General features: G+C 30.2%; 54 protein-coding genes (2 of these 54 only partly in view). 20 read left to right on the top strand and 34 right to left on the bottom strand.

The genetic code is table 11. The features are described 5' to 3' along the window. From HY951_11795 to HY951_11775, 5 genes are all read left to right on the top strand, one after another. On the top strand, positions 1-977 hold the 3' portion of the coding sequence (locus HY951_11795) for a peptidoglycan DD-metalloendopeptidase family protein (GenBank protein ID MBI5540736.1). It extends 421 nt beyond the left edge of the window; only the last 977 of its 1398 coding nucleotides appear in the window; its start codon lies off the left edge, out of view; it ends in the stop codon at positions 975-977. An 11-nt stretch (positions 978-988) separates the two neighbouring features. Then, positions 989-4294 (top strand): hypothetical protein, encoded by a 3306-nt coding sequence (locus HY951_11790; GenBank protein ID MBI5540735.1) that lies wholly within the window; start codon positions 989-991, stop codon positions 4292-4294. Positions 4295-4309: 15 nt separating this feature from the next. Then, positions 4310-4693: an ATP-binding protein gene (locus HY951_11785; protein ID MBI5540734.1), complete on the top strand. Its 384-nt coding sequence runs from the start codon at positions 4310-4312 to the stop codon at positions 4691-4693. A gap of 2 nt (positions 4694-4695) precedes the next feature. Then, positions 4696-5121: an rRNA maturation RNase YbeY gene (gene ybeY, locus HY951_11780; protein MBI5540733.1), complete on the top strand. Its 426-nt coding sequence runs from the start codon at positions 4696-4698 to the stop codon at positions 5119-5121. Between the two features lie 74 nt (positions 5122-5195). Next, positions 5196-6191 carry an SRPBCC family protein gene (locus HY951_11775; protein MBI5540732.1) on the top strand — a complete coding sequence of 332 codons (996 nt, stop codon included), beginning with the start codon at positions 5196-5198 and terminating at the stop codon, positions 6189-6191. 81 nt (positions 6192-6272) lie between these two features. Here HY951_11775 and HY951_11770 read toward each other — a convergent pair whose 3' ends face one another. From HY951_11770 to atpB, 14 genes are all read right to left on the bottom strand, one after another. Further along, positions 6273-8168 carry a T9SS type A sorting domain-containing protein gene (locus HY951_11770; GenBank protein MBI5540731.1) on the bottom strand — a complete coding sequence of 632 codons (1896 nt, stop codon included), beginning with the start codon at positions 8166-8168 and terminating at the stop codon, positions 6273-6275. Beyond that, complete coding sequence (locus HY951_11765) at positions 8168-9583, bottom strand: T9SS type A sorting domain-containing protein (GenBank protein MBI5540730.1); 1416 nt, start codon at positions 9581-9583, stop codon at positions 8168-8170. Before HY951_11765 ends, HY951_11770 begins: the two co-directional genes overlap by 1 nt. A gap of 52 nt (positions 9584-9635) precedes the next feature. Further along, complete coding sequence (gene pseI, locus HY951_11760; GenBank protein ID MBI5540729.1) at positions 9636-10676, bottom strand: pseudaminic acid synthase; 1041 nt, start codon at positions 10674-10676, stop codon at positions 9636-9638. Then, the gene (locus HY951_11755; protein MBI5540728.1) at positions 10673-11338 is read right to left on the bottom strand and encodes an HAD family hydrolase; all 666 of its coding nucleotides are present in this window, start codon (positions 11336-11338) and stop codon (positions 10673-10675) included. Before HY951_11755 ends, pseI begins: the two co-directional genes overlap by 4 nt. After that, positions 11322-13241 carry an ATP-grasp domain-containing protein gene (locus HY951_11750; GenBank protein MBI5540727.1) on the bottom strand — a complete coding sequence of 640 codons (1920 nt, stop codon included), beginning with the start codon at positions 13239-13241 and terminating at the stop codon, positions 11322-11324. The genes HY951_11755 and HY951_11750 overlap by 17 nt, the downstream gene beginning before the upstream one ends. Next, the gene (locus HY951_11745; GenBank protein ID MBI5540726.1) at positions 13234-13809 is read right to left on the bottom strand and encodes a GNAT family N-acetyltransferase; all 576 of its coding nucleotides are present in this window, start codon (positions 13807-13809) and stop codon (positions 13234-13236) included. The genes HY951_11750 and HY951_11745 overlap by 8 nt, the downstream gene beginning before the upstream one ends. Position 13810: 1 nt before the next feature. Then, entirely contained in the window at positions 13811-14557 is a 747-nt protein-coding gene (locus HY951_11740; GenBank protein ID MBI5540725.1) for a crotonobetainyl-CoA--carnitine CoA-transferase, read from the bottom strand. A 9-nt stretch (positions 14558-14566) separates the two neighbouring features. Next, on the bottom strand, positions 14567-15451 hold the full coding sequence (locus tag HY951_11735; GenBank protein ID MBI5540724.1) for a class I SAM-dependent methyltransferase: 885 nt from the start codon (positions 15449-15451) through the stop codon (positions 14567-14569). Positions 15452-15486: 35 nt separating this feature from the next. Then, on the bottom strand, positions 15487-16368 hold the full coding sequence (gene atpG, locus HY951_11730; GenBank protein MBI5540723.1) for an ATP synthase F1 subunit gamma: 882 nt from the start codon (positions 16366-16368) through the stop codon (positions 15487-15489). A gap of 8 nt (positions 16369-16376) precedes the next feature. Continuing rightward, complete coding sequence (locus tag HY951_11725) at positions 16377-17960, bottom strand: F0F1 ATP synthase subunit alpha (GenBank protein MBI5540722.1); 1584 nt, start codon at positions 17958-17960, stop codon at positions 16377-16379. Positions 17961-17972: 12 nt separating this feature from the next. Continuing rightward, complete coding sequence (gene atpH / locus HY951_11720; protein MBI5540721.1) at positions 17973-18527, bottom strand: ATP synthase F1 subunit delta; 555 nt, start codon at positions 18525-18527, stop codon at positions 17973-17975. A 2-nt stretch (positions 18528-18529) separates the two neighbouring features. Then, complete coding sequence (locus tag HY951_11715) at positions 18530-19024, bottom strand: F0F1 ATP synthase subunit B (protein MBI5540720.1); 495 nt, start codon at positions 19022-19024, stop codon at positions 18530-18532. 104 nt (positions 19025-19128) lie between these two features. After that, positions 19129-19383, bottom strand: coding sequence for an ATP synthase F0 subunit C (gene atpE / locus HY951_11710; GenBank protein ID MBI5540719.1), 255 nt, complete (start codon positions 19381-19383; stop codon positions 19129-19131). A gap of 27 nt (positions 19384-19410) precedes the next feature. Then, entirely contained in the window at positions 19411-20532 is a 1122-nt protein-coding gene (gene atpB / locus HY951_11705; protein ID MBI5540718.1) for a F0F1 ATP synthase subunit A, read from the bottom strand. A gap of 260 nt (positions 20533-20792) precedes the next feature. On the opposite strand from atpB, the gene HY951_11700 reads away from it, so the two are divergent. From HY951_11700 to HY951_11660, 9 genes are all read left to right on the top strand, one after another. Then, positions 20793-22019, top strand: a complete 1227-nt coding sequence (locus tag HY951_11700) for a sigma-54-dependent Fis family transcriptional regulator (GenBank protein ID MBI5540717.1) — start codon at positions 20793-20795, stop codon at positions 22017-22019. Between the two features lies 1 nt (position 22020). Beyond that, a complete protein-coding gene (locus HY951_11695; GenBank protein MBI5540716.1) occupies positions 22021-22530 on the top strand; it encodes an LptE family protein in 510 nt (169 codons plus the stop codon). 2 nt (positions 22531-22532) lie between these two features. Beyond that, a complete protein-coding gene (locus tag HY951_11690) occupies positions 22533-24308 on the top strand; it encodes a hypothetical protein (GenBank protein ID MBI5540715.1) in 1776 nt (591 codons plus the stop codon). A gap of 14 nt (positions 24309-24322) precedes the next feature. Next, positions 24323-24670, top strand: coding sequence for a preprotein translocase subunit SecG (secG, locus tag HY951_11685; protein ID MBI5540714.1), 348 nt, complete (start codon positions 24323-24325; stop codon positions 24668-24670). Positions 24671-24844: 174 nt separating this feature from the next. Next, positions 24845-25126: a co-chaperone GroES gene (locus HY951_11680; protein MBI5540713.1), complete on the top strand. Its 282-nt coding sequence runs from the start codon at positions 24845-24847 to the stop codon at positions 25124-25126. A 22-nt stretch (positions 25127-25148) separates the two neighbouring features. Further along, positions 25149-26786, top strand: coding sequence for a chaperonin GroEL (gene groL, locus HY951_11675; protein MBI5540712.1), 1638 nt, complete (start codon positions 25149-25151; stop codon positions 26784-26786). Positions 26787-27110: 324 nt separating this feature from the next. Beyond that, positions 27111-27941: a GNAT family N-acetyltransferase gene (locus HY951_11670; protein MBI5540711.1), complete on the top strand. Its 831-nt coding sequence runs from the start codon at positions 27111-27113 to the stop codon at positions 27939-27941. Between the two features lie 74 nt (positions 27942-28015). Continuing rightward, on the top strand, positions 28016-28162 hold the full coding sequence (locus HY951_11665; GenBank protein MBI5540710.1) for a T9SS type A sorting domain-containing protein: 147 nt from the start codon (positions 28016-28018) through the stop codon (positions 28160-28162). Positions 28163-28358: 196 nt separating this feature from the next. Beyond that, the gene (locus HY951_11660) at positions 28359-28883 is read left to right on the top strand and encodes a hypothetical protein (protein ID MBI5540709.1); all 525 of its coding nucleotides are present in this window, start codon (positions 28359-28361) and stop codon (positions 28881-28883) included. Positions 28884-28979: 96 nt separating this feature from the next. Here HY951_11660 and HY951_11655 read toward each other — a convergent pair whose 3' ends face one another. The 7 genes from HY951_11655 to HY951_11625 form a co-directional block, all read right to left on the bottom strand. Next, positions 28980-30272, bottom strand: a complete 1293-nt coding sequence (locus HY951_11655) for an HlyD family efflux transporter periplasmic adaptor subunit (GenBank protein MBI5540708.1) — start codon at positions 30270-30272, stop codon at positions 28980-28982. 103 nt (positions 30273-30375) lie between these two features. Further along, positions 30376-32577 (bottom strand): peptidase domain-containing ABC transporter, encoded by a 2202-nt coding sequence (locus HY951_11650; GenBank protein ID MBI5540707.1) that lies wholly within the window; start codon positions 32575-32577, stop codon positions 30376-30378. A gap of 4 nt (positions 32578-32581) precedes the next feature. Continuing rightward, complete coding sequence (locus tag HY951_11645; GenBank protein ID MBI5540706.1) at positions 32582-34984, bottom strand: TonB-dependent receptor; 2403 nt, start codon at positions 34982-34984, stop codon at positions 32582-32584. A gap of 220 nt (positions 34985-35204) precedes the next feature. Then, complete coding sequence (locus HY951_11640; protein ID MBI5540705.1) at positions 35205-36635, bottom strand: redoxin domain-containing protein; 1431 nt, start codon at positions 36633-36635, stop codon at positions 35205-35207. 104 nt (positions 36636-36739) lie between these two features. Beyond that, positions 36740-38074 carry an SPASM domain-containing protein gene (locus HY951_11635; GenBank protein MBI5540704.1) on the bottom strand — a complete coding sequence of 445 codons (1335 nt, stop codon included), beginning with the start codon at positions 38072-38074 and terminating at the stop codon, positions 36740-36742. A 57-nt stretch (positions 38075-38131) separates the two neighbouring features. Continuing rightward, complete coding sequence (locus HY951_11630) at positions 38132-38314, bottom strand: hypothetical protein (protein ID MBI5540703.1); 183 nt, start codon at positions 38312-38314, stop codon at positions 38132-38134. A gap of 344 nt (positions 38315-38658) precedes the next feature. Next, a complete protein-coding gene (locus HY951_11625) occupies positions 38659-38907 on the bottom strand; it encodes an HTH domain-containing protein (GenBank protein ID MBI5540702.1) in 249 nt (82 codons plus the stop codon). Positions 38908-39387: 480 nt separating this feature from the next. Between HY951_11625 and HY951_11620 the strand changes: the two genes are divergently transcribed. Further along, positions 39388-39954 carry a DUF4468 domain-containing protein gene (locus HY951_11620; GenBank protein MBI5540701.1) on the top strand — a complete coding sequence of 189 codons (567 nt, stop codon included), beginning with the start codon at positions 39388-39390 and terminating at the stop codon, positions 39952-39954. 7 nt (positions 39955-39961) lie between these two features. On the opposite strand, the gene HY951_11615 is transcribed toward HY951_11620, so the two are convergent. Next, positions 39962-41356 (bottom strand): hypothetical protein, encoded by a 1395-nt coding sequence (locus HY951_11615; GenBank protein ID MBI5540700.1) that lies wholly within the window; start codon positions 41354-41356, stop codon positions 39962-39964. A gap of 153 nt (positions 41357-41509) precedes the next feature. Between HY951_11615 and HY951_11610 the strand changes: the two genes are divergently transcribed. Beyond that, on the top strand, positions 41510-42412 hold the full coding sequence (locus HY951_11610) for a sulfotransferase domain-containing protein (protein MBI5540699.1): 903 nt from the start codon (positions 41510-41512) through the stop codon (positions 42410-42412). A 16-nt stretch (positions 42413-42428) separates the two neighbouring features. On the opposite strand, the gene HY951_11605 is transcribed toward HY951_11610, so the two are convergent. Genes HY951_11605 through HY951_11550 form a run of 12 tightly spaced genes read right to left on the bottom strand, consistent with a single transcriptional unit; the run spans position 42429 to position 53631 of the window. Further along, entirely contained in the window at positions 42429-43307 is an 879-nt protein-coding gene (locus tag HY951_11605; protein MBI5540698.1) for a class I SAM-dependent methyltransferase, read from the bottom strand. Next, positions 43297-44508 (bottom strand): glycosyltransferase, encoded by a 1212-nt coding sequence (locus HY951_11600; protein MBI5540697.1) that lies wholly within the window; start codon positions 44506-44508, stop codon positions 43297-43299. Before HY951_11600 ends, HY951_11605 begins: the two co-directional genes overlap by 11 nt. Next, positions 44505-45377 carry a glycosyltransferase gene (locus HY951_11595; GenBank protein MBI5540696.1) on the bottom strand — a complete coding sequence of 291 codons (873 nt, stop codon included), beginning with the start codon at positions 45375-45377 and terminating at the stop codon, positions 44505-44507. The genes HY951_11600 and HY951_11595 overlap by 4 nt, the downstream gene beginning before the upstream one ends. Further along, positions 45377-46297, bottom strand: coding sequence for an FkbM family methyltransferase (locus tag HY951_11590; GenBank protein ID MBI5540695.1), 921 nt, complete (start codon positions 46295-46297; stop codon positions 45377-45379). The genes HY951_11595 and HY951_11590 overlap by 1 nt, the downstream gene beginning before the upstream one ends. Beyond that, positions 46272-47411: a glycosyltransferase family 4 protein gene (locus HY951_11585; protein MBI5540694.1), complete on the bottom strand. Its 1140-nt coding sequence runs from the start codon at positions 47409-47411 to the stop codon at positions 46272-46274. The genes HY951_11590 and HY951_11585 overlap by 26 nt, the downstream gene beginning before the upstream one ends. After that, entirely contained in the window at positions 47411-48310 is a 900-nt protein-coding gene (locus tag HY951_11580) for a glycosyltransferase family 2 protein (GenBank protein ID MBI5540693.1), read from the bottom strand. Before HY951_11580 ends, HY951_11585 begins: the two co-directional genes overlap by 1 nt. 16 nt (positions 48311-48326) lie before the next feature. Continuing rightward, the gene (locus HY951_11575) at positions 48327-49127 is read right to left on the bottom strand and encodes a hypothetical protein (protein ID MBI5540692.1); all 801 of its coding nucleotides are present in this window, start codon (positions 49125-49127) and stop codon (positions 48327-48329) included. Continuing rightward, positions 49124-50074: a glycosyltransferase gene (locus HY951_11570; GenBank protein MBI5540691.1), complete on the bottom strand. Its 951-nt coding sequence runs from the start codon at positions 50072-50074 to the stop codon at positions 49124-49126. Before HY951_11570 ends, HY951_11575 begins: the two co-directional genes overlap by 4 nt. Then, complete coding sequence (locus HY951_11565; protein ID MBI5540690.1) at positions 50074-50916, bottom strand: FkbM family methyltransferase; 843 nt, start codon at positions 50914-50916, stop codon at positions 50074-50076. Before HY951_11565 ends, HY951_11570 begins: the two co-directional genes overlap by 1 nt. Then, positions 50913-51623: an FkbM family methyltransferase gene (locus HY951_11560; GenBank protein ID MBI5540689.1), complete on the bottom strand. Its 711-nt coding sequence runs from the start codon at positions 51621-51623 to the stop codon at positions 50913-50915. Before HY951_11560 ends, HY951_11565 begins: the two co-directional genes overlap by 4 nt. Beyond that, entirely contained in the window at positions 51610-52800 is a 1191-nt protein-coding gene (locus HY951_11555; GenBank protein ID MBI5540688.1) for an ABC transporter ATP-binding protein, read from the bottom strand. The genes HY951_11560 and HY951_11555 overlap by 14 nt, the downstream gene beginning before the upstream one ends. Before the next feature lie 9 nt (positions 52801-52809). Beyond that, positions 52810-53631 (bottom strand): ABC transporter permease, encoded by an 822-nt coding sequence (locus HY951_11550; GenBank protein ID MBI5540687.1) that lies wholly within the window; start codon positions 53629-53631, stop codon positions 52810-52812. A 223-nt stretch (positions 53632-53854) separates the two neighbouring features. Here HY951_11550 and HY951_11545 point away from each other — a divergent pair, with 223 nt between their 5' ends. From HY951_11545 to HY951_11530, 4 genes are all read left to right on the top strand, one after another. After that, complete coding sequence (locus tag HY951_11545) at positions 53855-54916, top strand: NAD-dependent epimerase/dehydratase family protein (GenBank protein MBI5540686.1); 1062 nt, start codon at positions 53855-53857, stop codon at positions 54914-54916. Further along, a complete protein-coding gene (locus HY951_11540; GenBank protein MBI5540685.1) occupies positions 54913-56316 on the top strand; it encodes a hypothetical protein in 1404 nt (467 codons plus the stop codon). The genes HY951_11545 and HY951_11540 overlap by 4 nt, the downstream gene beginning before the upstream one ends. Continuing rightward, positions 56309-57370, top strand: a complete 1062-nt coding sequence (locus HY951_11535) for an NAD-dependent epimerase/dehydratase family protein (GenBank protein MBI5540684.1) — start codon at positions 56309-56311, stop codon at positions 57368-57370. The genes HY951_11540 and HY951_11535 overlap by 8 nt, the downstream gene beginning before the upstream one ends. A 65-nt stretch (positions 57371-57435) precedes the next feature. Further along, positions 57436-57671, top strand: partial view of a class I SAM-dependent methyltransferase gene (locus HY951_11530; GenBank protein ID MBI5540683.1) — the start only. Its footprint extends 490 nt past the window's final position; the window shows 236 of its 726 coding nt (coding positions 1-236); its start codon is at positions 57436-57438; its stop codon lies beyond the right edge, outside the window.

Here is a 57671-nt window from a genome sequence, read left to right as displayed (position 1 = left end):
TTGTATTTGCGTATAAGACAAGATCTTCATATGATAAATTAATGTTTGTTCTTTCAGCAAAGGATTTTAACAATGCATACCGAAGATTAAAATATTTACAACAATATGCCGATTTTAGAAAAAAGCAAATGGAAGCTATTGTTGAAACACGTCAGGACTTATCTCATAAAGTTGAAGAACTGCAAACAAAAAAACAGGACAAAGAAAATCTGTTGACCGAAGAAAAACAAGAAACTACTCAGTTAACAAATGAAAAAAGTGAACAGTCTAAAATGCTTACTGTTTTAAAATCAAAAGAAAAAGAACTTGCTAAAAAACTTGCACAACAAAAGCTTGCCGACCAGAAATTAAAAAAGGTAATTAATGATATTATTGCTGAGGAAATCAGAAAAGCCGAAATTACACGTAAAGAAAAAATAAAGAAAGAAAAAGAACTTAAAGAACAACAGGCAAAAAATAATTCAAAAAATCCAAATAAAATTGAAACTCCTGTTAAAGTAGAAAAAGCAAGCACACCATCTGTTTTTGATCTTACACCTGCCGAACAAATAGTTTCTGATAAATTTGAGGCTAACAAAGGAAAACTACCATGGCCAATAGAACGCGGCGTTATTACCGGCACATTTGGTGAACACGAACATCCTGTACTAAAAGGAATAAAAACAAAGAATGACGGAGTTTATATCTCAACAACTCAAGGTTCAGCTGCACGTACAATTTTTGACGGAGTTATAAGTAAAATAATATCTATCCCAGGAAAAAACAAAGCAATAATTATTAGACACGGCGATTTCTTAACTGTTTATTCTAATCTAAAAGAAGTTTCTGTTAATGTTGGCGATAAAGTAAAAGCAAAACAAAAAATCGGAGTAGTTTATACAGACTCAGACGAAGACAATAAAACTATACTTGAATTACAAATCTGGCAAGGCACTATAAAACAAAATCCGGAATACTGGATTTCAGGATCAAACTAAACCCAACACTAATGTCAAATGAATATAACATATTAGTTAAACAACTGGATAGCTTTATAAGAAAGTACTATAGAAACGAGTTATTACGCGGACTATTGTTAACTTTTTTAATTTTCACTTTATCCTCTCTGATTGCTTTTATTTCGGAATATCTTGGGCATTTTGATATCACTACCAGAACGGTAATTTTTTATACTATTACAGCAGCATATGTTTTTGTAATCTCAAAATTTATAATCTGGCCATTGTTACGAATATTGCAAATTGGTAAACTTATTTCTCACAAACAAGCAGCAGGAATAATTTCATCGCACTTTACACAAATAAGTGATCGATTACTAAATGTTCTGGAACTTGCAGAAATGCCTTCAGGTAATGGATACTCACAACAACTACTTTTAGCAAGTATAGAAAATAAAATTTCTTCTATCCGCCTTCTCCCTTTTGAAGCTGCAATTAATGTTAAAGTAAATTTTAAATATTTAACTTACCTTGGTTTTACAGCAGCTGTTTTTCTAACTGTATACGTTGTTTGGCCGCAGGTAATTAAAGAAGGTTCGAACAGACTTATAAATCACTCTGTTTACTACGCTCCTGCTCCACCGTTTAATTTTATTTTAGAAAACGACACATTAAATGTAGAACAGGGTAAAGATTTTAACATTAAACTTCGTATTGAAGGAAAATATGTTCCGAAAAACGCATATGTAACAATTGGCAGCAATAAGATACTTTTAGAACGTCTTACTCCATCTACTTTCAGTTATAATTTAAAAAATGTAAACAATTCCATCGATTTTAAATTTAGTGCCGAAGATTATTCTTCCGAAGAATATAAACTTAATGTATTGCCTCCTCCGGTAATTACATCATTTAAAGTAGAAGTTGATGTTCCTCAATATACTGGTGAAAGTGATTTTGTATTAAACAATACCGGCGACTTTACTATTCCCTGCGGAAGTAATATAAAATGGACATTTACTACAGCAAATGTAAACGTTGTTAATTTTCTAATAAACGACACGTTAAGCCAAAAAGTAAAACAGGAGGAACAACAGTTTTTTGCTTCTTACCGTTTTTTAAATTCCTCAACATATTCATTAAAACTGGCTAATAACTATATTAATTCTACACAACCAATAAAATATAATGTAAACGTCATCCCAGATTTGTACCCAGGTATTACCTGCGAATTTATTTCTGACACTTCTCAAATGGGAACATATTATTTTAAAGGAGTAATTAACGATGATTATGGTTTTAATAAATTAACCTTTAATTATAAAGCCGGTAATTCAAGCGATTCATTAAAAATTATTTCTGTTCCAGTTAACAAAGGATCCAAGTATCAGGAGTTTTATTTTGCTTTTGACTTTAGTACTTTAAAAGATATTGGGAGTGAAGTTGAATACTTTTTTGAAATTTGGGATAACGATGGAGTTCATGGAAGTAAATCAAGTCGTTCGGCAATAAAATCTTATAAAATACCTTCATCATCAGAATTAGAAAAATATCGCGAAAACGCTAATAAAAATATTGAAGAAAAATTAAAAACTTCATCTAAGCTAAGCGAAGATATTAAACGCGATATTAAAAAACTTCAGGAAAGTATGCTTAACAATAAAACAAATTCCTGGGAACAAACGAAAAAACTTGAAGATATTGTTCAAAAACAAAATCAACTTGAACAACTTGTAAAAGAATTATCATTAGAAAATAAGAAAAAAGACAGTTTTTTAAATACCTTCTCCGAACAAGATCAAAAACTGATTGAAAAGCAAAAACAAATTGAAGAATTGCTTGAAAATGTTATGGATGACGAAATGAAGAAGTTAATGGATGAATTAAAAAAACTGATGGATAACTTTGATAAAAACAAACTTAACAATATAGCAGAACAAATGAAGTCGAGTTACGAGGATCTTAACAAACAACTCGACAGAAATATGGAAATGCTAAAAAGAATGGATATTGAAGAAAAAACAGATAATTTATCTAAAGAACTTGAAAAACTTTCTGAAAAGCAAGAAAAGCTTTCTGAAGAAACAACAGACAAAAAGAATTCTACCGACTCACTTTTAAAAGAACAAAAAGATCAACAAAAAAAATTCGAAGACCTGATGAAGCAATATGACGAACTTCAAAAGAAAAACGAAGAACTAAAAGAACCAATGGATTTAAAAGAATTTGAGCAGGAGAAAAGTGATATTAATAATGAACTTAATAATTCTGAAGAAAGTTTAAAGCAAAACAGTCGCAAAGGTGCATCAAAGAGTCAGAAAAACAATTCAGGACAAATGAAAGAGCTGTCAAAAAAAATGCAGCAAATGATGGAACAAAGCGAGATGGAACAACAGGAAGAAAACGCTGAAAACATGAAACAGATTATTGATAATCTGGAAAAATTTTCCTTCGACGTTGAAGCTCTTATGGGACAAACCGGAAAAGTTAGCACTACCGACCCTACTTACATGAAAAACATGGAAAAACAAAAAAGTTTAAATAACGATTTTTTGCTTATAAAAGACTCCCTTGCTTCACTTGCAAATCGCAGCCCTATGATTGGCGCAGAAATCAATAAACAAATAAAGAAAATAGAAAAACTAAATAAACAAACTCTTTCTAATCTCGACGAAAGAAATGCAGGAATGGCAAAAGCAAATCAACAATATATAATGACAGGAGCAAATGATCTTGCACTTTTACTTGGTGAAATGTTACAACAAATGCAAAGTCAGTCTCAATCGCAGTGTTCCGGCGGTAAATGCAAAAAACCGGGTAAAGGCAAACCAAGTATGTCGCAAATGCAATCAATGCAAAAATCAATTAAATCGCAGATGCAATCAATGATTGACGAGTTAAAAAAAGGCAATGGACAAAAAGATGGTAAAGGAATGAACGAAAAAATCGGAAAAATGATTTCGATGCAGGATAAGTTCAATCAGATGTTAAACAACATGATGCAGAACGGTGGGTTAAGTCCGGAAACTGCAAAACAACTGCAAGAGATTAAGTCAATGGTAAATAGCGTAGAAAAAGACATCATAAATAAGAGCATCACACCTCAAACAATGATCCGTCAAGAACAAATTTTAACAAGATTGTTGGAAGCCGAGAAGTCAGACTACGAAAGGGAAACAGAAAATAAACGAGAATCTAATGAAGGCAAAAATAATAAATTTAGTAACCCAGAGCAGATATTTAAGTATAAAGGAGTAAATTCACGGTATAATGAAATCCTTGAAGGAAGTAAAATTAAACTCTCTAAGTATTACAGTGACAAGTATAAAGAATACATGATTCACCTTAACGAATAGGTCATGAAAGAAGAAATAAAGTTTCAATCAAAAATCGAAAACATTAATATAGTCGAAAAATTAGTCGACGAAATTTCTGCATCGCAAAACTTGAGTTCCGAGATTTACGGAAATCTTTTGGTTGCAATGGTAGAGGCTGTTAACAATGCAATAATTCACGGCAATAAGCTTGATGAGTCTAAAGAAGTAGTTGTTAACTATGGCTTAGAGGATGGCTATTTCTGGTTTAATGTAAAAGATCAGGGTCCAGGTTTTGATTTTAATAGTTTACCAGATCCAACTTTGCCTGAAAATATTGAAAAACCACATGGCAGAGGAATTTTTTTAATGTCGCACTTAGTTGATGAAATTAAATTTGAAGACAACGGTACCAAAGTTTGTTTGAAAATTAAAATTTAGTAATGCCCGTAAGTTTTCATCAGCAAGGAATAAATTCTACATTAATTCATGGCGAAAAAAGAAAAATATCCGCATGGATAAGCCAGATTATTAGTTCAGAGAAAAAAACTTTAGGAAACATTTCCATTATTTTTACCGGTAAAAATGAGTTGTTGAAAATGAATAACTCATTCCTTTCACATAATTTTCATACAGATATTATTACATTTAACTATAACGAAGGCTCCACTATTTCAGGTGATTTATTTATTGGTGTTGAACAGGTAATTGAAAATGCAAATGAGTTAAAAACAACCCCAAGGCTAGAACTTCTTAGAGTTATTGTACACGGCGTTTTTCATTTATTGGGATATAATGACAGTACCGATAAAGAAAAATCTCAAATGCGAAAAAGAGAAGATAAAGCAATCGCTTTATTTAATTCTTAAAAATAAAAACCAATCTTTATTCATTGGTTATTTGATTCTCTTTTTTGTAATTTTACACAACTAAATTTATATATATGAAAACATTTAGAAAAATTTTATTGGCTTTTTTGGTAATTAGTTTTGCCATTTTAATTTTTGCGGCATTTTTACCTTCAGAATACAAGGTAGTTAGAACCATAGTGATTAACAACACTCCTGAAGAAATAAGTAAAAAGATTGTAGATTTTCACGAATGGGATAACTGGTCACCATGGATTGGTATTGACTCTACAGAAGACTATAAATATAACGACACCATTGGTATAGGTGGAAAAATGAGTTGGACCGGAGAAATGATAGGTTCGGGTAATATGGCTATTACAGGCGTTTCTGCTGATTCTATAAAATACGACTTGGTTTTTATGTCGCCATGGGAATCTTTTTCATCCGGATCTTTAAGCTTTGTAAAAACAGGCGAAGGAACAACTGTTACATGGACAAATGAAGGCAAGCTTGGATGGCCGGTGATGCGTTTAATGGACTTTTTTAAAGGTTTTGACAGTATGATGGGACCTGATTTTGAAAAAGGACTTACAAAACTTAAAGCTGTTGTTGAAAGTTCTTCAAAATATACTTATAACATTCAAGAAAAAGAAGTTTCTGCTACAACAATTGCTGTTATAAGAAATAAAGTAAATATGGGCGAAATTGGTGATATTCTTGGAAAATCATATGGAGCCATTCAGGAATATATTTCAAAACAAGGTGCAAATATAGCAGGCTATCCAATGGCAATAACTTTGGCTTGGGATAGTTTATCGTGGGATTTTGAAGCAGCAATACCTATTGATAAGGCAATTAAAGGAAATGATAAAATTCAAGTAAAACCATCTTATGCCGGAAAAGTTATTTATCTAAGCTATTTGGGACCATATGAAAAAACCTATGTTGCATATACAGAATTGGAATCTTATAAAAAGGAAAAAGGATATACTGATAATGGCGGTCCTTGGGAAGTATATGTTACCGATCCCACTACCGAGCCAGATACCAGCAAATGGGTTACTGAAATTTATTTTCCAGTGAAATAATATTTTATTAATCTATCTGTTAATAAAAAATGCTAAATGTTATAACATTTAGCATTTTTTAAATTAATTCAATTAACCACTTTATTTTTCAATAACAAATTTTGAATGGAATTCACTCTGTTTATCAATTATTTTTATAAAATATATTCCACTGCTATATGAAGAAACATCAATACACCCTGAATTATTCAAGTTAATAATTTCCTTACCCATAACATCTAATATTTGTAATTTGCACCCATTAAAATTATCAATAAATAATTTATCTTTTGTTGGATTTGGATAAACATTTACTATATTATTCGGTAACTTATTATAGTTTATTAATTCATATTCATGAAAATATGGCATTGATTCTGAAGTGCAAATACCATCATTAACATTTACTGAATAATTTCCTGTCTGTGTTGGTACATAAAAGCTATCAGTTGCACCTAAAATATTGACACCATTTAATAACCATTGATTATTTGACGAAGCACTTGAAAAAAGCGTATCATTTATAAATGTAACTATCGGATTATTTGGTCCAACATAATTTAAATATATTATTGTTTCACTTGTATCACAGATACCATAATTGTTACAGACAACAAGAATTATGGTATCAGTTGGAGTATAGTAATTTGGTTGAACATATTTAATATCAGTTCCGATAATATGTGCTGTACCATAAGAAACATGTAAAATATTACAAGTTATACTATCATTACAAGGATTATTTATAATGTTAATTAATGGGATATCAGTATGTGTTAAATCATTAGGTTTACAAACAAAATCTGTAGAAGTAGTTGAGTTTGCTGCATTAAAATCACACTGCAGCGGAACCAAAAACTCTGGAAACTTATGCATGGCACCCATATTTGAGCCTATATTTAAACCTGTTAAATTATAATTGCAGGCAGTTCCTGGTAAATCAGGATTATTAATTACTCCAAAATATGCATTAGAAGCACTTATATAACGATGATAAATCTTACCATTAGGCGCAAGTTTTAATCCCATAGACGCATTTGTCCCAGAAGTTGCTACCTGAGCTATCAAAACAGGAGCTATCGATGGTTGCAAAATATTATATTGATACAACTTTCCCGGAGAACTTCCTACACAATCCCTATATTTTGTTATATATAAAAACTGTCCATTTGGAGACCATTCCATGTCAGTTGAATTACACATGTTTGTACTTGTTGTTGTAATTCCAGGTATCTGATATGCATTATTGAGTGCGCCAGTTGTTTCATTAAAATCAACAGTAAAGCTGGGACCATTATCTTTCATATTTGCTAAACCAATTTTGTGAGAAACGTAGGAATATCTTACATCAACAGCCAATCCGACATTAAGTCCAATATTAGTTGTTGCTGTTAAGTTAACCCCAGTTGCATCAATTTTATAAATAGCAATATTTGTTGTATTAATCTTTGGTATAATTAACCAATAATAATTTCCTGAACCTTTAATTATATACATTCCTTCACTGCTCTGGTTTGTAAGAAAAATATTTTTTGCAGAACTAACAACATTTCCTCTTGGATTTAACAACGTACCGTTTCCAGGCAAAGACATATCAATTATACTATAATATACACTACCTGCAGTTGGAAGGGAACTAGTATTACAAAAAAGCAAAAACTGATTTGGGTGCCCCGGATAATAACATGCTAATCCTGTCTGCATCCCATGTGAAGCATTTGTTAGAGAACTGCCATTTGGCATAATCTGATTATTGTTATCCCAAACATTTGTCCCATCTGTGTAAAAAAGAAGTTGACCTGATAAATTATCGCATGCAACAAAATAAGAACCAGCTTCTATCATAGGAGAATGGACATTAGTAATAGAAACTGCATTTGTCAAATAGTCAAAACTTAATCCTTTGCTAGAATTGCTAAAATACCAAGTATGATCCTCGCGTTGCGCTTGTGCTGCCTGCAAACTCAAAATGCAAACAACAATAATTATATATTTCATTATCTTTTAATTATAAATTTTGAATAATATTCTTTTTGGTTACATTTAATTTGTATGAAATATATCCCATTATTTAATGATGATACATTTATTGTCCCATAATTTCTTTCTTTCAGTAAACAATTACCTAAAGCATCTATAACAGATACCTCATTTCCAATAAACCCACATATATTTAGTTTATCACTAGTAGGATTGGGATAAACATTAATTATATTTTCTTCAATAACATTTGTATTGCTTGGAAAATACTTGTAAGGAACACCAAATTGCGGAAAAATTCCAGTCATTGGAAAGGAAGCTCCCATATCCAAAACATTAGGGATAACAGTACAACCAGTTCCTGCTATATTAGGTAAACTAATTGCACCAATTAGTCTCGAATCAGAATAAGTATTATTTACATATAAAATATAAATCTTACTATCGGGCGCAAGTTGTAACCCTTGTACAACATTATTATTATCTCCAGAAAAAGTATACACTAAACTGACAGGATTTACTGGATAGTTTAAATCATATTGATAAATACGTCCACTACCAGATGCCATTCTATACTTTGATAAATATAATTTTGTTCCATCAGGCGACCATTCACTATCATAAAATCCTGTCCAATAATTAGTCGCAGTTCCGAGTATACTGCCTGGAATAGAAATAAAATTCGAAATCAATCCTGAAAAAGGATTAAAATCTGCAACAAAACTACCCTGACATTCCACCATATTTGCAATAGTAATTTTATTATTAGAAATACTATATTTAATTGTTCTTGCATCGCCTATAACAAAACTTATTGTGTCAGTATGAAACAAAGAGATTCCTGTAGTTGTTATTCTGAAAGTTTTTAAAATATTTGAGTTATTCTGCGACATTACTAACCAGTAATCATTATTACCCCCAGGTATAGTAACAAATCCCTCAGATGAACCAGAAACTAAAGAAATATTTTTTTGACCGGAGACAATATCACCAAGAGGAGAAGAAACAGTGCCATTTCCTGACAAATTCATATCAATTATAGAATAATAAATTGTACCTGAATTAGGTGAATTTGCACTATTGCAAAAAAGGTAATATTTATTTGGTTGCCCAGGCATAGGGCATGCAATCCCATTTGTAGCACTGGTAATATTACCAAACAAATTACTACCATTAGGCATTGTTAAATGGCTTTTGTCGCAAACCTTAATCCCATTTGAGTAAAATAGTACTACTCCCGTTAGAGGGTCTGCTGCAACACCACAACCTTCATAAGATAGTGGCGCATGCTCAGAAGTTACTGAAACAGCATTTGTATTAAAATCAAAAAATAATCCTTTATTTGTTGCACTAAAATACCAAGTATGATCTTCTCTTTGGGCATTTACAGTTATAATAGTCAAAGAAAAAATAACAATAAAAAGATTTTTCATTTAGAAATTTTTAAGTTTTAATTTTACGAAGCAAAAAAAATAAAGTTACCTTTTATTCTACTAATTCCCAGCTCAATGGAGTCCCAATTGGGATAAAGGTTTTAGCTGTTTTTCCAATAATTTCTACAAGAAATTTCGTATGCAAACCAAACCCTGGTCTTATAGAACGAACATTTTCATTTGTAAAAACATCACCTGCATTAATGTTCTTAACAACAAATAATGAACGAGAATGTTCTTTGCTTTTTAATACTTTAGGTGATAACTCATAGGAAACCGTCCCAATTGCTTTTTCAACTTCTCTTACATTTTGTACTAAATGCTTTAATTCATTTGGTTCAATAGAAAAAGAAGCATCTGGTCCACCAATAGAACGATCTATTATAAAATGTTTTTCGATGATTTTTGCTCCTAATGCAACAGCTGCAATTGATGTTGAATTTGAAATTGTATGATCTGATAGTCCAGCAATAACATTAAACCGTTTAGTTAAATCCTGAATTGTTGCAAGATTTGCTTCCTCAATTGGAGCTGGGTAAGATGAAGTACATTTTAATAGTGCAATTTGGTTATTGCCTACTTTTCTGCAAGTGTCAACTGCAAGTTGAATATCCTCAATTGTAGCTATACCTATTGAAAGAATAACTGGCTTACCTTTTTTAGCAACATATTCAATTAATGGAATATCAGTTATTTCAAAACTTGCTATTTTGTAAGCAGGAACATTTATTTTTTCAAGAAAATCAACGGCTGTAAAATCAAACGGAGAAGAAAAAAATATTAGTCCCAACTTTTCAGCAATTTCTTTTAATTTGGGCTGCCAATCCCATGGAGTAAAAGCCTCTTTATACAATTCATAAAGAGTTTTTCCATCCCAAATTGTTCCTTGATTAATTTGAAAATACTTATTATTACAATCAATTGTTATAGTATCTGCTGTGTACGTTTGAATCTTTACTGCATCAGCACCTGTTTTTGCTACTTCTTCAATTGTTTTTACTGCTAAATCAAAATCTTGATTATGATTTGCAGATAATTCTGCTATAATAAAGGTTCCGGAGTTTTGATTTAATTCAAAATCTTTAATTTTCATAATAGTGTTTTTAAAAGATTTTCATCTAAGTCATCTAATGTATATATTGTTATATCTGCTTCGTGTGCTTTGTCGAGTTCAACATTAGAAAACATTCCCCTTTTAATCCTTATTGTTTTAAATCCAATAGGTTTAATCCCTACAAAATCTTTATTTGGATTATCTGCAATATAAATTATTTGAGATGGCAATAGTTTTAATTTTTTTGACAACAACGTGAAAACATACGGTGAAGGTTTTGCATGCTTAATGCTATAACGGTGTGTTATAATACATTTATTAACAATATTTTCTAACTTTAATGCTTTACATTTATTATTTTGTACAATTTTATTACCATCTGTTACAATAAATTTATCAAGATATGAAAATCTTTTAAAACACCTTACTGCGTCAGGATAAAGAGAAATCTCAGGTAAATGATTTCTATAAATCATAAGAGACTTTTTAATTATCGACTTCTGATCAATATTGTATTTTTTAAAAACAATATTAAAAACATTATTTCGCGAAATTAAAACTTGATTATACAATTCTTTAAAAACAGTCTCTTCGTTAATATTATATTTTTGATTAATATATTTCGAAACGGCTCTAAATCCGCTTCTAACATACGAAAGTTCTTCGTATAAAGTGTCGTCTAAATCAAAAATCAGTACCATTTATTACAATATCTTCAGGATATCGAATTTGAGTTTTAACCTTAGTTTGTTTTATAAACAGGTAATTATCAATTGAAGTTCCTATACTTTCTAATAAAAACCAATAGAAACTATCCAATCCACAAGCCAAACTTAATGTAGAAGCACCTCCAAAACGGCTATTACATTCAATAAAGTGCACTTTATTGTTTGCTGTTTTAATAACTTGTAAAACAACGTGCCCGTATAAATTTAATTTCTCAATCAATTGTAGTGAAATTTCTTTTAATACTGGGTCGTTCACTGTCGTTGTAATTTGAGATTCTCCATTTACAACCTCTTCTCTTGCCCTAACAATTATTCCTTTTATTTTATTATTATTTGATATATAGGCATCAACACTAAACTCTTCTCCTTTTATATATTCCTGAAATAACGGATGTTGTAATTTGTTAGAATGAAGAGTTGCCATTTCCTTCGTTAAATTAACTCCAATATTTAAAGATCCGGCACCATATCTTTCTTTAACCACAAATTTGTCAGCATTCAGATTATTTATATTATCGGAGGTAGAAATATCAGGAATTGAGCTATCACACAGGAATTTATTGAACAATAATTTATCTAATGTTATATTAATACTTGCAATATTACTCACCATAACATTTATCCCACTATTTTTCAATTCGGTTTTATGACCTGCCCAAAATTGAAGTTCTCCGTCACGGCTTGGAATAATTGCTTTTACATTATTCTGTTTACAAAAATCAATAACATGTTCAATTGACAAATCATTTATTTTTGGCATTTGCCAAAATTTATCTACAAAATGTTTTCCAATACATGCTGAGTTTACATCTGCACCAATAAGTTGAATATTACAAGATAGTTTTTTGCAAGCCTTTCGTATTGCTTTTAACATTGGAATTTTTCTTGAAATACTTGTTACAAGTACTGAAAAATTGAGATTCTCAAGTTCATCAACATATCCATTCTTTTTCTCATACTCAATCATTTCTGGTATTGTATCCTCAATCTGTCTTTGAGGTTTCCAGCCAACAACACTATTATAAAAATCCATATTAGCTTGTGATGCTTCATACGGAATATTGCTTTCAATTTCTTTATATTTTAATTCAGGAAAATGCCGTTTTAAAACATTCAAAACCTCTTCAACTTTTCTGGCATTATCATTACCAAGATTAATAATTCCTTCTGCTTGCTCACAATCAGCTAAACGAATTAATCCTTCGGCAACTTCCCCTGCATAGATATAATCAAACATCCCTTGTTTACAGTAAACGGTAAGCTCTTCGTCCTTTAACAATGCTCTTATCCAACGAGAAATTATATCTCTTGAATTTTTTCCGTAACTACGATAAATCCTTGCACAAACAATTCTGTACCGGTTTTGATTAAATTCCTGTAAAAATCTTAGTTCGATTTCATGGTTTAGTTTAGCAACTCCTGTCAAATTTCTTGGATAAATAGTATCGGTTTCTTTTAGTCGATATGACTTTATCTGAGCATTATCAAAAGTATATAATTCAGGGTTATAAATTAGATAGCTTGAAGCAAATACTACTTTTTTTAATGACTGCAAATCTTTCATCTGAGTCATTAAGTATGTTGAAAGTCTTACATTATGCCAATGATTTTCATCCCAAAACTCATAAGTTTCAACAGACCGCTCAAAAGTAGCAGCTAAATGAATAAAATATTCTGGTGCAAATTCTTCAATTTCTTCCTTTGTAATATAATTTAAATCACCTTGCCTGTAAATAATTTCTGAAGGCAAATCTAATGGTCTCGGTTTTAAATCACCTACAAAAATTATTGCACCTTGTTGGTAAAGCTTACCGACAAGTTCTTTTCCTATAACACCATTTCCTCCACTAATAAAAATTCTTTTTCCTTTAAGCATCTCTGTAATCTTCTTTTAAAATTCCATGAATTAATGAATCTACAAATTTATCATTTATAAATACATGCTGCTTCATTTTACCTTCAAAAACAAACCCACATGATTCTAATATTGAAATATGTAATGGTCTAATATCAAACGTTTCGGTAAATAACCGATTAAATTTCAACTCTTTAAATGCCACTTTCTTTATAAGAGCAATATAGGTTGTAAAATCTTTAATATAAATATCTTTATTATTTACTCTATTTACATCAACAAGAAAAGACATTTCTGCTCTTTTAGATTCCCAGTCAATATTGGTTAAACCACCATAACCAATACATTGATTCAAATAAAGTAAACTAAAAAGAATTTGTTTGGGATTTGATTGAGAAAATGTAGGTAAAATAGCATTTTTATAATAATTTTCCTGATCTGTATCAGTTAATACTTTGTTTTGACGCAACACGTCCATTTGAGAATTACGCCAAACCTTAATTTTATAAATATCTTCTTCCCTTAAACTAATTAGGGAATAATCTCCAATTTCGTACTTAGCAGAATCCAAGCACTTATACGATTCCATTTTATTCAATAGTTAAATATGAAATCAAAGGTGTTAAAGGACTTCTTCTTATAGAATATTTTTTTAATCCCATTACTTCCATTAATGCTAAAGTCTCGCCAGGAAATTCGGGACAATTTAATTCATCAAAAGCAATTACTGAGCCCTTTGTAACCCTTTCCATTAAAAGCTCCAAGCAAATTTTTGTTGGTTTATAAATATCAAAATCAAAATATGCAAAAGCAACAATAGTTTCCGGGTGACTAATTAAATACTTTTCAAAAGTCTTTGTTGCATCACCTTTTACAAGTTCAAATTTTCGTTTATGTGAAATTGGACTTTCTGACTCGTGATAAATCAGAACCTTTTCAAGATAATCTTCATAGTTATTTGTTACATTATAATCACCAACTGAAACTTTTTCGCCATCTTTTAAGTCAACTTCTGGAAATCCTTCAAATGTATCAAAACCCACAATTTTCCGATTATAATTAAATGGTTCATATATTCCTCTAAAATTACTAAACAACGATAAATTTTGACCCCACCTTACTCCAAATTCGATAATTATACCATGTACATTAATAATTTTAAGATACAACTCCTGCATAAATAAAATTCTTGATAAGTTCATTCTGTTAATAAACAAACCCATGTTCTGAATTTTCTCGCTGTCGGCAATTGGAGCTTCTGAATACAATTTCAAATAATCTTCCCTTAGATTTTTTTCCTTTTCATTAGCGCCAGAAAGTACTTTTATATTCTTCATGTTTCAAACTTAAATATTTGTAAATCTATAAAAACTTATTATTTGCCGACCAATGCCCATTAACGCAAGCGATTTATAATATTGCACTGTATTCTCAACAGAAATAGAGTGAAACATATTGTCAATCTCAACTCTTGCAAAATGACAATTTTTCCCTTTCGTTTTATCTATCACATAATTTGAATCAGCATTAAACAAAAAGAAATCTATTGGGAAATCAGCAATTGAATAATAATTTGTCCAACCTGCTTTTAAAGAAATATTATCTAAACTTTCTTTAGAAAAATAGTTTAAATGATCTGGTAATACTACCCAAAACTCATTTGGAATTTTTCCTTCGTTTAATAACTTCATTTGTGAAGTGGAAAAATCATTTGGAACTTCAATTACCAAGGTTGTGTTAGCAGTTGCCAATTTCTTACAATCTTCTAATAGTGAAAGTGGATCTATTACGTGTTCTAATAAATTATCAAGCCAAATAATATCATACTTTTTATTATCCTTAATTAACTGTTGAATGTTTTCATATATATCTCCACATATAATTTTCTCTGCTAAATTTGGATTATGCGTTAGAATACCATGTGTGCTATAATCTAAACCAGTAACATTGAACCCTAAATCTTGAAAGAAAGAGATAGTCCACCCCTCTCCACATCCAATATCTAGAATTGTTCCGGAAGAATAGTTTATTCCAGAATAATTATTTAAAATAAACTGTTTTTGTTCGTTACGATTTTTTAAATACTTAACCTCATTAAGGGTATAGCTATTTTCATATTTCAGGTTATCTTGATAATATTTATCATGATAATAATTCTGGAGTTCTTTCTCTGATGGTTTGGGTATAACCTCATAATATCCCAAAGGATTTTTAACAATTTCAGAACTCATTTGCAATATGTTAAATTACCAAAGACTGGTAATTGTTATGATTTCAGTGCATTTGCACCACTAACAATTTCTAAAATTTCATTAGTAATTGCAGCCTGGCGCGCTTTGTTATATGTTAACTTTAAATGGTTAATTAATACTGTAGCATTATCAGTTGCTTTATGCATTGCTGTCATTCTTGCACCTTGTTCTGCTGCATAACTATCCAACAATGATTTAAAAAGCTGTGTTTTTAATGTCTTAGGTATTAACTGGCTTACAATATCTTCTTCGTTTGGTTCAAAAATATAGAACTTACGTGAGCCTTTTCCCGAAACAGTCTTATTTATTGGCACAGGTAGATACTGTTCTGTTGTTAAAATCTGAACAGCAGCATTTTTAAATTTGTTATAAAGAATGTCGATACGATCATATTCATGTAATGAATATTTTTGCATCAATTCATCGGCAAATTTTGCAGTACTGAGATATTTAAGGTTATCGAAAATTTTATTTTCAAAACCAGCAACAGGATAATTCTTTGATCTTAAAAAATCTGCTCCCTTCTTTCCAAAACAGAAAAAGTGTACTTTTTTGGCTGCAAACTGAACCGGAAAAGTTTCTTCTGCATATTGTAATGCACGACGAATAACATTAGAATTAAATGCACCGCACATTCCTCTGTTAGAAGTAACAACAATTAAAAGTACGTTTTTAATTTCGCGATGCTTTATAAATGCATTTTCATTTGCATTATCGAGATTACCACAAACTTCTGCAAGAACCTCCTGAAGCTTATTTGCGTAAGGTCTCATTTTAAGTACAGCATCCTGTGATTTGCGCAACTTTGCAGCCGATACCATTTTCATGGCACTGGTAATCTGCTTTGTTGAACTTACAGATGCAATACTGTTTCGTATCTCTTTTAAATTCGCCATATACTAAATTAAAGCACTTTAAATTTTGCTGAAATTTCTGCAGCTACTTTTTCAAGAACAGCAGTTACATCATCATTTATAGTTCCTTTACGCAAAGTTTCTAAAGTGTCAGCATGCTTAGTTCTTAAATACTCTAAATAATCACGCTCAAATTCTACAACTTTTTTAACAGGAACATCTTTTAGTAATCCTTTTGTTCCGCAATAAATTATTGCAATTTGTTCTTCAACTAATACCGGTGAATACTGACCTTGCTTTAGAATTTCAACATTTTTTGCTCCTTTATCAAGTACAGCCTTTGTTGCTGCATCAAGGTCGGAACCAAATTTTGAGAAAGCTTCTAATTCGCGATATTGTGCCTGATCAATTTTTAATGTACCGGCAACTTTTTTCATTGATTTAATCTGAGCATTACCTCCAACACGTGATACCGAAATACCTACGTTAATAGCCGGACGAATACCGGAGTTGAATAAATTTGACTCAAGATAAATCTGACCATCTGTAATAGAAATTACATTGGTTGGGATATATGCAGACACGTCACCTGCCTGAGTTTCGATAATTGGAAGAGCAGTTAACGAACCTCCACCTTTTACCATTGGTTTTAATACCTCAGGTAAATCGTTCATTGTTCTAGCAATCTCATCTGATTCGATAACTTTAGCTGCTCTTTCTAATAAACGGGAATGCAAATAGAACACATCTCCAGGATAAGCTTCACGTCCCGGTGGGCGACGGAGCAACAAAGAAACTTCACGATAAGAAACAGCTTGTTTTGATAAATCATCATATACTATAAGCGCATGACGACCAGAATCGCGGAAAAACTCACCAATTGCACATCCTGCAAAAGGAGCATAAAACTGCATTGCTGCGGGGTCACTTGCTGTAGCCTCAACAATTACAGTATAACTCATTGCACCATTTTTCTCAAGAGTTTTTGCAATATTTGCAACTGTCGATCCTTTCTGACCAATAGCTACATAAATACAGAATACAGGTTTTCCTTTTTCGAAAAATTCACGTTGATTAATAATTGTATCTATTGCAATAGCAGTTTTTCCTGTTTGACGGTCACCAATGATTAGCTCGCGCTGACCACGACCAATAGGAATCATTGCATCAATAGATTTTACACCTGTCTGTAATGGTTCTTTTACAGGCTGACGATAAATTACACCAGGAGCCTTACGTTCTAAAGGCATTTCATAAAGCTGTCCTGAAATTGGACCTTTACCATCAACTGGTTCACCAAGAGTATTAATTACTCTGCCCAACAAACCTTCACCAACCATTATTGAAGCAATCTGTTTGGTTCTTTTGACTTTATCACCCTCTTTAATTCCTTCCGACAAACCAAGCAACACAACTCCAACATTATCTTCTTCTAGGTTAAGGGTGATTCCTTTCATACCGCTTTCAAATTCAACCATTTCATTTGCCTGAACATTTGATAAGCCATAAATTCTAGCGATACCATCACCAACCTGAAGTACAGAACCAACTTCGCTTAAGTCGGCATCGGCTGTGAGTCCTTTTAGCTGATTTCTTAAAATTTGGGAAACTTCACCCGGTTTAATTTCTGCCATATATTTTAATTCTTATTCGTTTTTAAATTGAGTATTGATTAATTCCTGACGAACTTTTCTGAGACGAGTCTGAACACTCGAATCATATTGTAAGTCCTCAACCTGTAGAACAAATCCACCAAGTATTGAAGGATCTACTGTTGGAGTTAATTCAATTTTTTTATTGTATTTGCTTTGTAGTAAAGCAGCGATTTTATTTTTAGAAGCCTCATCAATTTCAATAGGTGTAACAAGTGAGGCTGTAATAATTCCTTTATAACTTCTATACTGATCTAAGAAATTTCTTGCGATGTCTTCTAACCTGCTTTCTCTTCGATGCAAAATAAGCATCTCTAAAAACTTAATTGTTAGTTTTGACATTGTAGCAGCAAAAGTAACTTTAAATATATTTTGCTTTTCGGATGGTTTAATTATAGGACTAAGTAAAATCTGATTAAACTCAGGAACAGCTTTAACTATACCATCAATGTACAGCATGTCGTTTTTAACATCCTCAAGAAGGTTGTCTTCAACAGCAGCCATTAATAAGGCCTTTGCATATCTAACACCTATTTTGCTATAGTTCATCCTTAATTTAGGTTAATATCTTTAATTAGACTTTCGATATATTCCTTTTGACTGGAATCTTTTGAAAGCTCCTTTTTAAGAATTTTTTCTGCTATTTCTACAGATAAAAATGAAATCTGATTTTTAATATCGGTAAGGGCAGCCATTTTTTCACCTTGAATTAACGATTTAGCATTTTCAACAATTTTTCCTGCTTCAATACCTGCCTGAACTTTTGCATCAGAAATAATTTTGTCTTTTATTTCACGTGCTTCTTTTAACACAACGTCTCGTTCTTTACGAGCTTCGTTAATAATTCTTTCGTTATCTGACTGCAATTTTGCCATTTCATCTTTGGCTTTTTCAGCAGATTTTAGAGCATTCTCAATATTATCTTCACGCTCTTTAATCATTTTTAGAATAGGTTTCCATGCATATTTTTTGAGAATAATTAATACTAACGTAAAAGAAAGTAGCATCCAAAAAATGAGGCCTATTCCAGGGGTTACGAGTTCCATAATTTATATATGATTTGCGATTAGTAAATATTGTTTAATAATTAATTTATTAAAAACCTGCAAAGAAAGCCAACCGCTTTCTTTGCAAGAATTTCTTTTCTTCTCTATACGAAAAGAATTAACAAACAAACAACAATAGCAAAAAATGCAACACCTTCAACAAGTGCAGCAGCAATAATCATGTTAGAACGAATATCGCCTAAAGCTTCTGGTTGTCTGGAAATTGCTGTTAAAGCACTAGCACCAATGTTACCAACACCAATACCTGCGCCAACTGTAGCAATACCTGCACCAATACCAGCTCCCATTTTTGCAATAGCTGTGTTTGCAAGTGCCTGTAAAATAATTGTTAATGTAATCATAAATTATTGAGGTTTAAAGAAATTTTAATGATGTTCTTCGGTGGCCAATCCGAAATAAATAGCCGAAAGCAATGTAAATACATATGCCTGAATAAACGCAACAAGAAGTTCAAGCATTGACATAAATACAGTAAAAATAACTGATAAAATTGAGATTCCATAACCTGCACCAGTACTCATTTCACCAAAAATAAAAATAAGACTGAAAAAACCTAAAGCAATAATGTGACCAGCTGTAATGTTCGCAAAAAGACGAACCATAAGTACAAATGGTTTTGTTACTACTCCAATAATTTCAACAATCGGCATTAATGGAAGTGGAATTTTTAACCACCATGGAACTCCTGGAGCATTTATTATATGTTTCCAATAATTTGCATTAGCATTTACAGTAGTTATTACAAAAGTAAATAATGCTAAAATCATTGTAATAGCTATATTTCCCGTTAAGTTTGCTCCACCTGGGAAAAAAGGTACAAGACCTAATAAATTTGAAATAAAAATGAAAAAGAAAATTGTAAGTAAATAAGGAAGATATTTCTCATATTTATGACCAATAGAAGGTCGTGCAATATCATCGCGTACAAACAGAATTAATGGCTCCATCCAGGATTGCATTCCCTTTGGTGCTTTATCTTTTCTCTTTTTGTAGGATTTTGAAACACTTAAGAAGATCCAAAGCATTATTGCAAATACTAAAAATAATTCCAAAACTACTTTAGTAATAGAAAGATCAAATAAGTATGGTGCGGTTTCATCAACTTCACCTGCTTCGTTTACTTCAACAATTTTACCTTTATGCGGACCCTCAAGTTCCAATTTAAACCCATCGTATGCTTCTTCGCCATGATGAAATTTTGAGGACATAAAAACATGCAAACCACTATTTCTTTCGCTTCTGCTATATAAAATTACCGGAAGAGGAATACTTATATGATGACCATTAAAGTTTGCAATATGCCATTCATGATTGTCAAGTACGTGATCAATAATAAAATCACCGGGCTTAAAAGCTTTTTCATGTTTGGTTTCGGCTTCAGATTTTGTAGAATCAACTTCAATTTCGTTTGCCCATATTTTAGTAGCTGAAAACAGTAAAACTGTAACTAAAAAGATGTTGCGACACGCTTTAAATAGCAATATCATTCGATAATTTCGTTTTTTAAAAGCAAACAAAAATAATCAAAAATATTTGTAGACAATATCATAATTAAATTTTTTGAAAGATATTCCGCAATTAACTGTTTTACAACATGAGTAAAAATAAAATATCATAAATGTAAAAATCTAAACCAGTTTTGGAACAGTTAAAAAAATCTAATCTTTGCAATATCATAAAGAATTTTCATGGCAATATGTCAATCTTTTTGTAATTTTGTCAGTTGCATTATATGATATTGTGAGTTATGGATATTCAGCAAGTTAAACAGCGTTTCGGTATAATTGGAAACTCGGCAGGGCTTACAAGAGCTATTGATATTGCTATGCAGGTAGCAGCAACCGATCTTTCTGTATTGATTACAGGAGAAAGTGGTACAGGTAAAGAAATTTTTCCTCAAATTATACATCAGTTTAGTCCACGAAAGCATGGGGTTTATATTGCTGTAAACTGTGGTGCAATTCCGGAAGGAACTATCGATTCAGAGCTTTTTGGTCACGAAAAAGGATCTTTTACAGGTGCCCACGAAAAACGTAAAGGTTATTTTGAAGTAGCTCATAACGGAACAATCTTTTTGGATGAAGTTGCAGAATTACCTTTATCTACACAGGTTCGCTTACTTAGGGTTTTAGAAACGGGAGAATTTTTTAAAGTCGGTAGTTCGCAATCTCAGAAAACTAATGTAAGAGTTGTTGCTGCAACAAATGTAGATATCCCAAGAGCGATACAATCCGGTCGTTTCAGAGAAGATTTAAATTACAGGCTGAATACCGTTCCTATATTTGTTCCTCCACTAAGAGACAGAACAGAAGACATTCTTTTACTTTTCAGAAAATTTTCAAGCGATTTTGCCGAAAAATATCGTATGCCGACTATTAAGCTTAGTCCTGGTGCGCAGATGGCATTAACTAATTATGGTTGGCCGGGAAATGTACGTCAACTTAAAAATATTACAGAGCAAATTTCAATTATTGAGCAAAACAGGGATATATCTGAAGACTCTCTCCAAAAATATTTACCAGACGCATTTACTTCCAAGTTACCAGCTATTTTTTCGGGTGACATTGTTGACAATAAAACATTTAATTCTGAACGAGAAATACTTTATCAGATACTGTTCGACATGAAAAAAGACATGAATGAACTAAAGCAGTTGGTAAATGATATAATGCACGACAGAATAGGAAATGTACCGGTAAGGGAAAAATCATATCAACCAACAGTTACAGATAATCAAACAATTATTAATCAGAACACAGAGCCAACTATTCGTATTTCAAATGTAAATCACGAAAATATTCAGGACACAGAAATTTTTGAAGAAGAATCATTTTCTTTGGAAGAAAAGGAAAAAGAATTTATTATTAAGGCACTTGAAAAGTATCATGGAAAACGTAAATTAGCAGCAACAGAATTAGGTATTTCTGAACGAACACTTTATAGAAAAATAAAAGAATATAATCTTGGAGAATAACATGAAAAGGAAACTGGTTTTAATATTATCTTTTCTTTTATTAATTGGGATTTTGGGTTGCAGAATTAACTATTCATTTTCGGGTGCATCACTTTCTCCTGAAATGAAAACTCTAAGTGTACAATTTTTTCCAAATCAGGCACCACTTTTCCAACCTACACTTAGCACAGTTTTTACAGAGGCCTTAAAAAATAAATTAACATCACAAACCAGTCTGGAATTAATAAACAGCTCAGCTGACCTTGATTTTCAGGGCGAAATAACAAATTACAGCACAATGCCAATGGCGATTCAGGGAAATGAAACAGCCGGCTTAAACAGACTTACCATAGTAGTTCACGTAAAATTCACAAATGCAAAAAACCCCAATCTTAATTTTGATAAATCATTTTCGCAGTTTGCAGACTACGAAAGTACAAAAATATTAAGCAGCGTTGAAGAAGACCTTATTCAGCAAATTGTTGAAAAACTTACTGAAGATATATTTAACGCAGCAGTCACAAACTGGTAAGCATGAATTTAGACTCATTTTACACATATCTAGAGCAACCCAATACGCTTAACAGCCAATCACTAGCTGAACTTAGCGAATTAATAACACGCTACCCGTATTTTCAATCAGCAAGATTATTATATTTAAAAAACTTACACTTACTTAACGACTACAGATACAATGATGAACTAAGAGTGGTTTCAGCGTATGCGGGTAATCGTAAAGTATTGTATGAATTAATAAATGAAAATAAAATAAACTCAAAGGAATCCACATTAACATTTAACACAAACACAGAACACAACAACATTCACAATATTTCAGAAACGCCAGAGACTAAAGAAATTGAAGTTGTTACAGAAGATGAAACCATTACTAATAGCAAAGATTCCACTATAGTTTCCACTTCAGACATTTTAACTGACATTATCGAAACTAAGGAAGAAGAAATTCCAACAAAAGAAGAAAATAACATTCTGCCTATAGTAACTGAAGAAATAAATACGAATGATGATTCAGAAATATATACAGAAATTGCAAAAGAAAAAGAAATTATAACAGAACCAATTAATATAGATCACCAAATAACAGAAGAACCAATTTTGCCGGTAACAGATGTTATTAAAGAAACTCCACAAAACAATATCGATTATGAGCAAATTGTTAAAGATGAAAAAGTAACCGAAAAAACACAAGCTGAAATTCCAGTGCTAGTTGTTGAAGAACACTATATAACAAAAGAAAAAGAAGTTGTAGAGGAAATTATTAAAAAGGAGCCTGTAAAAGAAAGTCTTGCCGACCTGATACTTAAAAAAGTAGCAACAATACATGCGGAGAGGGGAAAATCTAAAGAACAAATTAAAGAAAAAGTTGAAACGATACCTATTGTAATAAAAGAACAATCTTTTGTTAATCAAGAACAATTACTTGATGAAATTATTGCTGAACATAAATCAAAGGTAAAAGAGGTAAAAGACGAAAGCTTTATTGTTATACCTGAAGAAAAGAAACACGAAGAGATTATTGCTGAAAGCAAACCTGAAATTGAAGATGTTACAGCAGATAATTTTATAGTTATTACCGAAGAAGAAGATTTAACAAAGTATGATGTAATTCAGGAAATAGAACCAATAAAAGAAGAAGTCACAGAAATTGAGCCGGTTTCATTTACTAAAAAATTTAAACACAAACTTATTGTTTCTGATGAAAAACAAATTGATGAAATTATTTCTGAAAAGACTACTGAAGAAATAACGAATAATGAAATTGTTGTTTCAAACAAGGATTCAATGTTTACATTGGAAAAAGAAACAACTATTGTTAAAGATTATCCATTTGACGAACAAACTCCACTTTTCACAGCACCTGCATACGATATTAATTCTTTACTCGAAAAAGAACCCGTTTTAAAAGATTCTGCTGAAATTGAAAAAACAGAAAACCTTGAGCAAATCTCAATGCCTTTTGAAAAATGGCTGGATTTTATTTCAAAGGACACAAAAAAGGTATCAAAGCCAAAAACCAACCCTGATTTAATAGAGGCTTTTATTAAATCTGAGCCAAGATTAAGCTTTAAAATTGCCCCCGAGAACTCAAATTTAAGACAAAAAGAACCATTAATTTCACACAACGAAATAGAGTTAGTGTCTGAATCACTTGCAGATATATACGCCAAACAAGGATTAACAGAAAAGGCAATATCTATGTATGAAAAATTAGCTTTGCAATATCCAGAAAAAAATATTTACTTTGCAAACCTTATTTTAAAAATAAAGGAACAAAATAGTAATCAATAAATCAATCAAGTATGATTTACACTTTAGTTATAATAGCAATTTTTATCATTTGTGTTTTACTAATATTAATTGTTTTAGTTCAGAACTCAAAAGGTGGTGGCTTTACTTCTAGCTTTGCTTCGGCAGGGCAAATTATGGGTGCTCGCAGATCAGCAGATTTTCTAGAAAAAGCAACATGGTATCTTGCTGGTGCACTTTTAGTGTTTTCAGTAGTTGCAAGTATGACAATACCTCGCGAAACCGCAGATCCAAATAAATCAAAAATCGAAGATCAGGTAAAAACAATGCCAGGTTCGGGTGCAGCAATGCCTGAAATGCCAACAACAGGTGCTGCAGGACAAAATCAACCAGAAAATAAATAATATTTTATACATATATTAAATGTCAGTATGTCATACATACTGACATTTTTTATTGTTATTAACTTACGTTATTGTAAAATTGTCGCTTTCTTTGTCAAAATTTTTGATGGCATAAAATTAGACTTAGCGCTGTCAGATCAAAAAAAATAATTGTTTAACTAAATAAAATAAATCATGGCAAAAATCAAGATTAAACCTTTAGCCGACAGAGTTTTAATAGAAGCTCAACCTGCTGAAGTAAAAACAGCAAGCGGTATTTTTATTCCTGATACAGCACAAGAAAAACCACAACGTGGTAAAGTTGTAGCAGTTGGAACAGGAACTAAAGACGAAGAAATGAAAGTAAAGGCTGGCGATATGGTTCTTTATGGTAAATATGCAGGAACCGAAATTACTGAAGGTGATGCAAAATATCTCATAATGAGACAATCAGACTTATTAGCAATTGTAGAATAATCATTTAAAATAAATATTTATTATGGCAGCGAAAGAAATTATATATAATATCGACGCACGTGAAGCATTAAAAAGAGGTATCGATAAATTATCAAATGCAGTAAAAGTTACATTAGGACCAAAAGGTCGTAACGTAGTTATCGAGAAAAAATTTGGCGCACCTCAAATTACAAAAGACGGTGTTACAGTTGCAAAAGAAATCGAATTAAAAGATACTTTTGAAAACATGGGTGCACAAATGGTTCGTGAAGTTGCTTCAAAAACTGCCGACAATGCAGGTGACGGAACAACAACAGCTACCGTTTTAGCACAATCTATTATCAGTGTAGGTTTAAAAAATGTTACCGCAGGTGCAAATCCAATGGATTTAAAACGTGGTATCGACTTAGCAGTTACATCAGTTATTGCTAACTTAAAAAAACAAACACGTCAGGTTGGTGATGATTATAACAAAATAGAACAAGTTGCAAGAATTTCAGCAAATAACGATGCTACCATCGGAAAACTTATTGCTGAAGCAATGAAAAAAGTTAAAAAAGAAGGTGTTATAACTGTTGAAGAAGCAAAAGGAACCGAAACAACTGTTGAAGTAGTTGAAGGTATGCAATTCGACCGTGGATATATTTCTCCATACTTTGTTACAAATACAGAGAAAATGGAATGTGTAATGGAAAATCCATACATTCTTATTCACGACAAGAAAATTTCTGCAATGAAAGACTTGCTTCCAATTTTAGAAGCTGTTGTTCAATCAAGTCGTCCTTTGGTTATTATTGCTGAGGATATCGATGGTGAAGCATTAGCTACTTTAGTAGTTAACAAACTTCGTGGTTCATTAAGGGTTGTTGCAGTTAAAGCTCCTGGTTTTGGCGACAGAAGAAAAGAAATGTTAGAAGACTTGGCAGTATTAACAGGCGGAACAGTTGTAACAGAAGAGCGCGGATTTAAATTAGATACTACAACTTTAGAAATGCTTGGAAAAGCTGAGAAAGTAAGTATTGATAAAGAAAATACAACTATCGTTAATGGTGCTGGTAAAAAAGCTGACATTAAAGGTCGTGTAAATCAAATTAAAGCTCAGATTGAAAACACAACATCTGACTACGATAAAGAAAAATTACAGGAACGTTTAGCTAAATTAAGCGGTGGCGTTGCAGTATTATATATTGGTGCAGCTACTGAAGTTGAAATGAAAGAAAAGAAAGACCGCGTTGACGATGCATTAAGCGCTACCCGTGCTGCTGTTGAAGAAGGAATTATTCCTGGTGGTGGTATTGCTTTTATCAGAGCTATTAAAGATCTTGAAAAAGTAAAAGGCACAAACGAAGACGAACAAACCGGAATCGAGATAGTAAAAAGAGCATTAGAAGAACCATTACGCCAAATCGTTGTTAACGCTGGCTTAGAAGGTTCAGTTATTGTGCATAAAGTTATGGATGGTAAAGGTGATTTCGGATTCAATGCTCAAACAGAAAAATACGAAAATCTTTTTGAAGCAGGTGTTATCGATCCAACTAAAGTAGCTCGTATTGCTTTAGAAAATGCAGCTTCTGTGGCAGGAATGTTCCTTACAACAGAATGTGTTATTGGTGAAATTAAAGAAGACAAACCAGCTATGCCTGCAATGCCAGGTGGCGGTGGAATGGACGGAATGTACTAATACAAGTATAATGTTACAAATAAAGAACCGCCTCGAAATGGCGGTTTTTTTTATTTGTAAAAAAATCATTTACCAAATATAATCCGCAACCACAGATAAAATAGACCTGCCTATTATCCCTCTTTTATGAAGATGATTGGTAAAGAAATAAAAAAATGGAATAGAGTGTTTTTCTTTGCGAGCATTGCATTGTTTCGTGAAGACACGAACCATTGAGTTGGGGTTTTTTATTTGTGAAAAACCTGAACTAAAAAATTATTTTGTATTTTTGGTATCACTATAAAACTTAAGCCAGTAAACACTTTTATTAGCATATAATTTTCTATGAAACTCCTTGATAAAAACAATTACTACAAACTTGCTAAACCTTTACAAAAAGTATCAATTAATAATTTGTTTGCACGTTCTGTAGTTGAGCATTGCGTTGAAGGCGAAATTTATGTCGACAATTACGATAATCCACAAACTTATTATGTGGTTCATCCATATGGAATGTCATTGTTATTTGGGAACTGGCAAAATCATGAATTCAATGAGCTTTTAAAGGACTACGCCCTTAACACCTTTCACAAAAGAGATAAACATGAATGGATGCAGGCTTTTCCTGATAACTGGAATACCGTTTTAAATAATTTATTTAAAGGCTATCTTATTAAATCTTCTAATAATATTGAAAATAAAGAAACCGGTATTATTGAACTGAATACTCGTGTTAATTTTAAATTCAATCCTGAAAAATATCAGAATTTCAGAGAAAAACACAAATTATCAAATCTGCATATTGTTCGAACCGACAAGAATATTTTCAACGAGATGAAAGGAAGTGTTGTACCGTTATATTTTTGGAATGACTCGGAAAGTTTTTTAGAAAATGGCATTGGTTTTAGCTTGTTTTATGAAAACAAATTAGCCTCAACAGTTTATTCATCATTTATACACGACGACAAACTTGAATTTGGAATTGAAACAGTAGCGGAATTTCGTGGTAAAGGATTAGCACAATATACCTGTTCGGCATTGATAGATTATTGCATCGAGAACAATTATGAACCTATATGGGCATGCAGATTAGAAAATTTAGGATCGTACAAATTAGCTCAAAAGCTGGGGTTTGTGCCTGTTAGGGAAATTCCTTATTATAGATTAAGTAAATAAAATGAAATAATAACAGCAAATCCATAAAACTTTTTAATACACATTAATATTCCTAACCCTAACCAAAATTCACAATTGAATTATATTCTACTCTTGGCGAATTAATATTAAAAACAACAGACAAAACTGTTATCGATATCTCGAATTTTGCAAATGGCATTTATTTTTTAAATATAAAACAAACCAATAATTGTTTAATGACTAAAATTGTTAAACATTAAGGCCAAGGCATTCTGCCCGTCATAAAATGCGGATAACAATTTTCAAGGTGAAATTTCTACACTATGTTAAAGTATAATTTAATACTTTATCACAGTTTACACAAAGATTAGAATCTGGAATAATGAAAAAGTAATTACTGTACTACAATTTTTTTTCAATTTAAAAGTTTATTATTTGCCTAAAACATTTATAAAATTGAACAGATTCTTTTTTTTCATTATTATTCTAACACTTCTTGTTAAACAGGGTAAAGGTGAAACAGAAATTGCCTTATCTGGTAAAACACTGAACTCTTTACAATGTAACAGACCACATACATTATTTCGTTTTGGACTAGGATGTCAAAAATCCTTTTTCGCAGAATTAGGAGTTTCAAGATTTAATTATACTCATATTTTTAAGCACAGTAACAAATTTGATTATTATGGTGCCCTAGAATTAACTCCTGCAATAAAACCCAAAAAAGATAACAATATTATTGGCATTAAGGCCGGCTTTGAATTATATGTTAGAAGTATTATACTTGCTGTGGAACCAAAATATTTAACAGATGGAAAAAACAACACTCTTATTATTACACCAAAAATCGGACTAAGTATTCGTAGTATTTATTTTTATTATGGATATAGTTTTCCGGCTATAAATAATTCATTTTCAAAAATCGGAATTCATCAATTCTCTTTGGTTATTCAGTTTGGTTTTAGATTTTCAAAAAAATAAATTAACCGTTTTTTAATAAAATAAAAGCATTATTTTTTTCATGTGCGTGCTTAATCGGTCAATTGGAATCGCATTTAATCAACATAAATTATAATTTCAAAAATTGCTGTTTATTAGTGATCTTAAAGGGTTAAAAAATCTTTCAATTAAACGTATATCTTCAGTAATAATTTCGGCAGATCCTTTCATTTCCTGACTAAAAATTAAATTTTTCCCATAGTTTGTTTTTAAACCATTTGGGAAATCTACTTCTACAACGTAATTTGATTCCTCTGAAATTAAAGAAATAGATTTTACTTTTCCTATTACCATACCAAATTCCATATATGGAAAATTATAAAACTTAATATTTACTTTCTGTCCTGTTTTTACTTTGCCAGAACCCTGCATTGGCATTATAATTCTACCAACCATTCTGCTTTCCACTTCTGGTATAACGGTAAATACTTTATCGCCTGCAGTAATGTTTTGGTTTTCATTTCTAACAGTTGTAAATGCTACCCTACCATTAATTGGCGAAATTAAGAGATATTGTTGTTTCCATTGTTTTACACTATTTAATAAAGTATTGTATGATTGTTCAATTGCCTGTGTATATTGTTTGCTTTGTTCCTGAACCTGTAATTGTAATTCAACAATTTGTTGACCTAATTGAGAAATCTGAAGTTTAACATTTAAAAGATTTGTTTTTGCACTTTCATATGTCTGTTTTCTTTGAATAAATGCAGATTTAGATTTTGAGAATTCTGCTTCAGATGTTACTTTCTCACTGTAAAGTGAAGAGTCTCTTTTAAACTCAGATTTTGCAATTATTAAATCTTCTTTTTGCAGTTCGCTTTGTATATTTAATCTATTATAATATCGGTTTTGTATTTCAATTTGCTGTTTTAAAAATTCAATCTTTTTATTAAGTAAATTTAATTGTATAAAGTTATTATAATCATTGCATGATTTAATATAGTTAATATATGAGACTTGAATATCGCCTAACAATAAATCATCAAAAGAATTTGTTTGTACAAGCGTACTTGATTTAGGATTAAATATTTGCAATAAACTATCTAACTTAATCACATCATGATAGCTTGCAGGATTTTCAATTGCTGCTAATATTTGGTTTTGCTGTACAATTTGTTTGTCTTTAACAAATAACTTAATAATCTTACCTGATGATTTAGCAACCATAGTTGCTGGAATATTTTCAGTTGTTACAGAAATATCTGAAACGATCACATCCGGATATTTATAAAACCAACTGCCAACAAATAGCAATAACACTACAGAAAACAGCAGAATAATTCCCCACCTTAAAATCCAACGAGGTGGTCGCCCAAGTATTTCCTGAACTTCCTCGCTTCGTAATTCAATCATTTTTTCTTCAAGTTCCATATATCTTTTGAACAACTTTTTGACGCAGATTAACACTGATGAATACGGATTTTCATTTTTTAATTCTTATCTGTTTTATCTACGTTTAACAGTGTCTGTTTTTTTAATTACCTAATTCCAATTGATTTTTAACTAATTCAAAATATGACCCTTTTAGATTTGTTAAAGTTTCATGATTCCCCTTTTCAATAATTTTCCCATTTTCAAGAACAACAATTTGATCTGCATTTTTTACTGTACTTAATCTGTGAGCTACAACTACAACCGTTTTACCCTTAAAAAACTCATTAAGATTTTCCATTATCTGTTTCTCATTGTTTGCATCCAAAGCATTAGTAGCTTCATCAAAAAATATAAATTCGGGATTTTTATATATGGCACGAGCAATTAGTAATCGTTGTTTTTGCCCTTGACTAATTCCGCTACCTTCCTGCCCAATCTTTGTATTGTAACCTAAAGGCAATCCTTCAACAAAGCTATGAATATTTGCAGACTTTGATGCCGATGCTAATTTTTGCAGATTAATATTTTCATCTCCCGGAGCAATGTTTTCGGCAATTGTTTCAGAAAATATAAAACCATCTTGCATTACCACACCACACTTACCACGCCAAAATGAACCATTAATATTATTTAGTAAAGTGTTACCAATTCTTATTTCACCTTTTTCAATTTTGTAAAAACCTAAAAGTAATTTAATTAATGTTGTTTTTCCGCTACCACTTGTTCCAACTATTGCAGTAACTTTTCCTTGTGGAATATCCAATGAAATATCTTCTAACACCGCAGGTGAATGCGGTCCCTCATATCTGAAAGTAAGATTCTCAACTGTAATATTCTTTTCATCAGGCAATATTGTTACTCGTTGTTGAGATTCCGGTTCTTCGTCATCTTTGTTGTGAATTTCACCCAATCTTTCTAAACTTATTTTTGCATCCTGTAGCGATTGTATAAAACCTATCATTTGATCAATTGGTGCTGAAACCTGACCAACAATATATGTTACAGCCATCATCATACCTAATGTTATTTCGCCATGAATTACTGCTCTAGCAGCCAAAAACGAAATAAATATTGTAGTTGTTTGTGATAAAAATAACGAGCCTAATTGTTGATATTGTCCCAATGCCAGACTCTTAATATTTATTTTAAAGAGATTTGCCTGAATACGTTCCCACCTCCAACGTTTTTGTTTTTCGCAATTATTAAGCTTAATTTCCTGCATTCCGGTAATAAGCTGAAATAAATTACTCTGATTGTCTGATGCCAGAGCAAATCGTTTAAAATCTAAATCCCGACGACGACGTAAAAACAATACTATCCATAAAATATAAAGTGTATTTCCAAAAAGAAAAATACCAAGTATCTTTAAATCATAATAAGCTAAAACGCCTCCAAACACAACAAGATTGACCATTGAGAAAAGTGTTGAGAGTGAAGAACCTGTTAGAAAATTCTGAATACGTGTATGGTCACCTATACGCTGCATAATATCGCCAATCATCTTAGTATCAAAAAAACCAATAGGCAAGCGCATTAACTTAATTAAAAAGTCGGAAATAAGCGAAATATCAATTCGGGTGCTTATATGTAACAATATCCAGCTACGCAAAAAATCAACCGACATTCTTCCGGCAAAAAGGACTAACTGAGCAATTAATATAAGAGTTATAAAACCAATATTCTGATTGCCTATACCTGTATCTACAACAGCCTGTGTAAGGAAAGGAAAAACAAGTTGCAACAAACTTCCTAACAACATTCCCAAGAACAATTGGATAATATATTTTTTATGTGGCTTTAGGTATTTAAATAAAAAATCGATTTTAGTTCTATCTGATTTTTCACCTTTTAACTCATAAAATTTTGGCGTTGGTTCTAACAATAATGCAATACCAGTATTTTTATCATTTGTTTTAGTACTTATCCAACACTTTAAAAATTCCTCTTTTGTATATTTAATAAGACCATGAGCAGGATCTGCAACGTGCACAACAACTTTCGACTTTTTACTTTCAATTCTATAAACTACCACAAAATGATTTTGCTTCCAATGAACAATGCAAGGTAAAGGAGCTTCGGCACATAATTTTTCAAAATCAACTTTAACTCCCATTGTTCTAAAACCAATACTTTCAGCAGCATCACTAATGCCCAACATACTAACACCTTCACGAGTAATAAAAGATTTTTCGCGTAAATATTGCAAAGTGTAACTACGTCCATAATGCTTTGCCACCATGCGTAAGCAGGTAGGTCCACAATCTTTGGTGTCAGGTTGGTTATAATGAATGAAAGAATTCATTTTATTATTGCATTTGTTTTCCAGAATCTTTTGTTCCTCTGTCGCCCTGCCTGAATTTATACTGTAATGTTATAAAATACGTTGGTTTGTATGAACTGGAATTCTCTATCGTATTTTGAACAAAACCACTATAATTTAAATACCTCCCATGTTTTAAAAAATCATCAAAAACATTATTAACACCAAGAGTCAATAAAAATTTGCTCTCAAAAAATTTACGTGTTAAACTTACCGAGGAATTTATATAATCAAAATTATAACCCTCAAAAGTTATCTCACGACTAAAATAATTTATATAAAAAGTAGCGGAAGTTTTTTCGTTAAAGAAAAAATCGGAGCTAAATTTAGCATTAAAACCAAAATCTTTTTTCTTTAACCCGTTATCAGCTAAATCAGATGTTTCAATATATGTTTGCTTGATTGATGACGAAAAATTTAAATCACACTTTTGTTTTATCGAAACCCAGGAAGAAAGCTCAATACCCAGACTACTATTGTGAGATATATTTGCGGGTGTGGTAATTGAAATAATATCATTATAAGGAACAGTTAAATAAGAAACATCATTGTTAGTAACACTATAAAAAATATCAGCATTAAAATTCCATTTTTGTTTATTATATGTATATCCCAAAAATAAATTATTGTATGCTGTTGGTTTTAATTCTGAGTTTCCTGCTGACCAATTACGTGGATTTTGTTTATCAATAAAATCGCATAACTGATTATACCAAACAGATTGAATACTTCTTGAATAAGTAAACTTAATTTCATTTAAACTATCTGCCGAAAATACTATTGTTGCAGAAGGCAAAGCATGAATACCATCCTGTGTAACTTTTAGCAAAGTATCTTCAGAATTTATTTTAAAACGGGTAAATTCAGCAACATTTTTATTGTATTGTGCAGAAATACCTGCGTCAAATTTCCATTTTTTTAAAGTAGTACCAATTCTCCAGCTTAATGTCTGCCTTTGAACCTTACCATCAGTGTAGCTTGTTTTAGGATAATTAATAACATCATTCTGGGTATAAACATCATCTGTATTACCCCTCAACTGAAACCAGCCATTCCAGCCAAAATTCCAACGTGTTTTAGCATTAATAGGATGATTATGAAATAAGCCACCATAAAACCCTAATTGGCCCCAATCATTTTCTGTTTTATAATTTTCACTGCTTACAACAGGCATCTCGTAATTATAAGTATGAAAAGATTTATTTACATTTCCCTGATTTTGCAAACCTCCATAAATAGAAATCTCTTTACCAATAGTATCAATTCTATGATAAAACGAAGCATTAACCCATTTGCTAATACTATTATTAGTATACTCAGAATTAGCATTATACTTATCAGAGATTGTATTAGTGCCTGTATTAATACGTTGAGAATTACCATTACTAAGATAAGTTCCCTTATTTTTATAAAAACCACCTGTTAACCTAAATCTGGTATTGGCATTAGGTGAAATTCTAAAACCACCATAATTCCATAAAGCATCAGAATTGCTTTCGTTACCTGATTCATCATTTAACTGGTAATTGTTAGAACCAAAACTTAAGGTTCCGTCTGTTTTGCTATCACTATAAGAATTAGAATGATTATAATTTGCATTGTAATAGAACAATATCTTTTTTACTTTATAATTAGCATTAATATAATCTTCACTTTCATTAATTTTATTGAATTTAATTGTACTGTTATTTGTCTGAGCTACCCCACTAAACCCGTCTGTTGTCTGGTTTTTCATTTTTATATTGATTATGCCACCCTTACCCTCACCACTTCGTAAAGAAGCATCAATAACTTCAATTTTTAAAACACTTGCAACAGGAATCATTTCTGTTTTTGGATAAACATATTCGGCTGGCTGATCGTCAACGTAAATTGTGGCAGGCGCACCTTTATATTTAACATTATCATTTAACTCCACTGTAACACCGGGTAAAGTTCGTAACAAATCAAATATATTTTTTGCAGAAGTTGTTTTTGCTGCATTTATGTTAAAAACTTTCCTGTCGAATTGCTGCTCCATGTATTTTGCCTTATCAATAACTACAGCCTCTTTCATCATGTTTATATCAGGCTGAATAAAAATTTTACCAATATTTATTTTTGAATTATTAGTATAATTTATTTCTACCTTTTTATCAGTAAAACCTAAATATTTTACCAATAAATACTGACCTTCCTGATATTTAATATTTTTAATTTTAAATTCTCCGTTTTCATTTGTTAAGGAACCACGGATTACCGAGTCGGCTTTATTTTTTAAGATAACATTACCAAATGACAATAACTGTTTTGAAGATGAATCGGCTATAGAGCCTGTAATTTCTATTGTTTGAGAATTAACTGTTAATTTTATAATTAATATAATAATCAATAAAACATGTTTTTTCATTTTATGAGATTATTTGAATTACATTCTGACAAATTAAACAATTTACAATTAATAAGTCTAGTTGATTAATAAATACTCTATAAAATTTTGAAATTAAAATACATTAATCATTTCTTATTTGAAGATTAGAAATTACAACAAATTACCAAATATTAAAAGCAATGAATATATGCCTTGCTTTATTATATTTAACTGTTGCTTACATGTTATTATTTTGAAATTATAAATTATTTTTCTTCTGAAATTCCAAAAATTTTTCAATTTGTTCTACACCGATACGCTTAGCAATAATTTTTTTATTCTTATCAAGTATGTATACTACTGGTGTACTATATATATCATAAAGATTACGGAAATTCGTAAAATGGTATTTATCATAAACATTTATCCAGTCTAAGCCATGTTCCTCAATAAATTTTTTCCACTCACCTTCTTCATTCTGGGTATAAACAGCAAATACCTCTACACCTTTATCTCTAACAGTTTTATAATATTCATAAAGTTTAGGCACTTCTTTTTTACAGTGCCCGCAACTTGGTTCCCAAAAAATTAATATGGTATAATCTGCTTTTACAAAACGTAATTGATGCATTTTACTATCAGGACCTTCCATTTTTAAATCAGGTGCAAGTTCACCTAGCATATTAGGTTTTGTTTTTGCTACTTTTTCGCCCATTTTTACAAGTAATGTAGAATCGGCCCACCAGCATTGTTTTGCTAAATAATATTTCTCAGCAAGATTAACAAAAACTCTATCCATTCCCATTATCTGAGATGTCTCAAAATAATTAGTTGTATAAACTACTGCATATTGAAAAAAGAATTTATTTTTTCTTGCAAGTTCACATACCTTTATTGACTCTTTTGTTAAAGAATCAGGAACAGTAAGCACAATATTTTTAAAGAAGTCTTTCATTTTAGATTCAATAAAAGGAGTTCTTAATAACCGCTCATCGCTAAAGTCAACATTATCCCAGTAGTGATCTTTATTATACACATATTGAAAAAGCCTTACCAATGAATCCTTTTTAGCATTTTCGGGAAAATTTGGTTTTGGTATATCAACAGGAGTTAAAACATTTAAGACTTTAGCAAGTAATGATGCCGGATTATCTTTTTTAATTTTTTCCCAGAATGCTTTTCTATCATTATCAATAGCAGTTCCTTTTTCTTGCCATACTTTCAAAGAGTCCTGCATTTTTTTATCAGAAAATTCTTTTATTTTTTCTGATGCAACTTTCATTTTCTTTTCAAGGCCAGCCATTGATCTTTGCCAATCAAAAAATATTTTATTTTCATCAGAACCTGTTGATTTAATATTTGCAATAAAATCAGTAGTATCTGTTTCAATTGAAAATTGCGTTGATTTATCCATTAAAAATTCGAAATATCTTTTTTTTAGAGAGGGAATAACTATTACATAAATTCCACCATCAAGTTTTTCTTTTTTGTAAAAGGTTCCACAGCCATTTTTATCCACCAAAACAGTGTCATCCGGATATAAATTTTCAGCAAATCTATGCGCTAAAAGTAAGGTGTCATTTTCAGAAAGACCTCTTACCTTAATTTTAATTTTATATCCTTGCCCATATAAAGAACTAACACAAATTCCAAAAAACGCTACAATAATTAATAATTTTCCAACTTTCATGATATTTCAATTTATAACAAAATTACTAGACTGTTTTAATATTAAAACATAATGAGTTTAATAATGCAGATTTAGTTATCGTGTTTAACGTTATTTAACCTCTTTTATGTAATATTCTCTGATAATAATTCCATTCTGTGTTTTTTAGCTCGAAACCTAATAAAATCATTTATGTTTATATCACTTGCTTCTAATACACAAGGAAATAGTTTAGGATTTTTTCGATACTCAAACATTTTTTGAATACAAGGTCCAGTGCAAACTGGTAAATGTTTGCATTTTAAGCAAAATTCATTTTCAAACCCTGCTTTAGAAAAATATCTTGTCATCAATTTATCATTATTAATAACATTTAATGGATCATTATTAATACTACCTATATTTATTAAATCAGAATAATCACGTGCAGTACATTTGAATGCTTTACCATCATAATTAAATGCTACATGATTAAATCTATCAGCATAACAAGCATAAAATCTTAGGGGCTTAAAAGCCCATAAATTAATTTCATAACCTTTTTCTATAATAATGGGTATTGCTTCTAATATCTGTTGTCTGTTAGACTTAGACTTATTCGCTTGCCAAATTCTCTGAAAATCAATACTTATTCTAGATTGATCAAAATCAGGTAGCAATTCTACAACTTCTTTTAAATACCTTAATGAGTCTTTATCATAATTATATCGTAAAACCACATTTGCTTTTTTATCAATTCTAATAATATTATGTATAGCTTTAATCGTTTGTTTAAAAGAATTAATATTTTTTATTGCTTTAATATTATTATGCTTTTCCTCACTACCATCAATGGTTATTTGATAACTATGTAAATTATTCTTTGAAAAGTAAGTTATTTTTTTCTCGTCAAGTAAGCTCCCATTAGTTGTTAGATGTTGTGACAAAACAATATTTTCAAATAGCTTGTTATTTTTTATTTCTTCAATAATTGGAATCATTACTTTATTATATCCCAACAAAGGTTCTCCTCCAAACCAATCAAAATGAATTTTAAATTGCCCTTTACTTATTATATTTGCAACATATATATTAATATTATCTATGGTTTCCTTTGACATTATACTTGGCTTTAATTCCACATTATTCAAATCTGTTGAACAATACCAACAATTTGCATTACAATTTAATGTGGGATTTATAGTAATCCACATAAAACCATCTACCAAGGTTTGTTTTTTATTTAAATATCTATAAATATCTATCTCCTCTTCATTGTTATTTGTTATAAATCCTAGTTTTAAAAAATTTTCAAATAGACTTAAATCATTAGTTTTAAATGCATTCAAATCATTTAACAGATTCTCAATGATAGAATATTCTGCTTTTTTCACAATAAATATTGTATCAAATAATCCATTATAACAAATCACTTGATCTTTCTCTTTTAAGAAATAATTATACTGACTCTTCTTATACATATAAAATACTTAAATTGTTAAAAAAAGCAACCTAATTTACTTAGGTTGCAAATAAAACTAGTTAATTTTACATCCAGCTGCCTGAATTTCAACACATTTTGCATGAGGTGTAACTCCACAAGTTGATTGTGGTGCTGGACAATCGCATGTTTGACTTTCACCACCTTTAATTAAATTAAGTGCTATTGAATTCATTGAATTTTGGCTTAAACCACTTTTTGATACTTTATTATTTTTCATGATTTTTGTTTTTTTTGCTAAAGCTTTCATTAATTATTTATAAAAAGTTTAGCGTTTTAATTTAATACATTTATTTCCTTCTTGGCGGTTTATAAACCCTTTTGCGCTTCGCTTTTTGCCATGCATTATTGCTTAGCGTATCATTTTTCTTATCTTTGCAGAGCAATTGTTTGGTAATACATTCGGTTGCGTTCGACAAGAGCCGGCTTTGGATCTGCAAGACCAAGCCGGTTTTTTTAATTAATGAGGTAAATATAACATCGCTCCGTCTAATATAATTGGACGGAACTAATTTTAACATTTATTGCCAATATTTTATCTTTTTAAATTCATAATTTATTGTGTTAATTGCTATTTCTGCTTTGAAACTTAATGTCTATTGTTATATCAAAATTATTTTCAAAATAAAAAGTTTTAATAGTACGATTATATTTAATTTGCGCACCAAGGGTTTTTATCTCTTCTATATAATTATATAACATACTACGTGAAACACAAAGTTTTTTAGCAAAATCTTCAGGCGATCCTGTTTGCTCCTTCTTTATTTCGCTGTTTATAAGTTTTAATTTGTCGAGGTTTGAAATAATGCTCATAATTAAATACAATTAAAAAATATTCAGTTTATAGCCTATAGTCGAACGAACTATAAATAGTAACCACAAAAAGTGAAATATTTTTTAAAATAGTATTACGAAAAACAACAACGCGAACACATTCACCTCATATACTTACAGTTACTATTTCTAAAATAAACTGTCTTAAAGTAAAATAATTTAATAAATGACATTGCCGGGCATTTTTTGTTTAAAAAATATGACACTATTTTCACGAATTAAAAAAAATAACCACATATATAACAAATCAAATATATTTGTCGTTTCGAGTTGTCAAGAAACTATTTTCTTGCTACCCAGTCGCGAAGCAAAATCTAGTGCTAAATACAACTCCATTCTTAGCGTATTTTCAACTTGTGCTTTAACTACAATTCCAAAAAATATTTTTATCTTTCACATTCTTTTTAACTAATAATTAAAGCTACTGTTTTTCGTTATATACTTAATCAAAAGAATAATATGAAAGCAATTAAAATAAAATATTTGATAACAGCAATAATGCTAGTTTTATGCTTTTATGCAAATGCTCAAAAGGATGAATTTAAAGAGATTGCATTACCTGTTGATCAAGACACAAAATTAATAACCTATTCTAAGGTAATTGAAATAACAGCGAATAAAGATTCATTATTTAAAAAGGGGCAAGCTTGGTTTCGGAAATTTTACAAAAATCCAACAGGAGTTATTCGCGAAACCGATACGGTAAATGGTAAAATTGTCGGAAAACATCAAATTAAAATTTTAAACCCTGCAGATAAAAAAGGAATTCAAACAATGAAGGGAATAACTCAATACACGATAAACACCTATTTTAAGGACAATAAAATAAAAATTGTACTTACAGAATTTAATCTTAACGCAACTTCATACACCCCAATTGAAAAATGGCAAGATAAGACTGCAAAAGATTTTTCGCCACAAAATTACTTCTATCTTGAACAGATTGATAAACAAATGAAAGACCTTCTTCTTGACTTTGAAAAATTTATGAAGGAACCAACAAAAGGCAAAAAAGATGAGTGGTAAATTATAATTACAGCTTTGCTTCCTTTTTCTTTCTCGCCAGAATTTTCTCTGGATCCTCTTGATTAAACTTATAAATAATATAAAACAAACTACTCAGAAAAAAAGGAATAAGTGGAATTTTATATCTAACTAATGCTCCAAAATTTGCTGTTGTTAATCCCATTGCAAAGGCAAAGGTAAATGCAAAAACAAAAGAAAAAATAATAAGTGAGTTATCAAATGCTGTTTTAAACATATATTTAAAACCAACTTTAAATACTGCTATGATACAAAGCACAATAACATAGGCAAATAAAAATAACAACATTAGATTTTCTAATGCTGAAATTACCATAACCGGATTTCTTGCTTCCCATAAAAATGGTCGAAATAATCCTGCTGTTATTGCAACTGGTGCCTTAGATAAAACACCAGTTATAGTTGGTTCAAAAGAACCAATATCAAAACTATTACCGCCATAATATGACTGTTTTAAATCTGACTGTGTAACAGAAGCCTTTGTAAGCATTTTATCTAAAGAAGAATACTGACCTGTTGAGCTCCCAAGTCTAAACATTAACAACGTGCCCCCAAAAACGACTAAAATAGCTAATGATGGTAAAATAGTATATTTTAAAATCGTATTTGTACTTCTTTTTAAAATATAATGTGAATATAAAATAATCGCACCCGCAAAAGAAGAATAAAAAATATACGGCTTAATACTCATCATGATATAAATTCCTATAATAATAAGAATAGCGTTCCCAATAATTTTTTTTCTTAATATCATTACTGAATAAAAACCTGCTAAAAACCAACACAAAGCAGCTAAAGTATAAGAATCTTTTAACAATCCACTTCCCCAAAAAAAGACAGATGGAACAAATAAAACAGCAAATGAAACCTGTGATTTAATCTCTTTAAACTGACTATAAAATAATCTGAATAATTTCCATACTCCTAAATAGGTGATTGTTGCCACAAGGACTGTAGTACACATGTAACTTTTTCCACCAAATAATAAAAACAAGGTTGATAGTCTTATAACAAAGAAAGTATTACTATCTTGATAATACCACGGATACCCTGTTTGATTATCAAATACAGAATAATTTTCAGCTGATAAATTGCCTGAAATAATTGACATAAAAGTTGAAAAATCCTTACCTGCGAGATTCAGCATACTAGCAGAACTCCAATAATATGCAATAGAATCTCCTTCTTCCTTATAATAATATACATAAATTAAGCAAAGAAAAATTCCACCAAGAATTTTGGCAGCCAAACCCATAGTAAAATATTTATATTCAGGATCTTTTTTAATTTTATTGTTTTGATAATATCTAGCTATTAATAATATAAACAAAATATAGAATGGGGTCATTATAAAATCATAAATATCTAATATATGTATAAACATAAATATTCAAAAAAATGTTGAACTGTAATTCGTTATAATTGACTCTACTTAACAAATCAAAGTTAATCCTTTTTTCTTAAATCCCCATTGAGCTTGTAATGCGAGTTTGAACATTTTTTTTGATTACCTTTGCATTAATATTTGGCTATTTTAATGCATAGATCTGACAAAGAACATATAGACGCGATTATTATTGGTGCTCAGAAAGCTGCAACTACATCCTTAAAAGAATATTTTAGACAACACCCTGAAATTATATCACATAGCACTAAAGAGTTTGCATATTTTGCCGATAATGATGAATTTCATAGAGGATTTCACTCCTCATTTCATTTATATTTTAAATATAAAGAAACCGGTAAAATCACATTAGCCAAAAATGTAAGCATTTATAACAATCCAACAGCAATTGAGAGATTATTCCAACATAATTCTGAAGCAAAGCTAATTTTTGTATTAAGAGAGCCTGTTGAACGCGCTTATTCTTCTTACAACATGGCAGTAGCTGATGGTTGGGTTAGTATTCCGTTTGATAATATTGTTGAAGACTTAGTAAATGATAAACTTGATAAAGAAAGCATTTTTTATAGAAATTTCTTTTCTTTAGGCTGTTATACTGAATCATTTAAATACCTAACAAAGCATTTCCCTTTAAGCCAAATTAAGGTTATATTATTTGAAGAAATAAAAGAAAACCCTCTGGAAATTTGTCAGGAAATTTTTAAATTTATTGGTGTTGACAGCTCGTTCCATCCAGAAGTCGATAAAAAATACAACATTACTCGTAAAAGTAGATTTCTTTTTTACTCACAAGTTTTAAATAAACTACAAAGAAAAAACAATTTATTTAAGAAATTTTCCAAGACATATCTTCCATATCCTATTTTTTTAAAACTGAGTTATTTCTTTAAAGAAATAAATATGAAAAAAGAACATTATGGAGAAATGAAGCAGGAAACAAAAGATAAATTAGTCGAGTTTTATAAAAAACAAAATATTGGTCTTTCAGATTTTATTAACAACAAGCAAATAAATTGGCCCAGTTTAAATTTATAACTCTCGTTAACCAGAATTATTTTATTGCCCACACCTTTAAGGTATCCCCTTTCTTAAAAACATCAAGTGAAATATTAATCACTTTTTTTAATAACATAAAAAAACCTTTAGATTCTGTTTTTTCACGGAAACTTTCTTCTGATCTCAGATTAGCTTTATTTTTCTTTAATAAACCATTTTTAATAGCTGCCGGAGATATTCCGGTTGTGTTAATTTTCACATCACTAAATCCTGATATTTTCAACATTTTTTTCATTGATCTAAATGAAAAATAAAATAAATGTTCAGGATATTCAAAAACTCTCCAACGACTTTTTATAAATACTCCCGTGAGACTTTTTCTGTTTGGGGTTGTAAGAAATAACAACCCGCCTGGTCTTAATAACGAAAACATTTTGTTTACATTCTGCAATGGATTCTTTAAATGTTCAACAACCTCAATGGAAACAATTACATCAAAACAATCAGATGTAGTGTAGTTTTCAATATCACCAAAAATAACAGAAATGTTTTTTTCTTTTAATATTTTTACCGCTGTTTCTGAATATTCACTTCCTGTAACATTCCACCCAAACTTTTGAGCCTCTTCTAGAAATTCACCACGACCACAGCCTACATCTAATATTTTATTTAATTTTCTGAATCTTTCGAATTTTTCAAGCCACTCTCTAAATCTTATAACGGTTATTGGAGAAAGCTCTGAAATTCCTTCGTATGCATATTTTTCGTAATATTTTGAAAGCTCTTCGTCAGTTGGAACTACAGGCGAAAAAACTAATTTACATTTCGCACATTTTAAAAGTTCAAAATCGGTTCCAATTTTATATGGCTGCAAATGATTATTTTCGCATACGGGACAATAAGTCTTCCTTATATTTAATAAATCACTTCTCATAATAAAGTTCTTTATAAATATTCTCTGCAATTGTAAATTGTCTATATTTCATTGCTAAATCTCTAATCCTGTCTTTTATTAATGGTTCCAGTAAAAGTATATCAATTTTTTTACAGGCATTAATAAATTCATTATTACTAAAATCGGAAAGCACAAATCCGGCATTGTGTTTTTCAATAATATCTGAATCGTCAGAGATATTCTTTGTTATAACAACAGGTAATCCCATTGCCCAATATTCACCGTCTTTTATCGGAGCACTGTATTTTCTTGAAGGAACAGGTTTCATTGTATTTATTGCAAAGTCGGCTAAACTTAAATATTTAGGAATTTCGGCATATGGAACAAATAAACTTACAACAACATCTGCAGGTATATTATGCTTTAAGATAAAAGCATCTATAGTTAATTTATCAATGCTGGTAAGCAATAAAAACTTAAATTTTCGATTCCAATATTCATATGCTGCTTTAACAAATAAAAACAGTTCATCTTCTAAATAAATACCTCCAATTTTTCCTGCATATACCATTACCCTGTTTCCAAGTAAATCTAACGAGCCTTTAAGTTTATTGTTATCTTGTATTTCAAACAAATTCAAGTCAACACATGCTGGCTTAATAAATAATTTTTGAGTTTTTAATTTATAATTTTCTTTTGCAAATTCAACCATTGTTGCAGTTGTGGTAATTATTGCCGAAGCTCTTTGTGCCTGTTTCTTTTCAAGCCATTTTAAAAGTTTATAGGAAAAACTGTTTTGCTTCCAGGTGTTTGTTTCAAGCATAAGTTCCGCATGTGGTTCGAAACTATCTAAAATTAATTTCTTCCCGGTAATCACGGACAAAATATATCCTAATCCGCCCGCTGGTGTACACCAAGTATGAATACTTCTAATTTTATTTAAAAAACATATTCCTGCTAATTTCAGAATACTTAACAAAGCAGAAATTATTGCTACTAACCCAAATTTGTGATACTTTGTTCTTAGTAGTATAATGTTTTTTTCTTCTTTATATTTTCTTTTTAATTGTTTCCAGTCTTCATTTTCTACCTTAAAATGAGTTTGCTCTATTGTGAATAAAAAAATTTTTTCCCCAGCATTAAGGTTTTTTCTTATGATTTCTACATAAGGTAAGGTATATGACTGAATAAGCGCATCTTTGAAACTCCAATATGTAACAACTAACACATTCTTGCTCATGCCATTAATTTTCTGAAGAGTTTAAAAAATGATGGAGGATAAACAAGTAAAGCTTTAGCTAAAAAATAAGCTCCTCTTGATTTATTTTTTCCGTTTTTCCACCAACTACCTGCTAAGATAATGTATAAATTCGAGAAACAATGAAGTTCAAAAATTTTGCTTTTAAACAATTTATTCGTTTTTGCTTTTTTATATGCAAGCAGGTGATCACTTTCCATCAGAGCAATATTTGAATGCATATTAGAATCATGAACCCTATATTGCACTAATTTCTCTGGTAATCTTTCAATATGGTATTGGGAAGCTATTCTGAAAAAAAACTCCTGATCGGCAGCAGTCGATAATTCTACATCAAATAATCCAATTTTATCCAACACCTCTCTTTTTAAAAGAATACTGCTAGGAGCTGGTATTACAGTCCCATTCCACAATAACAAATCATCAAGTACCTTTCCTTTTTTTCCACATAAACAACGTGCAGTAACAACACCTTTCGAATCAATTATTTGCACATCCGAATGAACTAACCCATAGTGTTCTTCTGCAGTATTAAGTGCCTCAACTTTTTTTGTAAGATTATTAGTAAGCCACAAATCATCTGCATCTAAGAATGCGATAAACTTTCCTGAAGAATTTTTAAAACCAAAATTTCGAGCTGATGAAACTCCTGAGTTTTTTTGAAATAAATATTTAATCCGATTTTCCTTAATTGCAATATTTTGAATTATTTCAGCTGTATTATCAGTAGAACCATCATCAACCACAATAATTTCTAAATCAACTAAAGACTGATTACAAACCGATAAAATAGTTTCGTTAATAAATTTACTTGCATTATATGCCGGTATAACAACTGAAACTAAAGGCATTATACACAAATTGGATTAAAAACTTTAGGTAAAACAAAGGGCAGAAAAATATAGTTTCTTTCAATCGGATTAAATTCAAACTCGTTTATTTTTATAAGAGCCCCTTCGTGAATAAGATAAATATTATAATTATAGTCATTTAATAATTTGTTTACTTTTAAATAGCTGTCTGCATTAAAATGACCTTTTACTCCTTCACTTTCCGGCAATAAGATTTCACAAAATATAATAGGTTTATCAGTTTCAAGAATTTTCTTCATCCCCATAAAAATCTCATATTCATATAACTCGACATCAATTTTAATTAAATCAATTTTTGTAATCTTCTTTTCTGTTTTATAATCATCAAGTGTATAAGACTTAATTTTAAATTCCTTTGAGCCTTCAAGCCAACCTTCTTTTGCTGATGATGCAAGTGCCATTGCTTTCCCTTCGGGAATAAATAATGATATGGTTCCTGAAGTATCTCCTATAGCACAGCATTCTGGGTAAATGTTTTCAATTTTGTTTAATTTAATTTGTTTTAAAAGTCTATTATATATTCTTTCAACAGGCTCGAATGAATATACCATTGCATTTATATTTGCTTTTGCTGCAACTATAGAAAATAATCCAATGTTAGCTCCAATATCAACTACGATCTTTGAGCTTTTAGCAAAATACCAGAATATATCGATCGATTTTTCATACCCATTAAATCCTTTCCAGTATAATTGATTTGGTATAAAATCATCTCCTTTTGAAAATATGCGAAATGAATTCTTGTCTGGCAAATTAATTTTCACTGTTCCGCTTAATACCCAATGATTAGTGGCTTCCTTATAAATAAATGAAGCTACCTTATAGTTAAATTTTATTATTACTCTGACAATAAAATTTAAAGGAATAAACGATCTAATAATTCTTAGTAACTTTTTCATCAATAGCCTTTAAATACAGTTTTTCGTAATTATTATACATCATTTTAAAATCATACAAAGATAAGGCAGTTTGCCGAGCTTTTAAAAAAGGCTTAGACTGTCTGTTTATAAAAAAATATTTTAATCCATTTGCAAGTGACTCAGGACTGTTATATTCTGCTAAATATCCGTTTTCTAAATGCATAATTGCATCTTTTGCAGCACCTGTTGGTGTAGAAACAACAGGTATGCCTGCCATCATAGCTTCTGCAATTACAAATCCAAAAGGCTCCATATAAGCTGCATGCAGAAACACATCAAAGCAGGAAAAAATTAAAGGCATTTTATCATAATCTACCTTTTCAATTATCTTAACATTTGACACTAAATCATTATCTTTTATAAAAGCATCTATCTCAGTCTTATAATCACCCATTCCTATCAATAAAAGAAATATTTCAGGAATTTCTTTTTTAACAGATATAATTGCCTTTAAAATATCGATTTGATTTTTCCATTTTATAAACCTTGAAACTGAGCCTACAACAAATTTATTTTTTATTCCCAAGTTTGATTTAAATTCATCAATTTCAATTTGTGTTTTGTTTATAAAATTATTTGCAGGTATACCATGATGAATTAAAGTAACTTTCTTTTTTTTACATTTTTCTATTTCCAGAATAAAGTTTAAAGACTCTGTTGATGGTGCTATAACATTAGTTGCATTGCGATTATTGAATTTATCAAATATTACCCACTTGGGCGTATATAAATAATGATAAGAAGTGTCACCTTTAGTAATTGCTCTGACTTTAACATTTGCTAATCTTGCGGCAAAAAGAGCAGCTAGACTATCATCAAACAAATGGGTGTGAACAACTGTTGGTTTTAATTTTTTAAATAGTTTGTAAAGATTCCATGTTGCTTTAATAATATTTGATCGTCTTTTCAAATAGTCGTATTTAACCCAGTATCCTTTACATCCAAATCTAGCTACATCTTCTATCATTTTTGGAAATTCCGGCGTCATTGCAACAAAAGAAAACTCAATATCTTTTCGTAAAGATGATTCTTCAGCAAACCAATTAAAATAAGGTGCTGTATTACAATTTGCCAAAACAAAAACTACATGCATTATTTGCTAATAAATAAAAATAATGAATACCACTTAAATTTACTTCTTTCAGAAATATAGCTTTTATTTTCTATCATATTAATCAATTGTAATATTAACCAATGACCCACTTTGTTATTTAAAAATAAAGATACTGTTCGTTTAAATAAACTATGTTTTTTGGTTAAAAAATATTTTTGAGGAACAAGATTAATTGCCACTATTTTTTCAACTGATTTTTTGTATTGTAATAACCTTTTGGCAAACATCTTAATGTCAGGAAAGTCGTTGTGCCAAACAATAGCATCTTTCATATATTCTACCTTATAGCCTTTAGTCAGAATACGAAAACCCAATTCAAAATCCTCACCATCCGAAAGGTTATTATTAAAGCCACCTTCTTTACAAAATAACTCTTTTGAAATTACAAGATGGCATGCACTAAATTTAAAATTGTCTAAAGAAATAGGTTGTGATTCATCAAACAGTTTTCTCCAGCTTTTTTCTATACAAATTAGATATTTTGAAAATGTATTAATTGCCCATTCCTTATTTCTATCGCCATCACCAACCAAAACAGTATGAGGATATTTTAAAATATATGATTTTACGGTAAAAAACCAGTTCGGTTCTACTATCATGTCTGAATCTAAAAAAATCAAAATTTCTGTTATTGCACTTTGTGATCCAACATTTCTGGCTTCTGCACGACCTTTATTTTTAATTCTTAAATAATTTATTTGCAGAGTATCACGATAATTTTGAACTAACTCATTAGCAGGTTCGGGAGATTCATCATCTATTAAAACAATTTCAAAATCGTTTTCTGTTTGGTTCATTAATGATATTAATGTCTCTGCTAAAACTGAACATTTACCATAAAATGGAATTATTATAGAAGCAAATGGCAGTTTTTTCATCAATTATTTTTTGTAATTATAAACTTTTAATAAAATCCATATACTTTCTGAATTTAAATGGCATTGCAAAATATACTTTTCTTTTTAAATAATCCCATCTACTCTCAACTTTTCTTTTTGTAATGTCTAATACTATACTGTTTTTTTTAGCCAAACCAATCGCCTCTCTCATCCAAACACCCCTAGACAATGCAGTGCATAAATATGTAATAGGTCCGTGAACATATTTTAAATTTAAATTATCTAACAAACAATAACAATTCATTTCCAAATTATTACTTCGTTTAGAACCTTCTATCTCAAACTCCCAAGGGGATTCTCCTTCTTTTATAACATTTAACATCCCTTTTTTTGACCAAATTCCAATTTGTAAATTTATTCTATATGTCTGATTTTTTTTGATTTTTCCGATTTCTTTATCATTTGTTAAATCATAATCCCACCATTCCCTATGATCAGTTGGAAAAATTGCAAGTTGAAAAAACAACCCATTATTTTCTTTTAAGAATTTATAGCATTTCTCAAGTTGCAAAATATTAACCGTTTTATAAATAAAATAATCTTCTAGTATAACAATTACATACTCTTCTTTAATTTGATTTAAAATAATTGAAGTTTCATTGCTCCAATTTGTTAATTCACCTGCTAGTAATGATGTAACGCCTTGTCTTTCATATTTTATTTTATTTGAAGCTAAATAAACATTATAGGGACAATCGGCCCAATATTTAAAAAAGAAATCAAAAAACGGATCCCATAAATCCTTGTATTTATCACAAGAAAGTACTAATACAGCTATTTCGGAAGACTCTTTCATTTAAATACATTAATAATATTTTTAAATACTGCCAAATATCTTTTCCATTCACCGAAACCAGGTTTAACTGGATTAACTCTTTTCCAAAAGCGAAATGCATCTTTTTTTCTTCTGTTAATACTTAACTCATCTGCTCTCCACAAATAATGATAATTACGACAAAGTTTTATATCAAGCAATGATTTTTCAGGAAAAACACTTTGATTTATTTTGCTGGGCGACTCACTGCTGTTTAACAACTTATATTTTAGATTACTTGCATTGAATATATGTTTATATAGTAATTCCTTTTCATATTCAAATTGTGGTTTATCTGTTACAGTTTTTGAATTGTTATGAAAACGAAAATATATCCATACATTCTCTGTTATTGATATTTTATTAGTAGAGTATGTCATTAAATATCTAAGCCAGAAATCAAGATCCATACAAAAATGAAAATCTTCATTAATTTTTCCGATTTTTTCAAAAACCTCCCTTTTATAAAACATTGCAGGTTGGTTTATTTGTCCAAAACCAAATGTTTTTTCGGGAGATGAGAATATTATTGGACCGGATTTTTGAATTTCTCTTGTTTCATCGAAAAAAATTGTTTGACCAACAAATAAATTTGCTTGTGGAGATTTATTATAACACTCTACAATTTCATTCAAAGCATTTTTATTGAGTTTGTCATCACTGTTAATCCAGTTAACGATTTCCCCTGTGCACGTCTCTAGTCCTCTGTTTATTGCCTCCGACTGACCGCTGTCTGATTTACTTTCCCAATAACTTATCTGCTTCTCATATTTTTTAATAATCTCGGTAGTATTATCGCTACTATTACCATCAATAATTATTAACTGTAAATTTGGATAATTTTGATCTAGAATAGAAAGAATAGTTTCCTCTATAAATTGTCCCTGGTTTTTGGTGGGGATGATAATTGAGATTTGTGGTTTTAACATTACAGTTTTTTTATTGCAATAATGTTTTTATGCTCGAAATTCCAGTCATCTACAAGAACTAGCTTCTTATAACGGGGTAAGTATTCATATAGGTTATACCCGTAATCGGAAAGGATATTTATTAGTTTTTGATATGATGTACCAGCTCTTAATAAATTGTCTTTAGTAAACTCAATTAAAAGAGTGGGCGAAAATTTTGTAAGAATATGTTTTGCTCCGATTAATACATTCTCTTCCCACCCTTCTACATCTATTTTAATAAAATCGGGCACCGGTAAATTTTCATTCTCAAAAAGTGAATCTAAACTTATTGTTTTTATTATTTCTTTAATAAACTCATCTTTATTTTGTGGTGCAACCAAAGAATTCCATGCGTGTAAATCTTTTGAGGCTGTAAATATTTCAAGTTCACCGGCGCTATTTGAAGCTGCAATCTTGTAACAACTTACACAATTTGAGATTTTGTCATTAATGTCTATATTAGCTTTTAATCTGTCAAATGTTTTACTTACAGGTTCTAATGATACAATTTTTCCGTTCGGAAAAGTTAAATATGCTGACAATAAAGTATAAAAACCAATATTTGCACCCAAATCATAACAAATCATACCAGGTTTTAAAAAGGACTTTAACCATTCTTTTTCAGCCCATTCAAAATTCTCGGCATAAATTAATTTTGATAGTACATCATCCTTATACAGGTTAAATCTTATGTTGTCTGTTGTTATTATTTTTGTAGACTCCTTTTCTTCGACAATTTTATCCCATGATTTAAGCCGTTTTCTAACACCTTTCCAAAATAGCCGTTGTTTTATAGGAAATATAATTCTAGGGTAAATCATTTTTCAATTTTTTTAAATAAGCAATCGGCTTGTAATAACTCTCCATTTATGGCTCTGAATCCCGGATGTATTTCTTTCATGAAAAATCCTCTGTTTTCTAACCATAGTTTTATTTCACTAAAAAGAACACTTTCTTCATATATTTTTTTAAAAGAAACCTCAATCCACAACGCGATTGTTTTTTTTAATGTCTCTTCAGCGCCTTGAAGTACTAATAACTCTGCACCCTGAACATCAACTTTTAGCAAATCAATTTTTTTCATATCAGGTGGAACTAATTCGTCTAAAAGGTTAGTTTTTCTTTTTTCTTTTTCAATACATGTTTTATCTAAATCCTTGCCTACAATATCATCATTAAATTTAAAAATGGAAGATGTTGCCTTTAAATTATTGATATAAAATTCAGACACCTGTTTTTTGTTTCCCAGCAATTCATTAAAAATCAAAACATTTTGATTCTCTTTATATTTTTCACATAGTTTATTGTACAAATCAACTTGTGGTTCAATAAGTACGGCTTTATTTATTTTTTTTTCTTTTCTAATAATTTCAAAAAAACTTCCATCATAAGTTCCAATATCTATATAATTTATTTTTGGTGATTTTATTTCCAGAAAAAGAGCCTCTCTTAATCTAACCGGCCAAAAATAACCAGAATAAAGTACCTTTCTGATAACTTTAAATAAGGTATAATTAATCCTGTTCATAGCCTTTTAAAAATAGTGGTAATTTATAATAACCATAATTCCATTCCTGAAGTAATACCCTGCTTCCGGCACCTCCTGGCGAATTTGAAATTTCAAAAAATAGTGCCTGTTCTATTCTATCAAAATATTCTTTATCAGGATTTGTTAAATCGATAGAAATATAATAAAGACCATTTGCTATACTGCTTGTTGTTAATTGCAAACTGAATGTGTTTATTCCGCAATTTAATGTTAGCATTTTGTTTTGATCAAAAGTACCAATTGAACCAAATGCAGCAGGTTCCCCGTTAAAAGTATATAATCTGATGTCTATTGCAGCTTTTTTTGCTTCTTTACTATAAATTTCAATACTTAATTCGATAAGATCCTGAATGCAACAGTCTAAATTAACTTTTTTAACATAAGTGTTTTTGTTTGTTTTCCCTTTCTCAAAATTAGTATTAGACAAATTATCCTTTAAGTATTGATTAATTATCTCATGCGATTTGCCATAATTTAATACTTTGCCCTGCGAAAGATAAACTGCATTTGTGCAAAGGGATTGAATAGCAGCCATATTGTGACTTACAAATAAAATGGTTCTTCCGCTTTTACTTACATCTTCCATTTTTCCAATGCATTTTTTTTGAAATTCAACATCTCCAACTGCAAGAACTTCGTCAATAACCAATATCTCTGGCTCCAAAAATGCAGCAACAGAAAATGCTAAACGCAATTGCATTCCACTACTATATCTTTTTAATGGGGTATCTAAAAATTTTTCTGTTCCCGAAAAATCAACAATTTCATCAAATTTTGATAATATCTCTTTTTGCTTCATCCCTAAAATCGACCCATTAAGAAAAATATTTTCTCTGCCACTCAATTCCGGATGAAATCCAGTGCCCACCTCCAATAAACTGGCAACTCTTCCTCTTGAAACAATTTTACCTGAAGATGGTGGAGTTATTTTTGATAGAACTTTCAAAAGAGTTGATTTACCTGCACCATTTTTTCCAATAATACCGATACTTTCACTTGGAAAAACATCAAAACAAACATCTTTTAATGCATAAAACTCTTCGGAACTGCTTTTACTCTTTTTAAATAAAGAAGTCAAAGAGTCACGTAAACTCAAATAAGGTTGATTCTCGTGATAAATACGAAATTTTTTAGATATATTTTGTATTTCTAATATTGGTTTCATTTAAGCTAAATCGGCAAAATAAGATTCTGTTTTTCTAAAATATATTACTCCTATTAATAACAATATAACAGCTGAAGAGATGCTTATAATAATTAAATTAAAATCTAATGATTTCTGTATTATCGAGTGTCTGAATAATTCAATTGCTGAATACATCGGATTTAATGCAAGAATAAATTTAAACCAAACTTTACTAACAATGGATACAGGATAAATTACCGGAGTTAAAAACAATAATGCCTGAACCATAAATGGAATGATATATCTGAAATCACGATACTTAATATTTAAAGCAGCAAGTAACGATCCTATCCCAAATGTTGAAATAGCAGTAATAAGAATACTCAAAAACAACAATGGAATAAATAAAATAAAATTTATTGAAACCTGATAATAAATAATCATAACAATAAATACTAGGAATGCCATAACAAAGTCAAATAACGACACCAAAACAGCAGATATAGGAATAATTAACCGGGGAAAATAAATTTTATTTATAATGTTTGCATTTGACACCATACTATTTCCTGCACCTGATATTCCTGAAGAAAATATATTCCAAAGTAATAATCCTGAAAAAACAAAAACCGGATATGGAATATTGTCAGAAGGAACGTTTAATGCCTTTCCAAAAAAAACTGTAAAAATTATCATCATTAAAAATGGCTGCAAAATAGCCCAGGCAAACCCCAATACAGTTTGTTTATATTTAATTTTTATATCGCGCCATGTAAAAAAATAAAACAACTCCCGGTATTGCCATAGTTCATTAATACCAATTGTAAGTTTATTTTTAGGTTTTATTTCGTATTCAATCATTTATAAACAGCTTAAACAAGATGCAAGATAGTAAAATATAATTAAATCAATACTCTTTCAATTGCTTTACCTGTTTAAGATATATTTAAAGATTATTTTTCATAAATTAGAACTAATGATAAGTTGCTAACTTATAAAATTTTTATGTCTCGTTTAATCACTTTATATTTGATTGATTTTTTAATATTCTTTTTATAGAAAATCTAACTCACTATATAGCAATATGATAATTTTAATTACAGGAGGGGCAGGTTTTATTGGATCAACACTATGTGTAAAACTTAAAGAAAAATATCCTCATTATACAATAATAGCATTTGATAATTTAAAAAGACGTGGTTCTGAATTAAACTTAATTGAATTTCAGAACTATGACATTAGGTTTATTCATGGCGATATTCGCAATATTGAAGACCTTAATTCTGTTGGTTCGTTTGATGTTTTAATTGATGCCTCTGCCGAACCTTCGGTATTAGCTGGACTTGACTCTGATCCTTCTTTTGTAATAAACAATAATCTTTTTGGCTCCATAAATTGTTTTAATGCGTGTTTAAAAAATAAAGCAAAACTTATTTTTCTTTCTACAAGTAGAGTTTATCCCATCGAAAGAATTGAAAATGCAAATTTTATTGAAGAAGAAACACGTTTTTCATTTTCTGAAAATCAATTGGAAAAAGGAATTTCAAGAATAGGTATTTCTGAGGATTTAAGTTTGAATGGAGTTCGTTCTTTTTATGGAACAACAAAACTTTCGGCAGAATTATTTATACAAGAATATTCTGCGTTTTACAATTTAAAGTCAGCAATAACACGATTAGGAGTAATTGCAGGTCCACGCCAAATGGGAAAAACAGATCAGGGAATTGCAACTTTATGGATGGCAAAACATTATTGGAAACAACCACTCAGCTATATTGGATACGGAGGATTAGGAAAGCAAGTAAGAGATCTCCTTTATGTAGAGGATTTGGTTGAACTTATAGACATTCAAATTCATCAAACAGAAGAATTTACCGGAAATATATTTAATGTAGGGGGTGGTTTAAATAATAGTATTTCACTTCAAGAAATGACTAAAGTTTGTGAACAAATTACCGGAAATAAAATAAAAATAACTTCCGAAATTAAAAACAGGCCAGCTGATTTAAGAATTTATATAACTAATAATTCTAAAATTGAAAAAAACATCAGCTGGAAACCAAAAACCAATTTAGAAAGTATTTTTTCTGAAACATTTACATGGATTAAACAAAATGAAAAACAACTTAAAGCTATATTGAAATGAATTTAATAAGTTCATTTTATAAATTTTTAAATACCAAAAGATTTTTCTTTGTTCTCTTTTTCTTAAATGTTATAATTGGGATTGTTGTTTTTAGAGTTTCATGTGGCACCAATTTTCCCGACTCCAAAGGATATTGGCTAATGGGAGAAAGTATCCTACATGGTAAATTTTCAAGCTGGTATTTATTTTATAAATATTATCCCGAAACTTTACGAACTCCCGGTTATCCTGCATTTTTGGCAATGTGCCAACTTATTTCATCGTCACAATTATTTGTAAAAGTAATACAGTTAATTCTTTATTTTATTTCTGTATTCATTTGTACTTTAATTATTAAACGAGTAAATACCGATATAAAGTATCGCAATATTTTTCTTCTTTTACTACTTCCAAACATACAAATTGTATATTATTCCGGACTTATAAGCACTGAAATAATTTCTATTTTGTTTATTGTTTTAACAATGTTTCTTGTTTGCTCAAAAAGATCTTTAAGAAACATGCTGTTTATTGCAATTACCTGTTATTGCACTTTTATTGTCAGGCCGGCTTTTCTTTTGTTTCCATTTATTCTATTCATTTATTTTATTATACAAAACAAACAACAGTATAAACTTTCACTTATTTTTATTTTCTTTTATATAGCATTGCTTATTCCATTCGGGTTATGGAATAAAAGTAACCACGGAATTTTTAAAATTACAACAATTGAAGGTGCGGCAGGAGCAATGCATTTAAGTTACTGGGCACTTAAACTTCCGGATGGATATACAGAACGTTTTTACTGGGGAAATAATACAAGTTATGATTTAACAAAGCCACATTTTTATAACAATGATGAAATTATTAAAAACGTAAAAGATTATGAGACCGAATGCAAATTGTTATGGAATAACCTGAAACAATTTGAAACAAGAAATGATTCTTTAGACTTAGTTAAAATGAGTCAGTTAAATCCTGAAATTTTTGTTCTTCATAACAGTAAATATAATATTGAAAGAGAAAAATTATTAACACAAATAACAAAGCAGCATATTTTAAATGATCCTGGTTATTACTTAAAGTCCAGAACTTATCAGCTTTTTAGAACTTATGTTACAGGAATAAACTATAAAAACCTGGAAGAATCAAATTCCTTTTTAGGCAAAATAAAGGTTATTTATCCTTTTGTAATTACATTTGCTTTTATATTTTTAGGATTAATTTTTATAACGATTAAAATTCTTTTAAAGAAAACGCATTTCAAAAATAAATATGGATTTGTTTTGCTCTTTTGGTATTATGGAATTATTCACCTTCCGTTTACCATTCAAGCAAGATATAGTATCCCTGTTCATTTATTAATACTTTCAATTTTAACAATAACAATTATTAAAGAAAAAACATATAAAAATGGCTAACATTTGTTTAATTACAGGATCTTCTGGTTTAATAGGAAGTGAATCTGTAGATTTTTTTTCGAAAAAATTCGAAAAAATTATAGGCATAGATAATAATATGCGGGCAAAATTCTTCGGACAAGATGCATCTACCGAATGGAACACAAAAAGACTATTAAACAGTTTCAATAATTTTGAACATAATGCAATTGATATTCGTAATTTTTCTGAATTGGAAACTATTTTTAAACTAAATGGTTCTAACATAAAGTTAATTATTCATAGCGCCGCACAACCTAGTCATGATTGGGCAGCAAATGAACCAATTACTGATTTTACAGTAAATGCTAATGGAACATTAAACATGCTTGAATTAACAAGAATATATTGTCCTGAAGCAACTTTTATTTTCACTTCCACAAATAAAGTATATGGCGATACACCAAATTATTTACCTTTGGTAGAACTTGAAAAGAGATGGGAAATAGATTCATCTCACCCATATTTTAAGGAGGGAATTGACGAAAGCATGAGCATAGATCAAACAAAACATTCTTTATTTGGAGCATCTAAAGTTGCAGCAGATGTTTTGGTACAGGAATATGGTAAATATTTTGGAATGAATACCTGTGTTCTAAGAGGTGGCTGCCTTACCGGCCCAAACCACTCGGGTACTCAATTGCATGGATTTTTATCTTACCTAATGAAATGTGCTATAACCGGCGATAAATATACTGTTTTTGGATATAGAGGTAAACAGGTTAGAGATAATATTCATAGCTGGGATTTAGTTAATATGATCTGGCACTTCCATCAGAATCCTAAACAGGGTGAGGTTTATAATGCCGGTGGTGGAAGGTTTTCTAATTGTTCAATGACTGAAGCAATTGAATTATGTGAACAAATCACAGGAAAAAAAATGAACTTCGAGTATTCTGAAACAAATAGAATTGGTGATCATATTTGGTGGATAAGTGATGTAAGTAAATTTAAAAAGCATTATCCCAAATGGGAAATGAGGTATAATATTCTTGATATATTAACTCAGATCTCAAAAAATGTAAATAACAGATAATTTCAAAAAAATATTAGATTTAATAATTTATAAAAAAGTAATTTTAGTCACTTAACTGCCGAAGCATGTTTTTAATAATCCGTCGTATTCTAAACAAACTTTTACCCTTGTCATTAAAGTATTCATTAGTAAGAAAACTTCCTAATATCGAAATATTTTTCGCCAAATCATTAAGGGGAATAGACAAATTATGGAAACAGGATACTGTTTTTGTTAAATGTTATAACGAATCAAAGAAAAGATCTTTGCTTGATGTTAAAAAAGCATATATATTATTTTTGTGTGCAAAAAATGCTGTAAA

The organism is Bacteroidia bacterium, from assembly GCA_016218155.1.
Lineage (GTDB): Bacteria > Bacteroidota > Bacteroidia > Bacteroidales > GWA2-32-17 > GWA2-32-17.
The sequence above is the reverse complement of the archived record's forward strand: the minus strand, read 5'-3'. Positions and strand labels throughout refer to the sequence as shown.

Excerpts from the sequence above, each read along its gene's own strand:
- pseI (MBI5540729.1), bottom strand. The coding sequence starts at position 10,676 with ATGAAAATTAAAGATTTTGAATTAAATCAAAACTCCGGAACCTTTATT.
- HY951_11735 (MBI5540724.1), bottom strand. The coding sequence starts at position 15,451 with ATGAGTTCTGAAATTGTTAAAAATCCTTTGGGATATTATGAGGTTATA.
- HY951_11580 (MBI5540693.1), bottom strand. The coding sequence starts at position 48,310 with ATGAAAAAACTGCCATTTGCTTCTATAATAATTCCATTTTATGGTAAA.
- HY951_11770 (MBI5540731.1), bottom strand. The coding sequence starts at position 8,168 with ATGAAATATATAATTATTGTTGTTTGCATTTTGAGTTTGCAGGCAGCA.
- HY951_11615 (MBI5540700.1), bottom strand. The coding sequence starts at position 41,356 with ATGTTTATACATATATTAGATATTTATGATTTTATAATGACCCCATTC.
- HY951_11635 (MBI5540704.1), bottom strand. The coding sequence starts at position 38,074 with ATGTATAAGAAGAGTCAGTATAATTATTTCTTAAAAGAGAAAGATCAA.
- atpB (MBI5540718.1), bottom strand. The coding sequence starts at position 20,532 with ATGATATTGCTATTTAAAGCGTGTCGCAACATCTTTTTAGTTACAGTT.
- HY951_11540 (MBI5540685.1), top strand. The coding sequence starts at position 54,913 with ATGAATTTAATAAGTTCATTTTATAAATTTTTAAATACCAAAAGATTT.
- HY951_11765 (MBI5540730.1), bottom strand. The coding sequence starts at position 9,583 with ATGAAAAATCTTTTTATTGTTATTTTTTCTTTGACTATTATAACTGTA.
- HY951_11790 (MBI5540735.1), top strand. The coding sequence starts at position 989 with ATGTCAAATGAATATAACATATTAGTTAAACAACTGGATAGCTTTATA.
- HY951_11605 (MBI5540698.1), bottom strand. The coding sequence starts at position 43,307 with ATGAGAAGTGATTTATTAAATATAAGGAAGACTTATTGTCCCGTATGC.
- HY951_11670 (MBI5540711.1), top strand. The coding sequence starts at position 27,111 with ATGAAACTCCTTGATAAAAACAATTACTACAAACTTGCTAAACCTTTA.
- HY951_11595 (MBI5540696.1), bottom strand. The coding sequence starts at position 45,377 with ATGCCTTTAGTTTCAGTTGTTATACCGGCATATAATGCAAGTAAATTT.
- HY951_11630 (MBI5540703.1), bottom strand. The coding sequence starts at position 38,314 with ATGAAAAATAATAAAGTATCAAAAAGTGGTTTAAGCCAAAATTCAATG.
- HY951_11565 (MBI5540690.1), bottom strand. The coding sequence starts at position 50,916 with ATGATTTACCCTAGAATTATATTTCCTATAAAACAACGGCTATTTTGG.
- HY951_11585 (MBI5540694.1), bottom strand. The coding sequence starts at position 47,411 with ATGCATGTAGTTTTTGTTTTGGCAAATTGTAATACAGCACCTTATTTT.
- ybeY (MBI5540733.1), top strand. The coding sequence starts at position 4,696 with ATGCCCGTAAGTTTTCATCAGCAAGGAATAAATTCTACATTAATTCAT.
- HY951_11715 (MBI5540720.1), bottom strand. The coding sequence starts at position 19,024 with ATGGAACTCGTAACCCCTGGAATAGGCCTCATTTTTTGGATGCTACTT.
- HY951_11645 (MBI5540706.1), bottom strand. The coding sequence starts at position 34,984 with ATGAAAAAACATGTTTTATTGATTATTATATTAATTATAAAATTAACA.
- HY951_11725 (MBI5540722.1), bottom strand. The coding sequence starts at position 17,960 with ATGGCAGAAATTAAACCGGGTGAAGTTTCCCAAATTTTAAGAAATCAG.
- HY951_11775 (MBI5540732.1), top strand. The coding sequence starts at position 5,196 with ATGAAAACATTTAGAAAAATTTTATTGGCTTTTTTGGTAATTAGTTTT.
- HY951_11560 (MBI5540689.1), bottom strand. The coding sequence starts at position 51,623 with ATGAACAGGATTAATTATACCTTATTTAAAGTTATCAGAAAGGTACTT.
- HY951_11590 (MBI5540695.1), bottom strand. The coding sequence starts at position 46,297 with ATGAAAAAGTTACTAAGAATTATTAGATCGTTTATTCCTTTAAATTTT.
- HY951_11745 (MBI5540726.1), bottom strand. The coding sequence starts at position 13,809 with ATGGAATCGTATAAGTGCTTGGATTCTGCTAAGTACGAAATTGGAGAT.
- HY951_11740 (MBI5540725.1), bottom strand. The coding sequence starts at position 14,557 with ATGAAGAATATAAAAGTACTTTCTGGCGCTAATGAAAAGGAAAAAAAT.
- HY951_11690 (MBI5540715.1), top strand. The coding sequence starts at position 22,533 with ATGAATTTAGACTCATTTTACACATATCTAGAGCAACCCAATACGCTT.
- HY951_11755 (MBI5540728.1), bottom strand. The coding sequence starts at position 11,338 with ATGGTACTGATTTTTGATTTAGACGACACTTTATACGAAGAACTTTCG.
- HY951_11600 (MBI5540697.1), bottom strand. The coding sequence starts at position 44,508 with ATGAGCAAGAATGTGTTAGTTGTTACATATTGGAGTTTCAAAGATGCG.
- HY951_11625 (MBI5540702.1), bottom strand. The coding sequence starts at position 38,907 with ATGAGCATTATTTCAAACCTCGACAAATTAAAACTTATAAACAGCGAA.
- HY951_11610 (MBI5540699.1), top strand. The coding sequence starts at position 41,510 with ATGCATAGATCTGACAAAGAACATATAGACGCGATTATTATTGGTGCT.
- groL (MBI5540712.1), top strand. The coding sequence starts at position 25,149 with ATGGCAGCGAAAGAAATTATATATAATATCGACGCACGTGAAGCATTA.
- HY951_11575 (MBI5540692.1), bottom strand. The coding sequence starts at position 49,127 with ATGAAAGAGTCTTCCGAAATAGCTGTATTAGTACTTTCTTGTGATAAA.
- atpH (MBI5540721.1), bottom strand. The coding sequence starts at position 18,527 with ATGAACTATAGCAAAATAGGTGTTAGATATGCAAAGGCCTTATTAATG.
- HY951_11750 (MBI5540727.1), bottom strand. The coding sequence starts at position 13,241 with ATGCTTAAAGGAAAAAGAATTTTTATTAGTGGAGGAAATGGTGTTATA.
- HY951_11550 (MBI5540687.1), bottom strand. The coding sequence starts at position 53,631 with ATGATTGAATACGAAATAAAACCTAAAAATAAACTTACAATTGGTATT.
- HY951_11650 (MBI5540707.1), bottom strand. The coding sequence starts at position 32,577 with ATGAATTCTTTCATTCATTATAACCAACCTGACACCAAAGATTGTGGA.
- HY951_11570 (MBI5540691.1), bottom strand. The coding sequence starts at position 50,074 with ATGTTAAAACCACAAATCTCAATTATCATCCCCACCAAAAACCAGGGA.
- HY951_11535 (MBI5540684.1), top strand. The coding sequence starts at position 56,309 with ATGGCTAACATTTGTTTAATTACAGGATCTTCTGGTTTAATAGGAAGT.
- HY951_11680 (MBI5540713.1), top strand. The coding sequence starts at position 24,845 with ATGGCAAAAATCAAGATTAAACCTTTAGCCGACAGAGTTTTAATAGAA.
- HY951_11640 (MBI5540705.1), bottom strand. The coding sequence starts at position 36,635 with ATGAAAGTTGGAAAATTATTAATTATTGTAGCGTTTTTTGGAATTTGT.
- HY951_11695 (MBI5540716.1), top strand. The coding sequence starts at position 22,021 with ATGAAAAGGAAACTGGTTTTAATATTATCTTTTCTTTTATTAATTGGG.
- atpG (MBI5540723.1), bottom strand. The coding sequence starts at position 16,368 with ATGGCGAATTTAAAAGAGATACGAAACAGTATTGCATCTGTAAGTTCA.
- HY951_11700 (MBI5540717.1), top strand. The coding sequence starts at position 20,793 with ATGGATATTCAGCAAGTTAAACAGCGTTTCGGTATAATTGGAAACTCG.
- HY951_11655 (MBI5540708.1), bottom strand. The coding sequence starts at position 30,272 with ATGGAACTTGAAGAAAAAATGATTGAATTACGAAGCGAGGAAGTTCAG.
- HY951_11620 (MBI5540701.1), top strand. The coding sequence starts at position 39,388 with ATGAAAGCAATTAAAATAAAATATTTGATAACAGCAATAATGCTAGTT.
- HY951_11545 (MBI5540686.1), top strand. The coding sequence starts at position 53,855 with ATGATAATTTTAATTACAGGAGGGGCAGGTTTTATTGGATCAACACTA.